The sequence below is a fragment of the Limosilactobacillus gastricus DSM 16045 genome (assembly GCF_001434365.1).
GTDB lineage: Bacteria > Bacillota > Bacilli > Lactobacillales > Lactobacillaceae > Limosilactobacillus > Limosilactobacillus gastricus.
The window spans coordinates 1-56819 of record NZ_AZFN01000014.1; the positions used below are offsets into that span (position 1 = coordinate 1).

62 protein-coding genes, 1 pseudogene, 2 riboswitches and 1 other annotated feature (1 of these 66 running past the window's edge) are annotated in these 56819 nt (G+C 42.0%); of the genes and pseudogenes, 40 read left to right on the plus strand and 23 right to left on the minus strand.

Annotation, left to right across the window (positions count from 1 at the left end):
* Positions 1 to 139: 139 nt before the first annotated feature.
* The 6 genes from FC60_RS05645 (at position 140) to FC60_RS05670 (ending at position 5123) form a co-directional block, all read left to right on the plus strand.
* Positions 140 to 451, plus strand: coding sequence for a nucleotide pyrophosphohydrolase (locus FC60_RS05645; RefSeq protein WP_056937466.1), 312 nt, complete (start codon positions 140 to 142; stop codon positions 449 to 451).
* A 4-nt stretch (positions 452 to 455) separates the two neighbouring features.
* Positions 456 to 2165, plus strand: coding sequence for a DUF2075 domain-containing protein (locus tag FC60_RS05650; protein WP_056937467.1), 1710 nt, complete (start codon positions 456 to 458; stop codon positions 2163 to 2165).
* A gap of 76 nt (positions 2166 to 2241) precedes the next feature.
* Complete coding sequence (locus FC60_RS05655) at positions 2242 to 3036, plus strand: SDR family NAD(P)-dependent oxidoreductase (protein ID WP_056937468.1); 795 nt, start codon at positions 2242 to 2244, stop codon at positions 3034 to 3036.
* An 87-nt stretch (positions 3037 to 3123) separates the two neighbouring features.
* Positions 3124 to 3696, plus strand: a complete 573-nt coding sequence (locus tag FC60_RS05660) for a TIGR01440 family protein (protein ID WP_056937469.1) — start codon at positions 3124 to 3126, stop codon at positions 3694 to 3696.
* Between the two features lie 83 nt (positions 3697 to 3779).
* The gene (locus FC60_RS05665; protein ID WP_235806089.1) at positions 3780 to 4538 is read left to right on the plus strand and encodes an SDR family NAD(P)-dependent oxidoreductase; all 759 of its coding nucleotides are present in this window, start codon (positions 3780 to 3782) and stop codon (positions 4536 to 4538) included.
* Between the two features lie 9 nt (positions 4539 to 4547).
* The gene (locus FC60_RS05670; RefSeq protein WP_056937471.1) at positions 4548 to 5123 is read left to right on the plus strand and encodes a sugar O-acetyltransferase; all 576 of its coding nucleotides are present in this window, start codon (positions 4548 to 4550) and stop codon (positions 5121 to 5123) included.
* A gap of 201 nt (positions 5124 to 5324) precedes the next feature.
* Here FC60_RS05670 and FC60_RS05675 read toward each other — a convergent pair whose 3' ends face one another.
* Positions 5325 to 6284 (minus strand): sugar-binding transcriptional regulator, encoded by a 960-nt coding sequence (locus FC60_RS05675; protein WP_056937472.1) that lies wholly within the window; start codon positions 6282 to 6284, stop codon positions 5325 to 5327.
* A gap of 144 nt (positions 6285 to 6428) precedes the next feature.
* Here FC60_RS05675 and deoC point away from each other — a divergent pair, with 144 nt between their 5' ends.
* From deoC to FC60_RS05690, 3 genes are read left to right on the plus strand one after another with little or no spacing between them, the layout of a single operon-like run.
* Positions 6429 to 7091, plus strand: coding sequence for a deoxyribose-phosphate aldolase (gene deoC / locus FC60_RS05680; RefSeq protein ID WP_056937473.1), 663 nt, complete (start codon positions 6429 to 6431; stop codon positions 7089 to 7091).
* Positions 7092 to 7093: 2 nt separating this feature from the next.
* Entirely contained in the window at positions 7094 to 8287 is a 1194-nt protein-coding gene (locus FC60_RS05685; RefSeq protein ID WP_056937474.1) for a phosphopentomutase, read from the plus strand.
* A gap of 18 nt (positions 8288 to 8305) precedes the next feature.
* A complete protein-coding gene (locus FC60_RS05690) occupies positions 8306 to 9604 on the plus strand; it encodes a pyrimidine-nucleoside phosphorylase (protein WP_056937475.1) in 1299 nt (432 codons plus the stop codon).
* 108 nt (positions 9605 to 9712) lie between these two features.
* On the opposite strand, the gene rpsN is transcribed toward FC60_RS05690, so the two are convergent.
* From rpsN to rpmF, 5 genes are read right to left on the minus strand one after another with little or no spacing between them, the layout of a single operon-like run.
* The gene (rpsN, locus tag FC60_RS05695) at positions 9713 to 9982 is read right to left on the minus strand and encodes a 30S ribosomal protein S14 (protein WP_056937476.1); all 270 of its coding nucleotides are present in this window, start codon (positions 9980 to 9982) and stop codon (positions 9713 to 9715) included.
* Complete coding sequence (locus tag FC60_RS09545; protein ID WP_162252178.1) at positions 9982 to 10104, minus strand: putative metal homeostasis protein; 123 nt, start codon at positions 10102 to 10104, stop codon at positions 9982 to 9984. Before FC60_RS09545 ends, rpsN begins: the two co-directional genes overlap by 1 nt.
* An 11-nt stretch (positions 10105 to 10115) precedes the next feature.
* A complete protein-coding gene (rpmG, locus tag FC60_RS05700; RefSeq protein WP_056937477.1) occupies positions 10116 to 10268 on the minus strand; it encodes a 50S ribosomal protein L33 in 153 nt (50 codons plus the stop codon).
* Positions 10258 to 10653 carry a hypothetical protein gene (locus FC60_RS05705; RefSeq protein ID WP_056937478.1) on the minus strand — a complete coding sequence of 132 codons (396 nt, stop codon included), beginning with the start codon at positions 10651 to 10653 and terminating at the stop codon, positions 10258 to 10260. The genes rpmG and FC60_RS05705 overlap by 11 nt, the downstream gene beginning before the upstream one ends.
* Before the next feature lie 4 nt (positions 10654 to 10657).
* A complete protein-coding gene (gene rpmF / locus FC60_RS05710) occupies positions 10658 to 10819 on the minus strand; it encodes a 50S ribosomal protein L32 (RefSeq protein WP_056937479.1) in 162 nt (53 codons plus the stop codon).
* 140 nt (positions 10820 to 10959) lie between these two features.
* Positions 10960 to 11206, plus strand: a binding site (T-box leader).
* 44 nt (positions 11207 to 11250) lie between these two features.
* Here rpmF and FC60_RS05715 point away from each other — a divergent pair.
* Both FC60_RS05715 and FC60_RS05720 read left to right on the plus strand, forming a co-directional pair.
* Positions 11251 to 12108, plus strand: a complete 858-nt coding sequence (locus tag FC60_RS05715) for a MetQ/NlpA family ABC transporter substrate-binding protein (protein WP_056937480.1) — start codon at positions 11251 to 11253, stop codon at positions 12106 to 12108.
* Positions 12109 to 12179: 71 nt separating this feature from the next.
* On the plus strand, positions 12180 to 12845 hold the full coding sequence (locus FC60_RS05720; protein WP_056937481.1) for an NAD(P)H-dependent oxidoreductase: 666 nt from the start codon (positions 12180 to 12182) through the stop codon (positions 12843 to 12845).
* Between the two features lie 196 nt (positions 12846 to 13041).
* Here the strand turns inward: FC60_RS05720 and FC60_RS05725 are convergent, their stop codons facing one another.
* The gene (locus FC60_RS05725) at positions 13042 to 13833 is read right to left on the minus strand and encodes an ABC transporter permease (protein ID WP_235806091.1); all 792 of its coding nucleotides are present in this window, start codon (positions 13831 to 13833) and stop codon (positions 13042 to 13044) included.
* 110 nt (positions 13834 to 13943) lie between these two features.
* Here FC60_RS05725 and FC60_RS05730 point away from each other — a divergent pair, with 110 nt between their 5' ends.
* Positions 13944 to 14471, plus strand: a complete 528-nt coding sequence (locus FC60_RS05730) for a TetR/AcrR family transcriptional regulator (protein WP_056937482.1) — start codon at positions 13944 to 13946, stop codon at positions 14469 to 14471.
* 39 nt (positions 14472 to 14510) lie between these two features.
* Here the strand turns inward: FC60_RS05730 and FC60_RS05735 are convergent, their stop codons facing one another.
* The gene (locus FC60_RS05735) at positions 14511 to 16415 is read right to left on the minus strand and encodes a beta-glucoside-specific PTS transporter subunit IIABC (RefSeq protein WP_056937483.1); all 1905 of its coding nucleotides are present in this window, start codon (positions 16413 to 16415) and stop codon (positions 14511 to 14513) included.
* Between the two features lie 152 nt (positions 16416 to 16567).
* On the opposite strand from FC60_RS05735, the gene treR reads away from it, so the two are divergent.
* From treR to FC60_RS05750, 3 genes are all read left to right on the plus strand, one after another.
* On the plus strand, positions 16568 to 17287 hold the full coding sequence (treR, locus tag FC60_RS05740; RefSeq protein WP_056937484.1) for a trehalose operon repressor: 720 nt from the start codon (positions 16568 to 16570) through the stop codon (positions 17285 to 17287).
* Between the two features lie 8 nt (positions 17288 to 17295).
* On the plus strand, positions 17296 to 18978 hold the full coding sequence (gene treC / locus FC60_RS05745; RefSeq protein ID WP_056937485.1) for an alpha,alpha-phosphotrehalase: 1683 nt from the start codon (positions 17296 to 17298) through the stop codon (positions 18976 to 18978).
* A gap of 85 nt (positions 18979 to 19063) precedes the next feature.
* Entirely contained in the window at positions 19064 to 19924 is an 861-nt protein-coding gene (locus tag FC60_RS05750) for an aldo/keto reductase (protein ID WP_056937486.1), read from the plus strand.
* A 103-nt stretch (positions 19925 to 20027) separates the two neighbouring features.
* Here FC60_RS05750 and FC60_RS05755 read toward each other — a convergent pair whose 3' ends face one another.
* Entirely contained in the window at positions 20028 to 20462 is a 435-nt protein-coding gene (locus FC60_RS05755; RefSeq protein WP_056937487.1) for a MerR family transcriptional regulator, read from the minus strand.
* 209 nt (positions 20463 to 20671) lie between these two features.
* Between FC60_RS05755 and FC60_RS05760 the strand changes: the two genes are divergently transcribed.
* The 6 genes from FC60_RS05760 (at position 20672) to FC60_RS09600 (ending at position 26136) form a co-directional block, all read left to right on the plus strand.
* The gene (locus tag FC60_RS05760; RefSeq protein WP_268871578.1) at positions 20672 to 22330 is read left to right on the plus strand and encodes a malolactic enzyme; all 1659 of its coding nucleotides are present in this window, start codon (positions 20672 to 20674) and stop codon (positions 22328 to 22330) included.
* A 128-nt stretch (positions 22331 to 22458) separates the two neighbouring features.
* A complete protein-coding gene (locus FC60_RS05765) occupies positions 22459 to 22980 on the plus strand; it encodes a GNAT family N-acetyltransferase (protein WP_082601357.1) in 522 nt (173 codons plus the stop codon).
* A 340-nt stretch (positions 22981 to 23320) separates the two neighbouring features.
* On the plus strand, positions 23321 to 23656 hold the full coding sequence (locus tag FC60_RS05770; protein ID WP_056937489.1) for a TIGR04076 family protein: 336 nt from the start codon (positions 23321 to 23323) through the stop codon (positions 23654 to 23656).
* 22 nt (positions 23657 to 23678) lie between these two features.
* A complete protein-coding gene (locus FC60_RS05775; RefSeq protein ID WP_056937490.1) occupies positions 23679 to 24728 on the plus strand; it encodes an aldo/keto reductase in 1050 nt (349 codons plus the stop codon).
* Between the two features lie 13 nt (positions 24729 to 24741).
* The gene (locus FC60_RS09595) at positions 24742 to 25236 is read left to right on the plus strand and encodes a Na+/H+ antiporter NhaC family protein (RefSeq protein WP_202812943.1); all 495 of its coding nucleotides are present in this window, start codon (positions 24742 to 24744) and stop codon (positions 25234 to 25236) included.
* 132 nt (positions 25237 to 25368) lie between these two features.
* Positions 25369 to 26136 carry a Na+/H+ antiporter NhaC family protein gene (locus tag FC60_RS09600; RefSeq protein ID WP_202812944.1) on the plus strand — a complete coding sequence of 256 codons (768 nt, stop codon included), beginning with the start codon at positions 25369 to 25371 and terminating at the stop codon, positions 26134 to 26136.
* A gap of 57 nt (positions 26137 to 26193) precedes the next feature.
* On the opposite strand, the gene thiE is transcribed toward FC60_RS09600, so the two are convergent.
* The 5 genes from thiE to FC60_RS05805 form a co-directional block, all read right to left on the minus strand.
* The gene (gene thiE, locus FC60_RS05785; protein WP_056937491.1) at positions 26194 to 26847 is read right to left on the minus strand and encodes a thiamine phosphate synthase; all 654 of its coding nucleotides are present in this window, start codon (positions 26845 to 26847) and stop codon (positions 26194 to 26196) included.
* Between the two features lie 11 nt (positions 26848 to 26858).
* Complete coding sequence (gene thiD, locus FC60_RS05790; protein ID WP_056937492.1) at positions 26859 to 27656, minus strand: bifunctional hydroxymethylpyrimidine kinase/phosphomethylpyrimidine kinase; 798 nt, start codon at positions 27654 to 27656, stop codon at positions 26859 to 26861.
* Positions 27649 to 28449 carry a hydroxyethylthiazole kinase gene (gene thiM / locus FC60_RS05795; RefSeq protein ID WP_056937493.1) on the minus strand — a complete coding sequence of 267 codons (801 nt, stop codon included), beginning with the start codon at positions 28447 to 28449 and terminating at the stop codon, positions 27649 to 27651. The genes thiD and thiM overlap by 8 nt, the downstream gene beginning before the upstream one ends.
* A gap of 65 nt (positions 28450 to 28514) precedes the next feature.
* Positions 28515 to 28622: riboswitch (TPP riboswitch) on the minus strand.
* Between the two features lie 23 nt (positions 28623 to 28645).
* Positions 28646 to 29797: an ArgE/DapE family deacylase gene (locus tag FC60_RS05800; protein WP_056937494.1), complete on the minus strand. Its 1152-nt coding sequence runs from the start codon at positions 29795 to 29797 to the stop codon at positions 28646 to 28648.
* 9 nt (positions 29798 to 29806) lie between these two features.
* Entirely contained in the window at positions 29807 to 31327 is a 1521-nt protein-coding gene (locus tag FC60_RS05805) for a hypothetical protein (RefSeq protein WP_056937495.1), read from the minus strand.
* 385 nt (positions 31328 to 31712) lie between these two features.
* Between FC60_RS05805 and FC60_RS05810 the strand changes: the two genes are divergently transcribed.
* The 7 genes from FC60_RS05810 (at position 31713) to tpiA (ending at position 37469) form a co-directional block, all read left to right on the plus strand.
* The gene (locus FC60_RS05810) at positions 31713 to 31970 is read left to right on the plus strand and encodes a chorismate mutase (protein WP_040467969.1); all 258 of its coding nucleotides are present in this window, start codon (positions 31713 to 31715) and stop codon (positions 31968 to 31970) included.
* A gap of 9 nt (positions 31971 to 31979) precedes the next feature.
* Positions 31980 to 33146 (plus strand): chorismate synthase, encoded by a 1167-nt coding sequence (gene aroC / locus FC60_RS05815; RefSeq protein ID WP_056937496.1) that lies wholly within the window; start codon positions 31980 to 31982, stop codon positions 33144 to 33146.
* A complete protein-coding gene (locus FC60_RS05820; protein WP_056937497.1) occupies positions 33147 to 33683 on the plus strand; it encodes a hypothetical protein in 537 nt (178 codons plus the stop codon).
* A gap of 2 nt (positions 33684 to 33685) precedes the next feature.
* The gene (gene aroA / locus FC60_RS05825; protein WP_056937498.1) at positions 33686 to 34984 is read left to right on the plus strand and encodes a 3-phosphoshikimate 1-carboxyvinyltransferase; all 1299 of its coding nucleotides are present in this window, start codon (positions 33686 to 33688) and stop codon (positions 34982 to 34984) included.
* Complete coding sequence (locus tag FC60_RS05830) at positions 34981 to 36075, plus strand: prephenate dehydrogenase (protein ID WP_056937499.1); 1095 nt, start codon at positions 34981 to 34983, stop codon at positions 36073 to 36075. The genes aroA and FC60_RS05830 overlap by 4 nt, the downstream gene beginning before the upstream one ends.
* Before the next feature lie 3 nt (positions 36076 to 36078).
* Complete coding sequence (locus FC60_RS05835; protein WP_056937500.1) at positions 36079 to 36597, plus strand: shikimate kinase; 519 nt, start codon at positions 36079 to 36081, stop codon at positions 36595 to 36597.
* An 86-nt stretch (positions 36598 to 36683) separates the two neighbouring features.
* Complete coding sequence (tpiA, locus tag FC60_RS05840) at positions 36684 to 37469, plus strand: triose-phosphate isomerase (RefSeq protein ID WP_056937501.1); 786 nt, start codon at positions 36684 to 36686, stop codon at positions 37467 to 37469.
* A 44-nt stretch (positions 37470 to 37513) separates the two neighbouring features.
* Here tpiA and FC60_RS05845 read toward each other — a convergent pair whose 3' ends face one another.
* Entirely contained in the window at positions 37514 to 38092 is a 579-nt protein-coding gene (locus FC60_RS05845; RefSeq protein ID WP_056937502.1) for a hypothetical protein, read from the minus strand.
* A gap of 343 nt (positions 38093 to 38435) precedes the next feature.
* Positions 38436 to 38852, minus strand: a complete 417-nt coding sequence (locus FC60_RS05850) for an acyl-CoA thioesterase (RefSeq protein WP_056937503.1) — start codon at positions 38850 to 38852, stop codon at positions 38436 to 38438.
* 252 nt (positions 38853 to 39104) lie between these two features.
* Here FC60_RS05850 and FC60_RS05855 point away from each other — a divergent pair, with 252 nt between their 5' ends.
* The gene (locus FC60_RS05855) at positions 39105 to 39290 is read left to right on the plus strand and encodes a hypothetical protein (protein WP_056937504.1); all 186 of its coding nucleotides are present in this window, start codon (positions 39105 to 39107) and stop codon (positions 39288 to 39290) included.
* 99 nt (positions 39291 to 39389) lie between these two features.
* Positions 39390 to 39923, plus strand: coding sequence for a VanZ family protein (locus tag FC60_RS05860; RefSeq protein ID WP_056937505.1), 534 nt, complete (start codon positions 39390 to 39392; stop codon positions 39921 to 39923).
* Between the two features lie 45 nt (positions 39924 to 39968).
* On the opposite strand, the gene FC60_RS05865 is transcribed toward FC60_RS05860, so the two are convergent.
* Together FC60_RS05865 and FC60_RS05870 are read right to left on the minus strand one after the other, a co-directional pair.
* Positions 39969 to 40307, minus strand: coding sequence for a hypothetical protein (locus FC60_RS05865; protein WP_056937506.1), 339 nt, complete (start codon positions 40305 to 40307; stop codon positions 39969 to 39971).
* An 88-nt stretch (positions 40308 to 40395) separates the two neighbouring features.
* Positions 40396 to 41577 carry an aminotransferase class I/II-fold pyridoxal phosphate-dependent enzyme gene (locus tag FC60_RS05870; RefSeq protein WP_056937507.1) on the minus strand — a complete coding sequence of 394 codons (1182 nt, stop codon included), beginning with the start codon at positions 41575 to 41577 and terminating at the stop codon, positions 40396 to 40398.
* A 276-nt stretch (positions 41578 to 41853) separates the two neighbouring features.
* Positions 41854 to 41951: riboswitch (purine riboswitch) on the plus strand.
* Positions 41952 to 41992: 41 nt separating this feature from the next.
* On the opposite strand from FC60_RS05870, the pseudogene FC60_RS05875 reads away from it, so the two are divergent.
* Positions 41993 to 42571: pseudogene (locus FC60_RS05875) on the plus strand (xanthine phosphoribosyltransferase).
* Between the two features lie 3 nt (positions 42572 to 42574).
* Entirely contained in the window at positions 42575 to 43858 is a 1284-nt protein-coding gene (locus FC60_RS05880) for a nucleobase:cation symporter-2 family protein (protein ID WP_056937508.1), read from the plus strand.
* A gap of 186 nt (positions 43859 to 44044) precedes the next feature.
* Here FC60_RS05880 and FC60_RS05885 read toward each other — a convergent pair whose 3' ends face one another.
* Positions 44045 to 44440, minus strand: coding sequence for a VOC family protein (locus tag FC60_RS05885; RefSeq protein ID WP_056937509.1), 396 nt, complete (start codon positions 44438 to 44440; stop codon positions 44045 to 44047).
* Between the two features lie 84 nt (positions 44441 to 44524).
* On the opposite strand from FC60_RS05885, the gene FC60_RS05890 reads away from it, so the two are divergent.
* Positions 44525 to 44890 (plus strand): fluoride efflux transporter FluC, encoded by a 366-nt coding sequence (locus FC60_RS05890; protein ID WP_056937510.1) that lies wholly within the window; start codon positions 44525 to 44527, stop codon positions 44888 to 44890.
* On the plus strand, positions 44874 to 45215 hold the full coding sequence (locus tag FC60_RS05895; RefSeq protein ID WP_056937511.1) for a fluoride efflux transporter FluC: 342 nt from the start codon (positions 44874 to 44876) through the stop codon (positions 45213 to 45215). Before FC60_RS05890 ends, FC60_RS05895 begins: the two co-directional genes overlap by 17 nt.
* Positions 45216 to 45259: 44 nt before the next feature.
* Here FC60_RS05895 and FC60_RS05900 read toward each other — a convergent pair whose 3' ends face one another.
* On the minus strand, positions 45260 to 45937 hold the full coding sequence (locus FC60_RS05900) for a TVP38/TMEM64 family protein (protein ID WP_056937512.1): 678 nt from the start codon (positions 45935 to 45937) through the stop codon (positions 45260 to 45262).
* A complete protein-coding gene (locus FC60_RS05905; RefSeq protein ID WP_056937513.1) occupies positions 45934 to 47166 on the minus strand; it encodes a DUF2075 domain-containing protein in 1233 nt (410 codons plus the stop codon). Before FC60_RS05905 ends, FC60_RS05900 begins: the two co-directional genes overlap by 4 nt.
* Before the next feature lie 114 nt (positions 47167 to 47280).
* Between FC60_RS05905 and FC60_RS05910 the strand changes: the two genes are divergently transcribed.
* Positions 47281 to 49056 carry a 1-deoxy-D-xylulose-5-phosphate synthase gene (locus tag FC60_RS05910; RefSeq protein ID WP_056937514.1) on the plus strand — a complete coding sequence of 592 codons (1776 nt, stop codon included), beginning with the start codon at positions 47281 to 47283 and terminating at the stop codon, positions 49054 to 49056.
* Positions 49057 to 49273: 217 nt separating this feature from the next.
* Positions 49274 to 50650, plus strand: coding sequence for an amino acid permease (locus tag FC60_RS05915; protein ID WP_056937515.1), 1377 nt, complete (start codon positions 49274 to 49276; stop codon positions 50648 to 50650).
* Between the two features lie 234 nt (positions 50651 to 50884).
* On the opposite strand, the gene FC60_RS05920 is transcribed toward FC60_RS05915, so the two are convergent.
* Positions 50885 to 51418: a TetR/AcrR family transcriptional regulator gene (locus FC60_RS05920; RefSeq protein WP_056937516.1), complete on the minus strand. Its 534-nt coding sequence runs from the start codon at positions 51416 to 51418 to the stop codon at positions 50885 to 50887.
* A 329-nt stretch (positions 51419 to 51747) separates the two neighbouring features.
* On the opposite strand from FC60_RS05920, the gene FC60_RS05925 reads away from it, so the two are divergent.
* Together FC60_RS05925 and FC60_RS05930 are read left to right on the plus strand one after the other, a co-directional pair.
* Entirely contained in the window at positions 51748 to 51942 is a 195-nt protein-coding gene (locus FC60_RS05925; RefSeq protein WP_056937517.1) for a hypothetical protein, read from the plus strand.
* Between the two features lie 292 nt (positions 51943 to 52234).
* On the plus strand, positions 52235 to 53077 hold the full coding sequence (locus FC60_RS05930) for a DNA/RNA non-specific endonuclease (protein ID WP_056937518.1): 843 nt from the start codon (positions 52235 to 52237) through the stop codon (positions 53075 to 53077).
* A gap of 47 nt (positions 53078 to 53124) precedes the next feature.
* Here the strand turns inward: FC60_RS05930 and FC60_RS05935 are convergent, their stop codons facing one another.
* Positions 53125 to 53964 (minus strand): aldo/keto reductase, encoded by an 840-nt coding sequence (locus tag FC60_RS05935; protein WP_056937519.1) that lies wholly within the window; start codon positions 53962 to 53964, stop codon positions 53125 to 53127.
* 104 nt (positions 53965 to 54068) lie between these two features.
* On the opposite strand from FC60_RS05935, the gene FC60_RS05940 reads away from it, so the two are divergent.
* Both FC60_RS05940 and FC60_RS05945 read left to right on the plus strand, forming a co-directional pair.
* Positions 54069 to 54518, plus strand: coding sequence for a MerR family transcriptional regulator (locus FC60_RS05940; protein WP_056937520.1), 450 nt, complete (start codon positions 54069 to 54071; stop codon positions 54516 to 54518).
* Between the two features lie 186 nt (positions 54519 to 54704).
* On the plus strand, positions 54705 to 56819 hold the 5' portion of the coding sequence (locus FC60_RS05945; RefSeq protein WP_056937521.1) for a hypothetical protein. The gene runs 174 nt beyond the window's last position; the window shows 2115 of its 2289 coding nt (coding positions 1-2115); it begins with the start codon at positions 54705 to 54707; its stop codon lies off the right edge, out of view.

The following is a 56819-nucleotide window of genomic DNA, read 5'->3' on the forward strand; positions in this document are numbered from 1 at the left end:
AGGTTAACCTATGAAAACTTGACAGATACAATCATTATGGATGAAAAGAGTTGTAAAAAATTCGATGTTATAATTAATATGATTGTTTAATTAGAAAACTGTAATTAATAGAAAAAATGGTTATGAAAGAGGCTAGTTTATGGATAGTGAAGTAATGGATCAATTAAAAAATTTTCGTGATAGTCGAGGTTGGGAAAAATACCATAATTTAAAGGATCTAGCTGTGGCTACAAACGTTGAGGCTGGTGAGTTACTAGAAATATTTTTATGGAAGGATAAAAACGAAAAGTTAACGGAAAATCAAATTAAGCACGTGAAAGAAGAAATTGCAGATACTATGATGTATCTATTTTATATGTGTGATAACTTAGGAGTTGATCCGAACGAAATCATTATGAATAAGATTAATTTTAATAAGCAACGAACATGGTGGATGGATAATAAGGAGTAGCGTTTTGGTAAGTGAACCCTATATTAAAGAATTTTCTTATAGCCAAGATGGAGTTAATTCTATTAATTCACTTCAAATAAGTGATAATGAACAGAATCATTATATTAGGAATTATCCAACTGTTTACGTTATAAATGATGAAAAAAAGGATAAATATGATGTTTATGTTGGAGAAACAAACAATATTGTCCAACGAACCCTTCAACATTTAAACGCTGATCCTAAAAATAGGGATGATTGGGATGGCTTAAAAAAAGCGAAAAATCCTAATATGTACGTAATAGCTCACGATCATTTCAATAAATCTTTAACTCTGGACGTTGAGAATCGACTAATGCTCTATTTAGGAAGCTCTCCATATGTTAATCGTATTAATAATCGAAGGACGAATGGGCAGGGTGAGTATTTTCCCGTTGAGGAGCTTGATGAGATTTTTGGAAAAATATGGAGGAAGTTAAATAAGCGTAATCAGAATCTTTTTCCAGCGATGGAAGTGATTAAGAATGAGGCCATTTTTAAGGCATCGCCATTTCATAAATTAACCGCAGAGCAATCACAAGCTAAATTTACAATTTCAAATAAAATTAGAGAGATACTTTCTGATTCTAAATCCGTGGATGAACATTTAATTATGGTTACAGGGGATGCGGGTGCTGGTAAAACAGTTCTATTAAGCAGCCTATTTTATGACTTAACACAAGATGATGAAAGCCGAGATGTTCATTTGATGGTTAATCATGATGAACAGATAAAAGTTTATCAAACCATTTCCAAAAAATTGGGGCTTGACGTCTCCAAAGTTACAAAACCTACTAGTTTTATTAATAAATATTCTAAGAATAATAAAGCGGATGTAGCTTTAGTAGATGAAGCCCATTTGTTATGGACTCAAGGACATTTAGGATATAAAGGTTCAAATCAATTAAATGATTTACTAAAACGAGCAAAAGTTGTTATAGCGATTTTTGATGCAAACCAAATTCTTCGAAATCAACAGATTTTATCAAATGAACAAATAAAAAAATTAAGGGAAAAGGCATTAAATACAGGTGATTTAATAGAACTTCATAATCAGCTTCGAATGCAGGCAAGTGATTCAACAATTAATTGGATAAAAAATTTGATTGAAGATCAGACGATTGGTATTTTGCCCGAAGATGATTCATATAAAGTTAAGGTATTTGATACACCACAACAATTAGAAGATGCAATTGATTATGAAAATGTTTTAGATGTTGATTCAGATTATAAAAACGGTATATCAAGACTTGTTGCAACATACGATTGGCCGTATGTTGCGAAGGGAAAAGACGTTTACAAGGTAAAAATTGGTAATTGGGAACTTCCCTGGAATTATCAGATTAAAGAACATCCCAAAATAGTTAATTATCAAGACTTGTCATGGGCAGAAAGACCGCAAACTATCAAAGAGGTAGGTTCGATTTATACAATTCAAGGTTTTGATTTGAATTATGTTGGGGTAATTTTAGGTCCATCAATTAAGTATCGGGATGGGAAAATAATTTTTGATAAATCTGTACATTTTAATAAAGATGTAACTAATAATCGAACTATGGAAAACGGAGAAAAGAAGAATTTTGGTGAAGAATTAATTAAAAATGAAATGAACGTTCTCATGACTCGTGGGGTTCATGGCCTATTTATTTATGCGGTTGACGAAGCATTGCGTGAAAAATTAAAGAGTAGTGTCTAAGAACAATTCTTATCAAAATGATTAATAAGTGTTAAACTTTAATTGTGAATAAAAACACAAATTGGAGGTACTTATCATGACAGAAGCAAAACGAGTTGCTGTGGTTACTGGTGGTGAACGCGGAATTGGTCGGGGCATTACTGACCAATTACTGAAAGATGGTTATTATGTTGTTATTGCTAACCGTGACGAAGTAGCTGGTCAACAAGCCGTTGACGAATTAAACGCGCAAGGTTATACCGGTAAAGTCGTGGCGGTGGCAGGTGATGCCGGTCAAAAGGCTAGTCACGATCGCTTTGTCCAAGCGGCGGTTGAAAATTTTGGTCGACTTGATACCTACATCAATAATGCCGGGATTGCTCAAATCAAGCTTTTACAAGATGAGACGGAAGCCGATATGGAAGAAATTTATCGGACTAATGTTTTCTCAGTTTTATATGGGATTCAAGCGGCGACGGCTCAATTCCGCAAGCAAGATGATGGCGAACAGATTCGTAAAATCATTAATGCTTCCTCAATTGCCGGTCACATTGCTTTTGACATGTTAGGTGCCTATTCATCAACCAAATTTGCCATTCGGGGCTTAACTCAAGCAGCGGCCAAGGAATTAGGTCGTGACCACATTACGGTTAATGCCTATTGTCCAGGCATTGTCGGGACCGACATGTGGGATTACATCGATGAACAAATGGTTAAGGCTTGGGGTGGCAATAAGGGTGATTACCTCAAGAAGTATGCTGGATCAATTACTCTGGGCCGTGTCGAAACGCCAGCTGATGTCGCTAATTATGTTTCTTACTTAGCGTCACCAGCTTCTGATTATATGACCGGTCAAGCCGTCCAAATTGATGGTGGAATTCAATTTATTTAATGCATTTCTAGTCGCCTTAGTGGGCGGCTTTTCTTTTTAATAAATATGTTATGATAAGGATAAAGATTTAGAGATGAGGTGTGGAAGATGACGTCAGATTTTTTGACACAAATTAATGAAGCCTTAACCCAAGGTTTAACGGAATTTTTAGACCGAGCCAACTACGAGACTGGGGACTTATTTGTCTTGGGCTGTAGTACTAGTGAGATCCAAGGTCAGCGGATTGGTCAAGATTCGAATTTAGCAGTCGGCGAAACGGTTATTTCAACCGTTCTACCCTTGGTGCAATCGCATGGTCTACATTTAGCCGTCCAGGGTTGTGAACACCTCAACCGGGCCTTGGTGATTGAAAGATCCGTTGCCAAGCAATTAGCATATGAACCAGTTACCGTCTACCCATCGCTTAAGGCTGGGGGTGCCACTCAAGTTGCGGCTTTTAAGGCCTTTGATGATCCAATTATGGTTGAACATGTTCAGGCCCAATTAGGGATGGATGTTGGCGATACCTCGATTGGGATGCAAGTGAAGTTTATCCAAATTCCAGTGCGGACCTCCGTGACGGAAGTTGGTCATGCTCATACGACTTATTTGGCTAGTCGACCGAAGTTAATTGGTGGTGAGCGGGCCGTTTACACTTGGTCAGCTGACAATTATTCATAAGAAATCGAATCGGATTACCTCTAACTAGCTGGACGTGTTAAAATTATCTTGAAAACGATTACATTTGTTAGGAGGTAATGAAAATGACACGTCCAACAGCAATTATTACCGGAGGTTCCCGTGGGATTGGTGCCGCGATGGCGGATAAGCTCGGGGAGTTAGGTTACAATGTGGTACTTGATTATCACTTGGATTCATCCAAGGAAAAAGCCGAAGCCGTTGCTAAGTCATTAGAGGAGAAGTATGGGGTCGAAACTTTAGTCGTTCAATCCGATGTCTCCCAATATGATGATTGTGTTCATTTAGTTCAAGCCACGGTTGATAAATTCGGCGATCAGATTGATTGTCTGGTTAATAATGCTGGGATCACCAACAATAGTAACTGGATTGATATTAAACCCGAAGCTTATGAACGAGTGATTGCCATTAACTTGATGAGCGCTTTGCATATGACGCATTTGGTTTTACCATACATGGTCAACCATGCTGACAAGGATCATCAATGTAATATTGTTTCGACGACCTCAGTTGGGGGCTTGACGGGGGTAATCAATCAAGCTGACTACTGTGCTTCGAAGTCGGGATTAATTGGCTTAACGCGGGGCTTGTCACTGGAATACGCTGGTAAAGGGATCCGGGTTAATGCGATTGCTCCAGGGATGATTATGACTGACATGCTCCGCGGGGTAAACCAAGATGAATTGAAGGCCTTATCAGCCACAATTCCGCAAGGCTACATTGGTGATGTCAGTGATATTGCTGGCGCTTTAGGTTACCTGTTAACGGCTTCGTATGTAACTGGTCAGGTCCTTTCACCAAATGGTGGCTTCGTTTTAAGTTAGGGTGATTAGATGGCAAAAGAACTCACGGAAATCGAAAAATTAGATGCCGGCTTGCCTTATGATGTGAACGACCCAGCAGTGGATGCCCGCAAATTGCATGCGGTAAAGGGCTGCCAAGCCTTAGAAGCACTGGATCCAACTGATCGGGCGGGTAAAGAAGCGGCCATTCGCGCTTTGTTTGGTCAGGTGGGTCGCAATCCGAATGTCTTAAATGGTTTTAATTGTGATAATGGATCAAATATTACGGTCGGCGATGAATTTTTAGCCAACTATAATGTGACCATCCTTGATATTGCCCCGGTGACCATGGGTGATTATGTCTGGATCGGCCCAGGGACGATGATTTCAACTGTCAATCATCCTTTAACGCCAAAGGGCAGACGACAGCACCTAGGAATTGCCAAACCAGTCACGATTGGCAACGATGTCTGGCTCGGCGGTAACGTAACGGTTTTACCCGGGGTCACAATCGGGAACAATGTCGTCGTGGCAGCTGGAGCAGTCGTTACGAAAGATATTCCCGATAATACTTTGGTTGGTGGCGTTCCTGCCAAAAAGATTCGGGATCTAGAAAATGATTTATAAAGCAAATGACGATCAATCGATGAGACTGATCGTCATTTTTGGGTTAATATTCTTTAATAAAAAACCGTCCTAGAAACTTTTGACCGAGTAGATAGGACGGTATAGTCATATTGCTAGGTCACCGCCTTTAAAGCGGTCCTGCTTATGAGTAAATTATAACATCTTGAAATAGGAGATGTCATTAAAATTATTGGAATCGCTTTAGTTGGCGGTTCCTTTTTTAACATCCAACAAATTTTTGGCCGTATTGATATCAGTAATCAAAACATTAGGATAACCACCCTTAAGCGCTCCTTGAATCGCCGCTAGTTTTGCTGTGCCACCTGCAACCAGGATTGAATAGTTTTTTTGCTTAAGTTCGTCAAGGGGCAGGGCCATGGTCCGTTGATTAAGATTTGGATCAACGATTTGACCATCAAGATCAATAAATTGGGATAAAAGGTCACCAACTGACCGGTTCATCAAGGAATCGATTTGGGCTTGGTCAAAATAGCCCAGTTGAAAAAGCATCGCCGAGGGACGGGTCGTCCCGACGGTATATAAGGCAATGTTTGCCTGACGTCCAAGGTCCAGCAATTGATGAATAAAGCGGTCTTGACTAACCAAGTCACGAGTTTGATGGTGATCAAAAATTACGGGGACGGGGAGAATTTCGGTTTGCGTATTAAAGGCGCGGTTGACTGATCTCGTGATTTCACTGGAATAGTTGGATGCGGATGAATTAGCCACGGTGCCTTTTAAATAAACAGCGGTCAAATTTTGTAAAGTTGTTGGCTGCAAATATTTAGCAAGATGTGCCATCGTTTTTCCCCAGGTAAGTCCCAAAATATCACCATCTTTGAGAATCGATTGGAGATAAGTGGCTCCGGCTTGTCCCAGTTGTTCGAGGATCTGTGACTCGTCTTGAGCTGTTTGATCAACGATTCGGCAATCCTTTAAGTGAAATTTATTTTTTAACTCCTTCTCCAAATCAACGCGATTAGTAAAGGGGTCGTTAATTTGGATCTGCACAATTCCTTCAGCCTGGGCCAATTGTAAAAGCCGGGAGATAGTGGGACGGGACAGCTGAAGTTGTTTAGCAATTTGGGTTTGACTCAGTTGGTCTAAATAATAGAGTCGACTGACTTGCAAAGCTAATTGGCGATTTTTATTGGTGGTCATTTTGCTACTCTTTCTAATTCATTTGCCACCATTATAACAGTTTTAGTCACTCTTTACATTATTTCAATCACAGTATTTACAAATGTAAAATATCCGGTATGATTAAAGTATGATGAAAACGCATACATTACGGAGGAGATTTTTATGGAATTTAATAGTTTAATTGATCACACCTTATTAGCACCGGATGCGACGGCAGACCAGATTGACCGAGTTATTCAAGAGGCCCAAGATCATCATTTTCATACGGTGATGGTCAATCCCTATTGGGTGAAGAAAGTCCATCAAGACTTAGTTAATTCCGACGTCTTAACGGCTTGTGTAATTGGTTTTCCTTTAGGGGCCAACACAACCCGTGTGAAATTATTTGAAGCTCAGGATGCCCTTGAAAATGGGGCCGATGAATTAGATATGGTGATGAATATTGGGGAATTCAAAGCCGGTCATGACCAAATAGTCAAAGCCGATATTCAAGCGGTGGTTGATGCCGGGCATCGGGTCCACAAAGTAGTGAAGGTCATTATCGAGACCTGTTTATTGACTGATGATGAGATTAGCCGGGCAGCGCAATTAGTCGCCTCAACCGGAGCAGACTTTGTTAAAACTTCAACTGGCTTTTCCAAACAAGGGGCAACCGTCCAGGCTGTTAAATTAATGCACAAGGCCGTCAAAGGAACTGCAACCGCCGTAAAAGCTTCGGGTGGCATTCATAATTCGACAGATGCCCAAGCTATGGTTGATGCAGGCGCAACTCGCTTGGGAGTTAGTCACTCGCTGGCCGTAATCGGTGAAAAGGCAGGCGATTAGCGATGGCTTATCAACGTGTGTTTGGGATTGTTCTGGATTCGGTCGGTACTGGAGCTGCCGATGACGCTAATCGATATGACGATTTAGGATCCGATACGCTCGGGCATATCGGTGAAGATTATGCAGGTAATCTACATTTGCCGAATTTAGCTCGGTTAGGACTGAGTAATTTACGGGATGTTCCAATTCAAGGGGTACCAGTAGTCAAATCAGCTCTAGGGTGTTATGGCAAAATGGCCGAAATCTCGGCCGGCAAAGACAGCATGAATGGCCATTGGGAAATGATGGGGCTACCCGTCAAGCAAGTCTTAGATACTTTTCCGCATGGCTTTCCAGAAGCTTTAATTCATCAAATTGAAACTTTTTCTGGGAGGCCAGTAATTGTGAATCAACCCTATTCGGGGACCCAAGTGATTCATGATTACGGTGAGGAGCAATTGGCCACGGGGGCACTGATCGTTTATACGTCGGGGGATTCGGTTTTACAAATTGCGGCCCATGAGGCCGTGATATCTGTCGAGGAGTTATATCGGATTTGTGAATATGTGCGGGGATTAGTGAATGGACCAGAGTATTTAATTGGTCGGGTGATTGCCCGACCGTATCTTGGGTCTGATCGCGATCATTTTACCCGGACAGCCAATCGACGTGACTTTTCTTTAGCGCCGACGGAGGTGACTGATTTGGATCGCCTGCAATTGGCGGGCTATCAGGTCATTGGTATCGGGAAAATTAATGACATTTTTTCGGGGACGGGCATTAATCAGGCTTTCCATAATGAAAGTAATCAAGATGGGATGCAGCATTTATTGGATGTTATGGACACTGATTTTACCGGTTTTTGTTTTATGAATTTAGTGGATTTTGATGCCATGTACGGTCACCGACGGGATCCCCAAGGATTTGGGCAAGCTTTGATGGAATTTGATCAATCCTTAGGCCAAGTAATTGAGCGATTACGACCAGATGACTTATTAATGATTACAGCTGATCATGGTAATGATCCAGGTTTTAAAGGGACCGATCATACGCGAGAAAATGTTCCCCTGTTGGTTTATTCACCATTGATGCAAACGCCCAATCAGTCTCTTGGGACGCGGACGACTTTTGCTGATTTTGGGGCGACAATTTTAGATAATTTTCGAATTACACCAGGCGAGGGAGAGAGTTTTTATCAGACCATAAAAAATGATTAAGACTGGGAGGAGTTAATCATGAGAATGCTAGATGTAATTGATCGTAAACGTAATGGGCACCAGTTAAGTGATCAGGAGTTAGCTTTCTTCGTCCAGGGGGTGGTTGAAGGAACAATTCCGGATTATCAAATTAGCGCCTTGTTAATGGCAATTTATTTTCAAGGAATGACAGATGAAGAACAGGCCAGTTTAACCATGAAGATGTTGGCATCTGGCGATCAACTGGATTTATCTACTATTTCAGGGGTAAAGGTTGATAAGCATTCCACCGGTGGTGTTGGTGATAAAACATCCTTACCATTAGCTGCCATGGTCGCCGCCTTAGGCATTCCGGTGCCAATGATTTCAGGACGGGGGCTCGGTCATACTGGCGGGACGCTTGACAAGCTCGAGGCGATTCCCGGCTATCGAATTGCTTTAAGTGAAGCTGAGTTTATTAATCAAGTGTCACAAGACGGGCTTGCCATTGTGGGGGCGACCGGGGAAGTTGCCCCCGCCGATAAAAAGATTTATGCCTTGCGCGACGTGACCGATACGGTTGACTCAATCCCTTTAATTGCTAGCTCGATCATGAGTAAAAAGATTGCGTCAGGCACGGATGCCTTAGTCATTGATGTCAAAACGGGGGCGGGCGCCTTTATGAAAACTTTAGATGACTCGCGGGCATTGGCCAAAGCTTTAGTTACCATTGGTCAACAAGTTGGGTTGGATTGTAATGCCATCATCTCTGATATGAACCAACCCTTGGGGAATAAGATCGGGAATGCCTTAGAAATTGAGGAAACAATCGATCTCTTGAAAGGGCAGGGGCCAGCTGATTTATTAGAATTAGTCCTAACCCTAGGTAGTTACATGGCGGTGATGGGCGGTAAGGCCGCCGACTTAGAACAAGGTCGGGCCAAGCTGTCTCAGACGATTGAAGATGGCTCAGCTTTGGCGAAATTTAAGCAGTTGGTCATTGATCAAGGTGGCGATGCGCGCGTCATTGAAGACTACACCGTGATGCCGCAAGCGAAATATAAGATTGCTTATCAAGCTAATCGGTCGGGCGTGCTGGCTAAACTAACGGCAGATGAAATCGGAAAAGCTGCGATGGTTCTTGGGGGAGGTCGCCAGCAAGCTGAAGATCAACTTGATTACGCGGTCGGGATTGAACTACATAAGAAGTTGGGGGATCCGGTTGAAACCGGTGAACCGATCTTAACCATTTACAGCAATCAACCGGAAATCCAAGACGCCTTAGCCTTATTAGACGATGGGATTGAAATTGCTGATCAAGTGGAAGTGCCTGACTTAATTCATGAAGTAATTGAATAATAATGACTGCGGCCTTGTCCGCAGTTTTTTGGATCTAAAAAAACCATCACGATGGAGGTCGTGATGGCTGGAGTGTAAATGAAAGCTTTAGTTATTTGTCTGTTGCAACTACCAACTAGCCTTTTTAACGCCAGGAATTTCTCCCTTTAAGGCCAGGCGCCGGAAATTGATCCGGGAGAGACCAAAGTCCCGGAGATAACCACGGGAACGGCCATCCAACTGGTCCCGGTTTCGGAGCCGGGTTGGTGACGCGTTCCGTGGTAAGCGACTCAGACCAACATAGTCGCCAGCCACTTTTAATTGGTCCCGTTTTTGGGCATAACGGGCAACAATAGCTGCTTTCTTTAATTCGTTTTGGATTTTTCCCTTACGTGCCACTATTTCATCCCTCGCTTTCGCTTCTTATGTTCTTTGATCACCCGCAAGGCCCGTTTCAGTGTCTTGATATTGGGGCTTCGTAACATCCGATAGGCCGTTGATAAGTCCATCATTTTCGTCATTATAAATCTCCTTATTTATTTACTTCCACAAACCAGGCTCGGCGCCGTAAGCGGGGCGAATATTTCTTGAGCTTTAGCTTGTCTGGATTATGTTGCTTATTTTTACTCGTCAGGTATAACCGTTCTTTGGTTTCTTGACATTCGAGAATAATATTAGTTCTCATAAGTGCTCCTTTCGCTTAAGTATTCTTGTAATTGTAATTTTTCGATTCCCGTGAAACGATCATGATTCAAATCACTAATTAACTGTTGCCGGAAGGTGAGGGGGATCTCCCAAAAGCCATTAATTTGTTCAAAGTAAGTTGGATCATAATTTTTAAAGACTGGGTAATAATCAATAAATTCTTCCCAACTTAAATTTTCGTGTTCATAAGTTGAAGTGACATATCCTTTGTCAATCGCCATGGGAGTCGGTTGCCCGTTTGCGTCAATAATGCCATCCTCAACCATGATCTTAAACATGGCGGCCTTGTCAGCGACCGTGGGGAGACCATCTTGAATTGCATGGGCGGCTGCCTGTTCAACTAGTACTGGATAGATAATGTCCATAGACCTAGCTCCCATGCCGTTGAGAGATTTCCTTGGGCGTATAGTGGTGGCTTTGACTGTATTCACCAGTTTGGTGATTAAATGAAATTGTCGGTCCCTTTAAAGCGTGATGTGACCGTCGTTTATTCCGTTTTGATTTGGAAGTCTTATGGGTTGGAACTGCCATGATTAACTCTCCTTTATTTAGTAATGATTACGATTAAGTATGATACACGAAAAAGAATCCTTTGTAAACAGTAATGGTTATTATTTATTGCAGTTGACATGATTTTAATCATCTTTTAATATAAATATCAATTAAATATCACAAAGAAATTAGATGAGTAAATCTAAGCTAATTTTCAAGAGAGCTAATGGTGGGTGGAAATTAGTAAAGAGGCTGGATTGAAGATGGTCTAAAGCAATTTTCATGACTGAGTGATGATAAGGTCATGACGGGTACTCCCGTTACTGAGTTAGGGTATGAAACATGCGTTGAGTACCTGAAGAGTAGTTATTCGTGAGGGTAACTAGAACTAAGGTGGTACCACGGAAAAGCACTTTCGTCCTTGATAAAAAATTAGGACAAAAGTGCTTTTTTGTTGAAGGAGTTCAATTATGACGAAAAAATTACGACATCGCTTATATTGGGGTATTGGACTATTAGTAATTGTTTTGGCAGCGGTGGGTTCGTTTTATTACCAGCATCAACGCAGTGCTAATACAATCACTATTGGGGCAATCGGGCCGGATGTAAAGGTGTGGGAGCATATTGCTGATAGTTCGCAAGCTGAGAAGGCCGGCTTACAGATTAAGGTGAAGAGCTTTACGGATGGGGTTTCTTTAAATAAGGCCACGGCCCAAGGACAAGTCGATGTCAATGCCTTCCAATCGTGGAGTTATTTACAAGATTATAATGTGAAGAATAAGAAGTCGCCATTGGTGGCTTTGGGGACCACTTATTTAGAACCAATGGGCCTATATTCTGACCGTTATCAAAAAGTCAGCCAATTACCAGATGGGGCCACCATCGCCATTGCTAACAATCCAGCTAATACCGCCCGGGGGCTCTTACTGTTAGAGAAGGCCGGCCTAATTACCTTAAAGAAAAGTTTTACCTCTACTAGCGGTACCAATGCGATTGCCAGTAATCCTAAGCATTTAAAATTCAAAGAAATTGACGATACCACCGGTCCCCGCGTGATTAAATCGGTTGATGCGGTTTTAATCGGTAATACCATTGCTTTACAGGGGCATTTAAATGTTTTGAAAGATTCGATTTATCATGAAGCTGTCAACCAAAGCACTAAGAATAACATTAACGTGCTTGCCACAGCTAAAAAGAATGCGCATCGATCAAGTTACTTAAAACTAGTCAAGCTGTATCATAATCGCCAAATTCAAAAGTGGATTCAAGAAAAATATGACGGCACCAAGGTCGAAGTCAATAAACCAATCAGTTATTTAAAGGACTAATCAGATTTCTTTGCGCAGCATTTAATTTAAGCTACAATAACAGTAGTTAATTATAAGTTGGAGGAAAGATGATGGATCAAGTATTAAAACCAGCAGCAATCAAGGAAGCGGCCCATTTTCGACGGGCAATTCGCTCTTATACCGACCAGAAAATTTCAGATCAGGATTTGGCAACCATTTTGGAGGTCGGTCGAATGAGCCCATCTTCAAAGGGGATTTTAGATTGGCGAATTATTAACGTTAAGGATGCCAGTTTACGAGAAGATCTTAAGCCCCATGCTTGGGGAGCGCAAAAATCATTACCCACCGCAAGTGATTTCTTGATTTTCGTGGCGCGAAAAGATGTGGGGCCAGATGACAGTTTGGTCCGCGAAACTTTTCGCCAACGACCTGGCTGTGATAATCCCGAAAAGTTAGGGGAATTATTAGCAGATCATCGGTCCTTTTTAGAACATGATATGCAGATTCATGATCGCCAAGGAATTTTTGAATGGGCCTCGAAGCAGTGCTATCTCGCCTTTGGGATGATGGCCTTAGCCGCGAGTGAACTTGGCATTGATTCATGTCCGATTGAAGGCCTTAACCGAAGCCAAGTTGATCAGGTCCTTTTGCATCACAATTTGATCAATCCGGCAATTGAAGGGGCGGTTTTGATGATGTCTTTAGGTTATCGTGACCATGATCCTAAACGGCCCCAAAACCGGCTGGCAATGGATGAGTTTGTGAAAACAGTTTAAAAAACAAGCTGGGAAAAAAGCAATCAGACGCCCCATTGGGATGACATAGAACGAAAGTTGGTATGGAACGGATCGACGTGAGTTCATAGTTAGACTCGTGGGGCGTGCTTTTTGATCGTAATTACGAGTGTGATCAAAAAATGAGTGTAGGAAGAAATGTCAATTAGCATTTTTTCCTACACTCTTTTGCATTTGTTTAAAAAATTGGTCGTTTTCCATTAGCTAAGCGAGTCGGTTTAGGAGCTTGCTTTTGATATTGGAAACAGCCACGAATCGCAAAAAACAAGGTAACTAGACCGACCACATAATACCAAGAGTTATTCGCCATTGAGAAGAATTGCGGAGCGATCAAGGACCACATGTTCCACGGGTTGAAGGACATGATGGCGACTAGGACCAGGACAATATTGAGTTGCCAACAAGCTCCTAATCGTGATTGGCGTTGTTCTAAATAAAGCCCGGGAACTGTACAAATAATTACTTGGGTAAAAATCCAAAACTTAAACATCGATACATCACCCAATTCAACCCGTAAAAGATTGAGGGAAGTGAAGAAAATGATGACTTCAAAAATGATCAATCGTAAGGCATCATTTAGGGATGCGGTCGGACCAAATAGTTCATTCTTTTCGATGGTTACAGCCTTATATAGACAGTAGACCTCCATTCCTACCCAAACCAGCTCACCAATACTGGCTAACATAAAGAACCAGAAATGCTGATAGTTGAGGTAGGCATTTAAAAAGACCCAAATTCCCATGAAATCAGCTGCGAGATAAAAAGTGTGCATCCATAGTGGGTAAGGGCCATGGCCTTCGCGGTTGACTAAAACGAAGGAATAAATATAAACCAAAAATCCCAAAATAAAAGTAATTACGACGGTTAGGAGGGTAATAGCAAAACCAGGGTTACCTGGCGTTAACGCTTGTATAAAATTATCCAGCACGACATTGTGACTAGGATAGGAGCCAAATAAAGTTTTTAACATTTTCATCATCCTTTCTTTTCCTCATTATGGGCTGGAAGGTGACCTTTAACCACCGCATAATTTATGGTAATGTTACTTAAGTAACAAAAATGGAAATAGTGAGGGAGAAGATGGAAAAAATCGATCCGCGGGTCAAACGAACCAAGCACCGGATTCGCGTTGCCTTTGTAAATCTTTTAATGAAAAAAGATATTAGCGAGATTACCGTTACAGAACTAGCACAAGCAGCCGATATTAATCGCAAAACCTTTTATGTTTACTATGCCACCCCCTCTGATATTTGGAAGGAGATGCAAGTAGAAATTGCCCAACAATTACAGGACTTACTTTTTCAATCTTCTGACTTTCAGTTAGCGACATTCTTGCAAGGACTTAATCAGATTTTAGGGGATGACATGACCTTTTTTAAGTTAATAACGATGGAGAAAGATTATGCTTATTTACTGAGCGATTGTATCAATTTATTGCGCACCAAGTTATTAGAGAAATATCCTCAACCAATTAAGGTTACCTATGCAGCGGCTGGGATAATTAATGTCTATGCCGAATGGTTAAGAAATGGCCAAGTTGAGCCCTTAACGACCCTAACGCAGCAACTAGAAGTCGAGATTGGTTTAACCTTTGCAAACAAAAAGTGAGCTAACTGAGTCTAATTTGACCTAGTTAACTCACTTTAATTATTTAGTCGGGAATTTAACATCGACGTTGCGAGGGTTAGTTACTACCACAATCACGGTTGGATCGTAACCAGCGGCTTTGATCTGCTCGAGGTCAAAGTCTACTAATGGATCTCCAGCTTTGACCATTTGACCTTGCTTAACCTTCATGTCAAAACCTTTCCCGTTTAACATCACGGTATCAAGACCAATGTGAATGAGAACCTCGGCTCCGTCATGGGTGGTTAAACCAATCGCATGCCCCGTTTCATAGGCGACAACGACTTCGGCATCTACTGGGGCGATCACATGACCATCAGTTGGGGTGACGGCAAAGCCTTTGCCCATTGTCCCCTTGGAGAAGAGCTCATCATTGACGGAGGAAAGGGGGATAATTTCACCAGCGACCGGGCTAGCAAGAGTTTCTTCGCTTACCCGGGCGTCAGGATCAGGAACCGTCGTTTCTTTAACAACTTGTGCCGGTGATTTTTGGCTACCTGGACGTTGCTTCTTTTTAACTTTTTTGCCCATTTCCATATCATCGTTGTAACCCCAAACCCAGGCGATCACAAAGGAAACGACTAGGGCGGCCAGACTAGAAAGTAAGAAAGCATAGAAACTAGTTAATTGAGTAGGGTGCTTCGGGTTGAAGAAGGAGGAGAAACCGATCAAAGAACCGGTAAATCCATACATGGTTCCGCCCATTAAACCGGTGATTAAACCACCAGCGGCTGAACCGAACATTCCCGAGACGAAGACCCGGCGGAAACGTAAGTTAATCCCATAGATTGCAGGTTCAGTGACTCCACAGAAGGCAGAAATTGCGGCGGCAATCCCTAAACTCTTCCGTTTTTTAATCTTGGTTTTTAAAGCAACGGCTAATACGGCTGCCCCTTGGGCCACCATTGTACTTGAGATAATTGCATTTAAAGCAGATTCACCACTTTGTGAGATTTGTTGGGTAACCAGTGGCACAACTCCCCAGTGGAGACCGAAGATAACCAGCAATTGGTAGAAACCACCAATAATTAGACCACCAAGCCAACCGGATGCGTGGACTAAAGCATTGATCAAATCAGCGATTCCGTTGGCGAAACCTTGAATAATTGGTCCAGTAATTACTAAAGTAATCGTTGATACTACCAAGACCGTAATCAGAGGATTAAAGATCATTTGTAGATAGCTGGGTAAGTGATCCTTTAACCAGTCACCAAGTTTCTTGGCCAGCCAGGCTGCCAAAATCATCGGGAAAATTGAGTAGGTATAGTTCAAGAATTCAAATTTAAAGCCGCCAATGGCAAACATTTCCTTGAACTTACCACCCCAAGTGACGATTTGAGGATAGGTTAAGACACCTCCGATAACGGCTTCCACAATCGGATCGCTTCCTAGTCGCCGAGCAGCTGCAAAACCAACTAAGATTGGTAGGAAGTAGAAGGCAGAATCGGCCATCGCACTAACAGTAATATAAGTAGTGCTTTCGGTATCTAAAAGTGCCCCTAATTGCGGAAGGGTTAGAAGAGCCAAAATCCCCTTAATAATCCCGGAAGCCGCGATAACACCAATGACTGGGCTCATCGAACCAGTAATAAAACCAATTAGATTTCCAAAGCCGCGAACAATTGGATTCCGGTCGTCGTTTTCGGTGGTAGCGGGAGTTGGCTCCAAGTTATCACCTAGTTGTGCTGTCACCGCGTCAAAAACATTCCCAACTTCATTACCAATCACGACTTGGTATTGACCTGAAGCGTGAATGACGTCGATCACATCATCATGGGCCTTAATGGCTTCATCATCAGCTAATGATTCATCATGGAGATAAAAGCGGAGCCGAGTAATACAGTGAATGACATTATTAATATTATCCGGTCCACCGACCTCCTGGATGATATCAGTGGCTAAAGGTTTAAAATCTTTCTTTGCCATGTTATTCCCTCCTTGGAAAGCGTTTTTATTTAACAGTTAAATTTTATAACTTGTGCAGATAAGTGTCAATAGACCATTTATACAAAGAAGAAAGAAATTTATTAACATGTCTGAACAAGTTGTGTATAATGATGGGCAAAGAGGTAGGGGTAATGAGTGAAATAAGTAAACAACAGTTAATTGTGCAGGATTTAGCCCAAAAGATTCACCATCATCTATATGAGGTCGGTGATTATTTACCAAGTGAATACCAATTGGTTGATTTATATGGGGCCTCGCGAAATACCATTCGTAAGGCCTTGGATGAACTAACCGAGATGGGCTTTATCCAAAAGATTCAAGGAAAGGGATCGGTCGTCTTAGATTTTCAACGATATGCCTTTCCGATTTCGGGGATTACCAGTTTTAAAGAATTGAATCGATCGATGGGGATGAATGCTCATACGAAGGTTCTTAAACAGGTTATCTTAGATCAGTTACCGGATGATTGGTCACTTCCGGAAGTAAACACAAATAAATGCTTTTATCTAGAACGGTTGCGGCTCGTCGATGGAGAACCCAGTGTTTACGATCTTGATTGTTTACTTAGTCCGCCGGTGGTTAATTTTCCGACATTGCATGATGATGATTCAGTTTATGAAATCTTGGAAAATCAAATGGGACTTCCAATTTCCTATGCGACTAAGGAAATTACTGTTGAAGCGGCCGATCGCCAAATTGCTGATCAATTAAGGTTAGGCCAGGCGCAATTAGCGGTAGTGGTCAAAAGTAAGGTTTATTTGGAAGATACAAGCTTGGTGCAACTGACGATTTCTTATCATCATCCTGACAAATTTCGTTTTATTGATTTTGCGCGTAGAAGAAAGCTATAGGTGATCATATGACTAGACAAACAGACTTAGGTAAAAAAGTAATTTATCAACTCTATCCCAAATCATTTTATGATTCTAATGGGGATGGAATCGGTGATTTACGTGGGGTGATTCAAAAAATTGATTATTTAAAGCAGCTTCACATTGATCAAATTTGGTTTAATCCTTTCTTTATTTCCCCGCAACATGATAATGGCTACGATATCGCTGATTATTACCGGATTGATCCTAAATTTGGCACGATGGCCGACTTTCGGGAGATGGTGAAAGTTTTAAAAGAGGCGCACATTGGAGTCATGTTGGATATGGTCTTAAACCATATTTCGACTGATCACGAATGGTTCCAACGGGCCCTAGCTGGGGATGCCAAATACCAAAAGTTCTTTTATTTACGGCCGCCTAAAGCGAATGGTGATTTACCAAATAACTGGGAATCTAAATTTGGCGGTCCCGCCTGGGCACCCTTTGGGGAGAGTGGCCAATATTATCTATGCCTTTATGACAAGACCCAAGCAGATTTAGATTGGCATAATCCCGAGGTTCGCCAGGAGTTAGAGAAAGTGGTCCGTTTCTGGATGCAAGAAGGGGTGGAAGGGCTTCGCTTTGATGTTATTAACGTGATTGGTAAAGATGAACAACTAGTTGATTCACCAAGACCACGCCAATTAACGGTTGAAAAGGCCTTATATACCGATACGCCAGTGGTCCACCAATATCTCAAAGAATTAAATCAAAAGACCTTTGGGGCCGATGATCAGATTGTGACGGTCGGTGAAATGTCGTCATCTACTATAGAGAATTCGATTGAATATACGAACCCGGCGGAACATGAATTGGACATGGTCTTCACCTTCCATCATTTGAAAGTCGATTATCAAAACGGGAATAAGTGGACGGATATGCCCTTTGATTTCCAAAAATTAAAGCACTTATTAATCGACTGGCAGACAAAAATGGATCAAGGTCATGGTTGGAATGCTCTCTTTTGGAATAACCATGATCAACCATGGGCCCTCAGTCGTTTTGGCGATAGTGGTCAATATCGGGAAAAATCTGCCGAAATGTTAGCAGCTACTATGCATTTACTACGGGGGACCCCATATATTTATATGGGCGAAGAAATTGGGTCCATTAATACTCCCTACCAATCGATTGATGACTATAATGATGTCGAAAGTATCAATGCTTACCATCAATTGATAGCGGAGGGGAGAAGTCCGCAAGCAGCCTTACATTTGGTTTATTTAAAGTCCCGGGATAATTCAAGGGTCCCGTTGGCCTGGGATGATTCTCCTCAGGCGGGATTCACTACCGGAACCCCGTGGCTACAACCAAAGAACCAAGAGCGGATCAATGTGAAAGCGGAATTGGATCATGGGGAAATTTTTAATTTCTACCAAAGATTAATTCAGCTCCGGACAAACGAACCCCTGATTTCTGCCGGGCATTTTCGGGCGCATTTAACTGACCATCCAGCTGTATTTGCTTATGAACGTTATCTTGATCATGAAGGTTTGCTTGTTTTCAATAATTTTTATGGTGATGAAACTGAAATTTCAGTACCAAGTGAATTTGTTAGAAAAAGGGGACAGGTTCTAATTGATAATTATGAAGCGGACCTCGCACAACTACCGGTCCAAATTAAATTAAGACCCTATGAAAGCTTGGCCTTTAAATTCTCACGATCATAATTTATTCAAGAGGCAGGTGAAGAAAGCAGTTCTTCACCTGCCTCAAGTGTTAAAATGGACTTAAATTCAGATTGGGGGTTATGGTATGCAAGAATTAACTAGTTTACGGTCACCATTGAAATTAGCTAACGGGGTGGAAATCCCTGGACTGGGTTATGGGACCTATAAATCGTCGAATGAAGAAGTTACGCAAGCCGTTTTAGACGCCTTAGCAACTGGCTATCGTCATATTGATACCGCTGCTTATTATGGCAATCAAAAGGGGATTGGTGAAGCCTTACAGCAAACCGATCTTTCCCGAGAAGATATTTTTATCACGAGTAAGGTCTGGAATACTGACCGTGGTTATGATCAAACTATGGCTGCCTTTGAAAAGACAATTGCTGAATTAGGGGTGGACTATTTAGACCTATATTTAATTCATTGGCCAGCTAATCGGAAACAATTTGGCGATCAGGCCCGCAAGATCAATGCTGACACCTGGCGAGCTTTAGAAGATCTATATCAGGCCGGCAGAGTGCGGGCGATCGGAGTTTCTAACTTTATGCCAAATCACCTTCTGGAATTAATGGCTGATAGTCGGATTAAGCCAATGATAGATCAAATTGAATACCATCCTGGGTGGCCGCAAGAAGCCACGCGACGGTTCTGTCAACGCCATGGAATCTTAGTTGAAGCTTGGCGTCCTTTAGGTACCAAAGTTGCTTTAGAGAACCCATTAATTCAAGAAATTGCGGATAAATATCAACATAGTCCGGCCCAAGTTTGTCTCCGCTGGAGCATTCAACAAGGTCTTTTACCATTACCAAAGTCGGTTAAACCAGAACGGATGAAAGCGAATGCGGATATTTTTGATTTTGCGCTCACTGAGGATGAAATGGACGTGATTAGTTCGATCCGTATTGTTAGTGCGAAAAATCAAATTCCAGATCAAGTGGACTTTTAAATTAAAGCCGATGGTCTTATAATATAGACCTTGGCAGGGGCGCCGATGAGGCACGAAAGGCTCTTAAACACCAAATCGAGGTGCTTAAGAGCCTTTTTACGTATTATAAATTATCTGTATCTAAATGATGATGGCTTTGCGCGACATACTTTTCGGTCCCATCAGCAACCGCTTGTTGATAATAGTGGCATTTATAATCAATCGTATCCATGGTTGCCTGAAGTTCGTCCATTTGGTGCTGAACTTGGGTCTTTAATTCTTGAAACATGGCCAAGCGTAAGTCGAGCGTGGCATCACCTTGGTCACACCACTTCATGAATTGCTTGATATTTTTGATCGACATTCCAGCCCGCTTTAAGCATTCGATGATGTTGATGGCATTGATATTTTGTTCAGTGAATTGCCGGACGCCAGCCGCGTTTTTCCGTAAATTCAGAATTAAACCCTCATGATCGTAGTAACGGAGGGTCGGGACGGAAAGGTTAAACATTGCTGCCACTTCACCGATACTGTATGTTTCATTAGCTATTGTATCCATTATTTACTCCTTAACCTAAAGTTAACTTTAGGCTAGTATAGCAGATTAACATGGAAAATTGTTAAGAAACTATTAATTCATAAAATTGCTGACCGCTTAAGTTAAAATTAACTGGTTAAAGATGCCGTACTATCAGTATTTGCAAAAGCATCTATAATAAATCCTTATTACATTTGGAATTATTGACAATTTTATTTATAAGAACTATTATGACCGTGAAATTAAAGAAAAGAGGCACTATCATGGAGATTGGACAAGCACGGTTAAATAACCCCTTTTTAAACAAAGGGACGGCCTTCACAATGGCGGAACGTCAGACATATGGTTTGATTGGTTTATTACCACCACGGGTTAAAACGATTGAAGAACAAGCTGCCGAAATTTATGCACTTTATCAAACTAAGGATTCGCAAATTGAAAAACGGCATTTATTAATGGAGGTTTTCAATACGAATCGGACCCTATTTTTCTATTTAATGGAAATGCACATTAATGAGTTTATGCCCATTGTTTATGATCCAGTTATTGCAGAAGCGATTGAACAATATAATGAACGCTATCTGAAACCGCAAGATGCCGTCTATTTAAACGTTGATCATCCCGAACTGATTGAAACGAGTTTAAAAAACGGGGCGAATGGTCGCGATATTCGCTTGATTGTCGTTTCTGATGCCCAAGGAATCCTAGGAATTGGCGATTGGGGGGTAAATGGTGTCGACATCTCGGTTGGCAAGTTGATGGTCTACACTGCTGCAGCCGGGATTGATCCAGCTCAAGTTTTGCCAATTTCAATTGATGCAGGGACTGATAATGAACAGTTATTAAATGATCCAAATTACTTAGGACAACGCCACCATCGGATTAGTGGTTCAACTTATTTTGATTTTATTGATCAGTTTGTGACATCAGTTGAAAAGTTGTTCCCGAATTCGCTCCTGCATTTTGAAGATTTTGGTCGGGGTACTGCTGCCAAAATTCTGGATCAATATCAAGATCGAATCTTAACTTTTAATGATGATATTCAGGGCACCGGGATTATTGTATTAGCAGGGGTTTTAGGGGCACTTAAAATCGCTAAGCAAGATTTAGTTGATCAAAAATTCCTGTCCTTTGGTGCCGGAACTGCCGGGACCGGAATTGCTAAGATGTTGTATCAAGAATTGTTAAGGCAAGGACTCACTCCTGACGAAGCCAAAAAGCATTTCTATTTGGTGGATAAACAAGGTTTGCTTTTTGATGATACAGAGGGGCTAACCGACAAACAAAAGGCTTTTACCCGGCAACGGTCTGAATTTGATAATGATGCGGATTTAACTGATCTTAAAACCATCGTACAAACCGTGCAACCAACGGTATTAATTGGAACGTCCACAGTTCATAATGCTTTTACTGAAGACGTTATTAAAGCCATGGCTCAGCATTGTGAGCGTCCAATTATTTTTCCAATTTCCAACCCAACGAAAAAAATTGAAGCCGATCCAGTTGACCTTATTAAGTGGACGCAGGGACGGGCCTTAGTGGCTGCAGGAATTCCCGTTGATGATTTCGATTACCAAGGGGTTAGCTATCGCTTTGGTCAAGCAAACAATGCTTTGATCTATCCGGGTGTCGGAGTGGGAGCTCTGGCCGTTCAAGCGGAAAAAATTGATGATGAAATGCTAGCCGCCGCTGCCCATGCCCTTAGCAACTTGGTTGATTCCACCGAAAGTGGGGCGCCAGTCCTACCACCAGTATCACAACTTCGTCAATTTTCAAAAGTCGTGGCCACGGCCGTTGCTCAATCTGCTATTGATCAAGGGATTGCCGCGCCGCAATATCATGACGCTTCCCAAGCCGTGGCGGATTTTGTTTGGGAAGCCAAATATTAAGTTGAAAATTAATTTGTGCGATTCAAAATCAACCGCATCAATTGCTCCCTTAATCTGATATTCATTAAAAGACTTATCAAAAAACGTCATTTTTGATAGAATATTAAAAAGTGATTAAGGAGAAGATTGTGTCTCAAGTTGAAATTCGACCAGTTAAATTAACGGAAATTAAGCAATTACAACACTTGATGCGGGTGGCTTATGTCCAAACTTACGTTGAAGATCATAATCACCTCGATGTTAATACCTATCTAAATCAAGATTATAGCTTTGACCAAATCCGCCAAGAGATGGCTAATCCCCAGTCGCAATATTATTTCTTAGTGGTTCATGATCGCCTTGCTGGTTACCTCAAATTAAACATCGGTCAGGCGCAAACGGAGCCAGATTACCCGGATGCTTTGGAAATTCAGCGGATCTATATTCTGGAAGCCTTTCAAGGCCTTCATTTAGGGAGCCAATTAATGGAATTTGCTCACGAGTGCGCTCGTTTTCATGGGGCCAAACAGATTTGGTTAGGGGTTTGGGAGAAAAACTATGATGCAATGGAGTTTTATGCCAAATTCGGCTTCCATCAAGTCGGCTCGCATGACTTTATCCAAGGATCTGATGTGCAAACGGACTACATTTTGTTAAAAGATTTGGATTAAATGAGGGGAATAACTTTAATCTCAATTAGATGATTTTAAGATTCTCATTGTACTTTAATTGTATCTTTGCTAAAATATTTATATCAATTTGAAAGGAAAATCAGTTATGACATTTAATGATCTACAATTTAATACTGCTTGGCAAAGCTGGCATTAGATGGGGTTGTTTCTGTTAGGTACGGATGCAACCACGGCGTCACATCCGTGCTGGCTGATTTTAAATTCTAAAAAGCCTGCACAATGATTCATAACTTGTGCGGGCTTGTTCTATCTTTAGGCATGTTCGTGATCACGAGCATGCCTTTTCTTTTATCCCGTTGATCATCGAAGGAGAATACAAATGACGAAACAAGAAACCTTTAGATTATATGACCTCAAAGTTACGGTGGTCGGAAATGAGGACGAGTTTGTATGCAGTCACCATGCTGGTGATTACTTTCTGGTGCAAGGAGAAAATATTGTGTTTCCCGAGGAAAAGCAATTTTCAATGTATTCACTGAGCGCCTTGTTACCACTTTTGCCAGCTAAACAGCGGTCGCTCGATATCCACGATTGGATGTTTACTGATACACTAATTGCTTGTCCAGATCCCAACTGTAAAGCGCAATTTAAAATTGAGCGAATGGGTGAGCGAATTCTTCATCATAGCGAAACAACGGTCGTTCCATTGCAGTAATTAAATTTAGGAGGAAATTATTATGAGCAATCCACAAAGTAAGATTCGGTTAGCCAATGGCTATACCTTTAACCGCGTGATTAATGGATGTTGGCAATTATCGAGTGAGCATAATTTACAAGGACAAACTGATGTTGATGATGCGATTAAAGGTTTTCACGAATTAGTTGATAAGGGCTTTACCACTTTTGATTGTGCTGATATTTATACGGGGGTCGAAGAGATCCTAGGCCGTTTTGTGGATGAACTCAAAGCGAGTGGTCACTATCAAGAAGAAGATCTTCAAATCCACACCAAATTTGTCCCGGATAAGAGTGTGTTGACTAAAGTTGATCGGAACTACGTGGAACGGATCATTGATCGTTCATTAAAGCGGATGCATCGGGAGGCGATTGATTTGGTTCAATTCCACTGGTGGGATTTTAATGTGTCCGGCATGATGGATACCGCTTTTGAACTCGTCCGCCTTCAGGAGAAAGGGAAAATTCGCAATATTGGCATGTGTAATATGGATACCGAAAGATTAAAACAAATGCAGGATGCTGGGATTAATGTGGTTTCCAATCAAGCCCAGTATTCACTATTTGATCGACGTCCTGAAAAGTCATTATTAAAATATAGTGCTGATCATAATGTCTATACCTTTGCCTATGGAACCTTGGCTGGTGGTTTTTTAGCCGAACGCTATATCGGTAAGGAATATGACCATCCCGAAACGCGGTCTCAAGTTAAATATATGCAAATCATCGAAGATTCCCTGGGCTGGGATGGTTTACAAAAACTATTACCACTTTTAAAGGAAATTGCTGATAATCATCAGGTTTCGATTCCTAATGTGGTTACCCAATATATTCTAAATCAACCGGGGGTCGGGGCAGTCATGATTGGGACGCGAAGTTCCCGACACGTAAAAGATAATTTGAGGACCTTGCAATTCCAGTTAACTGATGATGAAATGGCGGCAATTAAAGAATTAATTGAGCAATATCCAACGCCAACGGGTGAGTGTTACGAATTGGAACGAACCTCGCCACGCTATCAGGGGATCATTTTAACCGACCTAGACCACTAAAAGGGGGATGTTTATGCAAGATGAACCTACTTTAAAATTCCACGGCGGGATGTTCATGTCCTTTATACCAGTGGTAATTTATGCCCTGGTTTGTGCAACTTTATTTATCTATTTTAAGGCTTTTAATATGGAAGCCCTGGCCGCGGGTGGCTTGGTAGCCCTCTTAATTGGCGGACTAGCTTGCACTAGTTATCAAAAATTTTGGGAGGCGGCGATTAACGGAATTAGTTCGATTCCCTCTGTATCTGTCATTGTGATTTTATTAATGGTGGGGATGTTTAGTGCCCTCGTTAAATTATGTGGTTTGTCCAATGGTTTTGTATGGTTAGCTAATTATACTGGGATTCATGGGAGCCTCTTTGTTGCTTTTACCTTTGTAGCAACTTGTATTGTTTCAACCGCCACCGGGTCTTCTTTAGGGACCATGTTCATCGCTTTTCCCATTTTTTACTCGGCTGGGCTTGCCTTAGGTGCCAACCCGATGATGATGGCCGGGAGTATTGTTTAAGGTGGAATTTTTGGTGATAATCTAGCGCCAATTTCTGACACTACGATCGCTTCATCGTCAACTCAGCAATTTAATGATGGACATCCAGCAGATGTCGGGGGTGTCGTTGCTAGCCGGATTAAATACTCGTTAGTGGCCGGAATCATTACGACTATTATTTTCGCAGTCTTTGGGGGAGTCGGCCAAACATACCATGGTGGTGCACTGTCGGGCATGGCTTCGCCAATCACTCTGATTATGTTAATTCCGGTAGTAATTATGTTGATAGTTTCCCACCGAACTAAAAATATTTACGCGGGGATTTTAACGGGGCTGGTTTTAGGAACCGCTACAGGATTATTGTTCCATTTATTTAAGTTTAAAGATGTGTTCGCTAATCATCCATCGTCAAATGAAGTGACGGGGTTTTTAGTCACGGGGATTGATGATATGCTGCCTACTGTTGCCTTAGTCATAGCAGTTTTTGGGATGGTGGGTGTATTAACACAAGCCGGGATGCTGGATTATATTGCTGATCGGATTCTTAAGAGTAAATTAGGTCGCACGGTACGCGGGACCGAAATTATATCAATGACTGGGATTTCCTTAATCACTGCCATCTTTGGTGGGGTAACTAGTGCGGCCATTTTGACGGCGGGACCAATCATTAACAAGATTGGTCATGCTCGCCACATTCATCCATATCGACGCGCTAATTTGTTGGATGGGACAGCCAATGGGATTGCTTCAATTATTCCATTTATGAGTGTGTTCGTGTTTATCGGGGCTGCCTTAACCAAGCTTTCCCCAATGGTAGTGGCTGCAGGATGTATTTATCCGATGGTCCTATTTCTGACCTTCTTATTTGCGGTTATCACCGGATGGGGTCGTCGAATGGAAAATGATACTAAGGTAAAGTAAAAAAACTGCTAGTAAGGAGATCCCTTGCTAGCAGTTTTTCGTTTGGGGATTTAAAGATCAATAGCAATCCAAAATCTGACTAACCGGATTATCAGGGCCAGCGGGCATCCCAGCGGCTAAATTATCAAAAATACCGGCGATTGCGGATATGCCAGCACAACCACTTGTTAGGACTTCTGGTACTTTAGTGGGAGTAATCCCACCAATTGCAACGACTGGATGCCGACTAATTTGGACCAAATTTCCCAATTCTTTAACCCCTAAAGCCGGATCAGCATCCGCTTTTGATTTGGTCGGGTAGATCGGCCCACTGCCGATATAATCAACTTGGACTTGGTTGGCATGTTCAACTTGTGCTACCGTATTGCATGAATAGCCAATCATTAAATCATGCCCAGCTGCTTGGATAACTTCTTCGATTGGTTGATCCTTTTGACCGACATGGATCCCATCTGCGTTAATTTTTTGAGCTAACTCCAGATTGTCGTCAACAAATAAAGGAACCTGGAATTGGCTACAGATGGTGCGCACTTGAAAGCCTAGCGCGTAAACGTCATATTCCACGAGGTTGCTTTTTTCCCGGAATTGAAAAGCAGTGATCCCAGCTTGACAAGCCGTGGTGAGTTTCAAGAGAAACTTTGTTGGATCATGCTCCACATCTTGGGAACCACCGATGAGGTAACAGTGGAGCATTTCAGGTTTAAATTGCATGGTGAAACCTCCTATAAAGCCCAATGATTTAGTGGACCGTGACCATGGCCAACTTCAATCCCATCACGAATCGTCGCAGTGACATAAGCCTTGCCGGTTCGAATCGCCGTTTCCAAGGGAACGCCTTTTGCCAATTCTGCGGTGATGCAAGCCGAAATAGTGTCGCCAGTGCCGTGAGTTCGGATTGTGTCAAAGCGCGGGCTGGTCATCCAAAAGGATTCGTCATTATCTAAGAGCACAAAATCTTGGGCTAGGCCGGATTGATCAAAGTGACCACCCTTAACTAAGACGTTTTTAGCTCCCAGATCTTGGAGTCGATGCCCAACCGTTACCATTTCTTCCTTAGATTCAACCTGCATTCCAGTCAGGCGTTCGGCTTCTGGCAAGTTAGGTGTAATCAAAGTTGCCAGGGGCAATAAGCGCTTTTTGACTATTTCGATCGCATCATCAGCAAGGAGTGGGGCACCTCCTTTGGCGATCATCACTGGATCCACAATGACGGGACCAAAATCATACTTTTGTAAATTAGCGACGACGCACTCCACGGTTGGAACATCGGCTAACATACCGGTTTTGCAGGCACGAATCTGAAGATCATCATTTAAAGAGGCGAATTGGGCATCAATCATCGCGGGTGGCAGGGGCATGGAGTCCTGAACGCCTAGGGTATTTTGGGCAGTGATGGCGACTAAGACGGTCGTGGCAAAGACATGTCGCATTTGCATAGTCTTGAGATCCGCTTGCATTCCAGCCCCACCACCGCTATCGGAACCAGCGATTGATAAAGCTTGTGGGAATTCATTAACCATGATGAAGTTCCTCCTTTTCCCAGTGATTGATTTTATCATTAGATACTAAATATAGTTCATTGAGCAGTCCGTTAAACCATTGTCCAGGTAGTTTATCGCTGACTTTTTGGCCACAAAGGGCAAAGGTGAGGGCGGCTTGGTAGGCAGCTTCTAAATATTCATCGGTCGACGCAACGGTTAAAAAGGCGGCGACGAGGCTAGATAATAAGTCACCCGTGCCAACGTGGGTTGCAAAAGCTGGTGTCCCATAAGGAACGGATTTAACAGTTTTCCCATCACTGATGTAGTCAATTTCACCGGTCATGATGACGATCGTATGGTATTTTTGCGCACAGGTCTTCACAATCGTGGTGAGCTGTTCAAAATCAACTTCGCCACCCCCAGCATCAATCCCATGAGTGTCCCAGGCGACGCCAGCTAAAAAGGCAATTTCACCGACATTCCCCCGAATGGCGGAAAAATCGTAGTCACCTAGTAAAGTATCAACTACTTGGCTTCGATAGGGACTGCTGGCGACGGCAACTGGATCTAATACCAATGGCTTACCTTGTGAATTAGCTGCATTACAAGTTAACTGACTTTGGCGAAATTGTTCCTGATTAATCGAGCCTACGTTGATGGTTACCCCCTGAGCAATATTGACCATTGCTTCCGCTTCTTCAGGAGCACTGGGCATAATCGGTGAGGCCCCGATGGCATTGAGACCATTGGCCACATCGCCAGAGGTAATGGTATTGGCTACCGTCATTACGATCGGATTGGTTGCTTTCAGCATTGTTATAAAATCCGTCATTGAACTTCCTCCTTTAATAAAAAACAACTCAATTCCTCGCGAGGGGAATTGAGTTGGGATTAGATAAAACTCGAACTGCACTTTTCCTTCGCAAGTGTTAACTTAACAGGTTCAAAGGGTTTGTAAGTTTGCTTACATCTCGACTTCGCGCAGAAGCACCCCTAGTACATATAATTTATTTTATTATACCGCGATGTTATTCTTTGGTAAAGAAGGCCTGGATAAAGGCATGGTAAAAGGCGATCGCTTTTTGATAATCTGACACGGGTACATATTCATCAATCGCATGTGAGGTTTCTGATCCCGGCCCAAAGTCAATAATGTCAAAATCACCCTGGGCATGAACAAATTCGGCGGCTTCATTAGCGCTAACCGCCCCGACGGGTTCCGGAATAAAACCAAAAAGGTCTTCATAGACCGTTTGCGCCAATTTCATTAAGGGGGAGTCAGACCGTCCAGGAACTGCTTCTTCTGGGAAACTATATTCAAGTTTTAAGTCAGTTGTGGGGTCTTGGTTTAAATCCTCGATTAAGCCTTCAATCACATCATAAAACATCTGATTTGGGTAAATCGGAATCGTTCGAATGTTACCCATTAAACTGGCATCTTCGGGGATGGTATTTACTTGTTCACCACCCTTAATGAGGGTAACATTATGCACCACTTCGCCGAGGACGGGATCCACTTGATCGAACTGTTGCATGGCCGTTTGCATCCGCTGATAAAATAGCAACAGTTTATCAATGGCATTAATACCTAAATGAGGCCGGGCACTGTGGGCTGATTTGCCTTTAGAGGTAACTCGATAATCGATCACCCCCTTGGCCGTATAGGTAATTTCATGGAAACCGGAGTTCGGTTCAGCAATAATTACTGCATCGGCTCCATCAAGCCACCCCGCTTTCGTAACTTGGGCCGCGCCGTATTCGCCGGTTTCTTCTCCTACCGTGCCAATTAATTTGATCGTGCCGGTTACCGGTTTACCACTTTGCACAATTTCTAAAAGGGTCACAATAATCGCGGCCAGTCCGGATTTCATGTCAGAAGCACCGCGCCCATACAGTTTCCCATTGCGGACTTCGGCTTGGAAGGGGTCACTCGTCCATTTCTTAAGATCGCCAGCTTTAACCGTATCCATATGCCCGGTTAAAACTAAAGTTGGCTGGCCATTGCCAACTGTAACCATAATATTATCCCGACCGGGAGCATAGGTGAGGCGATCAATCTGGACGTTCGAAAAAGGGGTGAAGAGCTGCTCAATATAATCAGCGACAGCGGCTTCATTTTGGTTTTCACTAGGAATCCCAATGATATCTTTTAAAATCTGTAATTGTTGCGTCGGTTTCAAGGTATCCTCCTATGGTTTCTCATCCGTTTGTTCGGCTAATTCAGGGAACATATTGGCTAAATATTGTTCCGGTCCTTCTGGGAAGATAAACTTAATCGTTTTATCAAAGAATTCCAGATGGTCACCCACGGAGAGTTCAAAGTGGCTATCATCTTCAAAAATAACGGTAACACCCATTTCAATGGCAGCCCGTAGGAGTTGTTGGGTATTCTCGGGATATTGATCTTTTAAGACCTCAAGCGGATGTTCATAATGCCGGTTCATGCTGAAACGATCATTAGCAATTAAGAGACCGTAGTTCAAGTAGTCTTCCGGACTAGTTAATTTTTCCATGATCTGGCCACTAATGGTCAAACTGGGATCTTCAACCCGCCGTCGGGTGAACAAGAGAGCGTCTTGATAAATCTTTGGCGCATTAACTTCATCGGCAAAAGCTTCTAATTGGTCTAATAATTCGCTTGCTCGATCTTTAACCCAGTCAAACTGTTCCGTTGGGTTTTGCAGGGCGACTTGGTTATTAAGTTCCACGGCTTCGACCAAGCGAGCATTCAATTCGGCTGGTTCTTCTAAGGTCAAGATATAAGTCAGGTATAATTCTAAGAAATTAAGCGTATCATTGCTGATTCCGGAACGGGAAAGGGGATCTAAGTCAAAGGCCCGAATTTCAATCCAGCGCGTCCCATTATTTTTAATATCGACTAAGGTATCCGCCGGCGTCTTTAAACGCACGGGACCATAAAATTCATGATGGGAGAAATAGGTGCCATCATCAACATATTGTTGAATCTGATTAATAAATTGGTCAAAGTTGCCATAAGCCACTTCTTCGTCAGGTAGATTAGCATAGCCGTATTTACTACTCCGGAAACTTCGCATTGGTCCTTGAATTTCTGCTGGCAGATCCGTCGGCCGATTTGTTAATAGCGGTGAACAGCCAAAAAGATAGGTGAATAACCAACGGTTGAGGACAAAGCCTTGCGCTAATTGGAAATAAATTTCATTCCGAAATTCAGTCATTGACGCATACTTTTCCTTAAAGCCATGGTGATAGAGACCATAAATTAAAGAATCGTTTAAGCTATATCCCACGTGAACACCCGTCATAATTTGGCGCACTGTCCCATATTTTTCTTGAAGGTAATCATGGTAATCGTCCATCCAATGGCGGGTATTATTATGACCAGCGTATTCCAGATCAGCATCATTTAATTCGGGTAAAACACTCAAGGGCCAATAGCGTTCATCTTCGTGTAATTGATCATGAACAATTTGTTGGAGGATCTTAGTATTTTTGACTGCCGCCGTCGCTCCCAGGGTCGGGGCACTAGCAATTTCAGTCATGGTATCAGAAAAGTCAGTTTTCAAGTAGGGGTTGTGGCGGCGACTACGAAAGACTTGTGGATAAGGATAGCGACTTAGTTGACCATCGGTTAAAATCCGGTGTTGTTCTAACTCAATTCCAAAGTTGCCTTCTAAAAGGAGGTCCATTAATTGTGGATTCTCATTTAAAATTTGTTTTACAGTTACCATTTATATCTCTCCATCACAATCGGATAAATCTGAGTATTATTATAGCAATGAATAGAAAGGAGCAAAAGTTTTATTTAACAAGCATTGACAGTATATATTAGAAATGTTTTAATGATTATACCATTTAGAAAAGAGCGGTGTTCATAATGAAAAACCAACTTAAGCGACAAAACTTATATTTTATTGGTGGTGCTTACTTTAACTAGCGCCTAGATCAACTGATCTAGGCGTCACGTCTAGACCAGGTATCGCCAGTTTTCATTATGGCATGCTGGTCACCTAATCAGCATGCGCAACCAATCGATAGTAAAGATGATCGTTGACCAGCTTGATTAGGATAATTTCTAGTCAGGCTGGCCTTTTTATTTACTGTGAGGTGAAGAAGATGAATCCTTTAGAAGAATATCGGGAACAAATCGATGAAGTGGACGAACAATTAGTGGCCTTGATTGCTAAACGCTTTGAAGTGGCGGCTAAGATTGGTGAATATAAGAAAGCCCATCAATTACCAATCTTTAATCCTGCGCGAGAAGAGGAAGTTTTGCGTAAAGTGGCCCGGTGGAATACCAATGATTTCTATACAGAACAAATCCAACAGGTTTATCAAACCTTAATGGATGAAGCTAAAAAGATTCAAGAATAGGAGATGACTATGCATTACATAACAGCAGGGGAATCACATGGTCCCCAATTAACAGCGATTATTGAAGGGATACCAGCAGGTTTACATTTAGATGTTGAAGAAATTAATGCGGCCTTAGCTTCCCGGCAAGGGGGCTATGGACGCGGTAACCGGCAACAGATCGAACACGATACGGTAGAAATTGTTGGTGGGGTCCGTCATCAAATTACGATGGGGGGTCCGGTAGCCCTGGTGGTTAAAAACCGGGACCATGGCAACTGGGGACAAATTATGGATCCGGTGGCGCCTGCTACGCCCGAAAATTCAGTCCGGCGGGTGGAAAAACCTCGTCCGGGTCACGCCGATTTAGTCGGGGGGATGAAGTATCGTCATAAGGATTTACGCAATGTCTTGGAACGCTCTTCGGCTCGTGAGACCGCGATTCGCGTGGCTGTTGGGAATGTTTGTCAGCAACTCTTAAACCAACTAGGGGTTAAACTAGTCGGATATGTTAAACAGGTGGGGCCGGTCTCGGCCGCGGGCAATTTAACAACGGATGTAGATGCTATTCGTTCCGCAATTAGTCAAAATGATATGCGTGTTTTAGATCAAAGCAAGGTCGCTGAAATTCATGAACTGATTGATGAAACCAAACGACAAGGCGATACCCTCGGGGGCTTGATCCGAGTGGTGGTGGAAGACTATCCAGCCGGAATTGGCTCTTATGTTTCTTATGATACAAAATTGGATGGTAAATTAGCTGGCGCTGTCATGAGTATGAACGCCATGAAAGGAGTCAGCATTGGGGATGGCTTTGACGCCGCTACGAGCTTTGGTAGCCAAGTGATGGACGCCATTGATTGGTCCCAAGACACGGGTTGGTCTCGCTTGTCCAACCACCTCGGCGGAATTGAAGGCGGGATGAGTAACGGGATGCCAATTGTGGTCAATGCGGCCATGAAACCAATTCCGACCCTCTATCATCCGCTCCAAACGGTTGATGTTAACACCAAAAAAGTTGTTAAAGCCAATGTGGAACGCTCGGACACGACAGCCATTGCGGCGGCATCAATTGTTATCGAAAATGTGGTGGCAATCGAATTAGCAAAGGCCTTACTTGAGACTTTTAACGCTAGTAATTTCCAGCGGTTACAAGCGGATGTCCAACGCTATCGCAATGAATTTAAGGAATATTAAATGACGATAATTCACACTTTAGGTCCCCAACAAACGGATAGTAATCGGGCAGCCGAATATTTTGTCCAAAAGCATTCTGATCAAGATTGGACAATTAGTCTGCATGCTTCATTTGAACATATTTTAATGAATTTAAGTGATTATGCTGACGATCAATTATTGATTCCGGCCGCCTTTCAGTCCAAGCAACTGCAATTAGCTTGGGGGGATGTTCATTATCTTTATTTACGCCAGTTGGCCTTAAAAGAGACTTTTATTTATGATCTCGATCCCTTGGTGCTACTGGAAAATACTCTGGTGGCTAATCAAGTGGGCTATACGCATGCGGCGACGGCCCGGCTGTTAGAACAATATGTTCCAGGCGTGCAAGTTCAAACCGCTTCTAGCAAATATTTGGCCTATCAAGAATATCGGAAGAATGGCCAATATGTCTTAACCAATGAACAATTAATTACTTTAATGCCATATGAGCGTCAAATTGCGCGCATTGAGGTACCAATGGTCTGGTGCCGATACCAGATTAAGGAGGATGATTAGCTTTGAAAATTTTACCAACCGCCCCCCAAGGACTCCAGGGGACCTTGCAAGTTCCTGGAGATAAAAGTATTTCCCATCGGGCCCTGATGATTGGTTCAATTAGTGAAGGGGAAACCCAGATTGAAAATTTTTTGACCGGTGAAGATTGTTTATCAACCTTGCAAGCTTTTCGGGACTTAGGCGTCCAAATAGAGCTTACGGGGACTCAGGTAACCATTCATGGGGTGGGGCTAACGGGCTTAAAAGCTGCTAACCATCCCTTAGATATGGGAAACTCCGGGACCACCACTCGTTTAATGATGGGCCTGTTAGCTGGTCAACCCTTTGAGAGTCATTTAACAGGTGATGATTCCCTACAAAAACGGCCGATGAAACGGGTCGCGGAACCTTTAAGCCAATTTGGTGGTCGGATTGACTTAAGTCGGGCTGGAACGCTCCCTGCGACCGTCATTGGTCAGCCTTTACATGCAACCAATTACCAATTGAAAGTAGCAAGCGCTCAGGTCAAAAGTGCCTTGATCTTGGCGGCCTTGCAAGCGGATGGACCATCAACGATTAAGGAATTATTACCAACGCGAGATCATACGGAAATTATGCTGCGCCAATTTGGAGCCGAGGTAGAAACAGCGGCCGATGGTTTGACCATTACCGTCCAACCTCAGCCCAAATTACGGGGACAATCAGTAGTAGTGCCTAGTGATATTTCATCTGCCGCTTTCTTCTTAGTGGCGGGGGCCATCACGCCACATTCAGCGATTATCCTCACGAATGTCAATTTGAACCCGACACGGACTGGGATCCTTCAGGTGCTTCAAAAGATGCAGGCTGATTTAACGATCACGCCCAAACCATCTGACGGGGAACCACTAGGCGACTTAACGATTAAGACTAGTGACTTAGCACCAATTGAAATTGGGGCTGCAGACATTCCAGCTGTTATTGACGAATTACCGTTGGTGGCGCTGTTGGCGGCTCGGGCCCAGGGACAAAGCGTCATTCGGGGAGCGGAAGAACTCCGGGTGAAAGAAACTGATCGGATCGCCACCGTGGTTTCTGAACTGCGGAAATTAGGGGTGACGGTTGAAGAATTGCCGGATGGGATGATTATTCAAGGACGTCCAGCCTGGGATATTCAGGATCACCAATTAGATTCTTACGGGGATCATCGTCTGGGAATGATGAATGCAATTGCGGCCTTAACGGCTGACGAACAGTTGACCTTAGCAAACGAAGCGGCGATTAGAGTCTCGTATCCTACATTCTTTGCGGATTTAGATCATTTATTAGGGGGCCAGGCATGACGAAAGTATTAATTAAAGGTTTGGGGTTAATTGGTAGTTCCCTTGCACGAGCCATTCGTATACAGCACCCCGATGTGCAAATTCTAGGTGATGACTTAAATTCAGCAAGTCTTGATTATGCAATGCAAAATCAAGTAATTGACCAAGTGGTGGCTAAATGGGATCAAGTGGCAGAAATGGATGTCATCATCTTAGCCGGGCCAGTTTCTCAAATTATTAAGGATATACAAGATTTAAGCCACCAGTCCTTAAAGCCCGGCGTTTTAATTACCGATGTCGGGTCCACCAAACAAACGGTGATGAAAGCTGCCCAGGCTTTTAAAGACCAAACAGTCAATTTTATTGGCGGACACCCCATGGCGGGGTCGCACAAAACCGGGGTTTGGGCAGGACGGGCCAATCTCTTTGAGAATGCCTTTTATTTTCAGATTCCTTTAAATGCAGCCAGTGCACAACAATTAACCAAATTACAGGATTTGTTGGCAGCAACGAATGCAAAGTGGCTCCAAGTCACCGCACCGCAACACGATAAAATTGTGGCCCAGATCAGTCATGTTCCGCATGTGATTGCTTCGGCCTTAGTGAATCAAACTGAAGCGACTTTTCAAGGTGATCCCTTAGGCATGCGCCTAGCAGCCGGGGGCTTTAAGTCCATTACCCGAATTGCTTCGGCGGATCCAACCATGTGGAGTGCCATTTTACTGAATAATCCGACGATGATTAAGGAACAATTGCATCAATTTCAAGCGGAATTAACGACGGTTGAAAAGTGGATTGAACAGGGCGATCAAGCCGCAATCTTTGACTTCTTTAAACAGGCCAAAGTTAGCCGCGATCAATTAGGTCCTGACAAAGTAGGCGCCGTTCCCGGACAATATGATTTATTTGTTAATATAGCCGATCAGGTGGGCGCCTTAGCTGATGTGACGCGTCGGGTGTCGCAAGCTGGTTTAAATTTAGTTAATTTGCATATTTTAGAAATTCGCGAAGAAATTGATGGCATCTTGCAATTAACTTTTAGTACCGCCAATGACCGAGAACAAGCACGCCAAGTCTTGCGTGACTACGAAATTATTACTAAAGGAGAATGAGAAATGAAAGTAGTATTAGTGGGCTTTATGGGTAGTGGAAAGACCACCGTGAGCCGTTTATTAGGGCAAAAGATGAATCTCCCGGTGACGGATTTAGATGATGTTATCGTGGAGCAAGCCGGGCCCATTCCAGTCATTTTTGAAACCAATGGAGAAACTTTTTTCCGTCAAATTGAACATGACCTCTTGCTGGAGTGTCTAGATCAAGAAGGAATCCTGGCAACCGGTGGGGGGACCCCCATTCGAGAAGATAACGTGGCTGCATTAACTGATGATGATGCGTTAGTTGTCTTATTAAAAGCTAATCCAGAGACGGCGGTGGCGCGGGTAGATAATGATCCTAATCGACCGCTTTTAAAAGAAGACTTTAGTACTAAGCACGTGCAGGAAATGATTGATGCACGGGCTGAGCATTATCAAAATGTCTGTGACATGCAAATTCAAACAGATGCTTACACCCCTGATGAAATTGCTGAAATGATTATTCGGGAAGTGGTCGATCGGGAACGTGAAGTTGGTTAGGTGATTAAGCTATTGATAGATACATTGCTTTTCCGTTTAAATTAAGCTATTCTACGAGTAGAAAAATTAACGAGGAGCAAATAACAATGCGAAAACCATTTGTGGCGGCCAATTGGAAGATGCACAAGAATGTGCAAGAATCCGTTGACTTTATTAATCAAATTAAAGGGAAACTACCATCGTTTGACCAACTGGAAGTAGGAATTGCGGGGACGACCTTAGCCCTACATTCGATGGCTGTCGCTGCTAAAGATTCTGACGTGCAAATTATTGCCCAAAATGCTTTTAAGGAGTTTGAAGGGGCTTATACAGGTGAAATTAGCCCGAAAGCGTTGGCAGATTCGGGGGTCGATTATGTTTTGTTAGGTCATATTGAACGGCGGACCATGTTTAACGAGTCGAACCAGATGGTTAACCAAAAGGTCATCGCAACCTTGCAGGCCGGCATGACGCCAATTATTTGTACCGATGAGACGATGGTCCAAAAAGAGCATGGGGGAAGTGTCCACTATGTCTTTGCTCAATTGATGAATGTCCTACACGATGTTTCCTTTGATCAAGTAAAAAACATTATCATTTCCTATGAACCGAGTTGGGCGGTTGGTGCGGGTCAACATGCCAACCCGATCTTAGCCGAAGAAGGATGTCGCCAAATTCGGCAAACCATTGCGGATTCATATTCTTATGAAGTTGCCGATAAGATTCGGATCTTGTATGGTGGTAGTGTTAATCCCGACAACATTGAGGAATTAATGCGTAAGCGTGATATTGATGGTGTTTTAATTGGCCGGGCCAGTTTGGATGCCGATAATTTCTTATCGATGGTTAATACCGTAAATAACCTAAATACTAGTCCTAAAGTTAAAGATTAGGAAAAGAGGCCGGTGAAAATTCACTAGCCTCTTTATTTTGGTTCCTAAATTAAATGAAGGGTCCGGTTGGCCCGCTGGTTAATATATTGGGGATCGACCAATTTGTCTAAATCAGAAGTGATACCAAGGGCCCGTGCCGATAAGGTAGCCACAATTTCCATAATTTCTTCTAGACTGGCATTGGGATCTCTGAGTTTAAGTGCACGCACGGTCATAATTGAGCCCCCATTGATAAAAACGCCAGCTGCATCCAGCAATTGATTACCTACATAGCCATCAAAGAAATGGAAATAATCAGACATTTCAGCGGAACAATTCTCGATGACGCTGATGATCAGGCGAGTATAAGATTCGTCTAAAAAGATTTTATGAAAGGCCGGACCGAGTTCAAAGAAATAGCGAAAAATTGCCATATAGTACTTCCGAAAAACATAGGGAGCAGTAATGCCTTGTAAGTATTGATCATACTTGAGTACTAATAAATTAATAATTAGTCGATAAAAGGCGTCTAAATTTTCAAAGTGTAGATAAAATGATTTGCGACTAACTCCTGCCGTCCCGGTTAAAAGGGATACGTTAATTTCATCTAATCGGTATTTTTGGCTGAGTTCAAGAAAGGCCACAAATAATTTTTTACAGTCTTCACGGTCCGTTGATTCGATTGTTCATCAAATGATTGTTCGAACTGATCGACTATCTCATCTATCAAAAACATATAGTATACATCTCCTAAGAATCATGAGCATGTAAGTATTTACACGCAGTTGATATACACATATAGTGAAATATGTGTATTTAAGGTATTCGATAAGTGGAATATATAAATATTATGTATATAATATACCAGAATAATCACTTGATAAAACGGTACTTTAACATTTGACACAATATATATACACTTTTTTTAAAGTGGGTACTTTACTTTTGCAATAATCAGATAATCTGTAACCATAGCAATAGCTTAGGTTAATCACTAGCCAGGCATTGTTTTAAGCTTTGATCCATTTCTGGTAGGGATTTTTTAATCGATATTAAACGTCCTGCTTCATCAGTGAAAGCATGGGCAGACTCAGCTACACACACGATGGTATCAGTACCAGCCAGTTTCATGACATAGTGAAGGACGAGTTTGACCCCCGTATATTTATCGATGCTAGTAGTTATTTCTACTAAATCATCAAATTTGGTCGGGACTTTATAGGTGCAATCAACTTTGACCACTGGGGAGGCAATCCCAAGCGCTTCAAGTTTTGCAAAGTTCCAGCCGATTTGATCTAAAAAATCAACCCGTGCTTCTTCCATCCAGCGGATATAGTTGGAATGGTGAGTGATTGCCATTTTATCGGTCTCATAATAATGGACACGGTGTATATATGATTTCATACTTTTCCTCCCTATTTATCAGGCGATATGCATTTATTATATGGTGGATCGAACTTTAAAATCAATCCAAAATAGTGAACTAGATATAGCAACATATCAGAATTGATAGGCTGATTTGTGGGTGACAGTTAAAATTATCAATGCTCATAATTAAATTTGGGGATTTGGGATTTATTGTCTTAATTGAGCATGTAAGTATTCGCTTGCAAACAGTTATTCTGATGGACATCAGTATAAAGGGGGGACTTCATTATGTCAGTGAAGTTACGACATGTTGGTACTTCGAATGTGTTAACGGTTCCGGCCTACATCAAAACGACCTCAACCGAATATAATGTTTTTACAGCGCGTGATGGGGCAATTGTTTACTTACCTAAACAAGAAGCACCCGAAAAGGTTCGGGAATTAGCTGAACGGCATGGAATTTACCTTCCATAATTTATGATATTTTAATCTAACATTTATTCTTCTCTCTCATATATTTCTTAAAAATATCAAGAGTTTCCCTTATAATAATTGCAAAAGGGGGAACTGGAAATGATGGTGTTGAGGTGGATTCCATTAACAGCTCTGTTGATTTTAGTCACGGGCTGTTTTTATATTGCCGTGGAAGAACGACGGTTTACCAAATGGCAATGGGTTTCATTGGGCGGAGCCTATTTGTACTTAGTAATTGTAATTTGGCTATGTTTTTATCCGACGGGGCTGCCTTTTATTCCGGTCGGGGAAAAGCCGTTGATGTATTTTAATCACGTGCCATATAATTTACATCCGCTCCAATATCTAACCATTGATTGGTTTGAAAATATTCTCTTAACGATCCCAATGGGGATGCTAACTTACCTATTACAAGATCGCTTTTCCTTAGGTTCAATGATTTTCGTTGCCTTGATTCCAGGCGTCACCATTGAAACGATTCAAATGTTTGCCGATCTATTGGTTAATTTACATCGGGTCGTGGACATTGATGATGTCATTACTAATTGGCTCGGAATGATGATTGGCTATGGATTAATGAAGTTTCTCGCAAAAATTGGTTTTAAACGATTAATTACCGCTTTTGAATTTTAACCGCTGATTAGAGGTGTAAACCTCGCATCAGCGGTTTTTTGCAGCTTACATCAGGTATTTTTCGTAATTTATTGATGCCCCGCCGTCAGCGTCAATTCCAGCATAGGTAAAGGTTAGGCCGGTGTCAGGATGATAATCAACGGTGGTATCATGACTGGCGAAGAACCAGTTATCGGCAAAGTTAATATGGTAGTTAATCCCATTCACTTCGGTTTGGGCAACAGGTCGATCAGCATGATTGTCTTGGGCAAATTCTTGATGGGGACCATGCATAACCGGTCCTCGGTTTTGGGGGGAGGTAAAAAATTTGACGCCATCGCCCGCAGTTAGGTGTAATTGTTCAATAATATATTGACTTGCCGCCTGGGTAACTGTTAATTCCATGTATTTAAAACTCCTTATCAAGATAGTCATTATTGTAGGGGATAGACAAAAAAAGATGCAAGTCGTATAACTTGCATCTGATATGGCCTTATTTGCGCCGACTATCTAAATATTTTTGAATCCGTTTCATGGCTTCTTGCAAGTCTTCCATTGAGGAAGCATAACTGATCCGAATATAACCCTCCGCGCCGGGGCCAAATGGCGTTGCGTCAACTAAAGCGACGGCTTGTTCGTAAGCTAGATTGTGAGCAAAAGTGGCTGTATCTTCATCGAGCCATTCTGGTAACTTGGCAAAGTAGTAAAAGGCACCTTCCGGTTTATCAGCCCGAAAGCCCATCTTGGTCATGGCTTCATGAACGAAGTTAGCCCGTTTGATGTATTCTTCGCGCATTGGCAAAGCATCGTCGATTCCGTTTGAAAAGGCTTCTTCACCCGCATCTTGAGTGGTGTAAGGAACCGTCGTGACGGTAAATTGATGGACTGTAATAATCTTATCAATAATTCCTTCTGGGGCCGCCACAATTCCTAACCGCCAACCAGTCATGGCATGGGACTTGGAAACTCCATTTAAAAGAATGGTTTGTTCCGGCAGGATTTCAGCGACTGAGGTGTGGGTCTTACCATAAGTTAATTCACTGTAGATTTCATCGGAAACCACGAAAATTTCTTTATCTCGTAAGACCGCAGCAATTTCTTCGATTGCTTCCCGACTATAAGTTTTTCCAGTTGGGTTTGATGGGAAGTTCAATAGTACCACTTTAACATGGTCGTGTTGAGCCAAAGTATCTTCAATCATTTGGGCGGACAAGACAAAATCATTGGGTTCCGTGTTAACAAGGATTGGTTTCAGTCCCATCCCATTGACGATCGATAGATACATTGGCCAGATTGGGGTTGGCACAATAACTTGGTCACCAGGATTTGTAATCGCATATAAAGATGACCAGATGGCTTCCGTGGCCCCGACAGTTGCTAGAATTTGTGTTGGTTTGTAATTTAGGTTGTATTTAGTATTAAGGAAATTGGCCGCTGCCGCCCGGAGACCATCAGTCCCTGGGGTCGGTGGATAATGGGTGTGGTTATTGTCGATACTTGCCTTGGCAGCATCTTTAATATGTTGGGGAGTATCAAAATCTGGTTCTCCAAGGGTCAACTTGATGATCCCAGGGATTGAAGAAACTTCCTTGTTAAAAGAACGAATGGCGGATGGCTTTATATTAGCTAATTCTCGTCGCATGTTCTGTAATAAAGTTGTGTTAATGTCACTCATAAGCGCAGCTCCTTATAAAAAAATTCCTAAATAGTTACAACTGATTTTAGTATAGATGAATGCCAGCATGTTGTAAATACTTTCGCGAACTTTTCAGAGAGAATTGTTCGCCTTTGGAACCTTAATACAGGAAGATTGGGACAATGTTTCAGATGTTGTTGGTTAGATTCCGAAAGTAAAATATATAGTTAACTTGTTAATCGCAGATAATCCGAACAAAAATCCTAATCTAATTAAATTTTTAGTTTTAAAATGAGATCAGGTTTGCTAATATTATTTATTGAACACAATATTACTTATATATCGCCACATGATGGGTGGCCGTTTCTACCTAAAACCGTTCTTTTCAGACTATAAGTAAACAGCGCGGCTGGTTTACTAATGGTAGACGAGTCGTTTTTTATTAGGAGGCATTATGAAAGAGCTGGAAGATCGTATTAGACAAGATGGTCAGGTCCTTCCTGGCAACGTCTTGAAGGTGAATTCATTTTTAAATCATCAGATCGATCCCAATTTAATGATGAATATGGGGAAAGAGTTTGCTGACCATTTTAAGGAAGACCATATTACAAAAATTGTGACGGTTGAATCATCAGGGATTGCGCCGGCGGTAATGACGGGTTTTCAGATGCAAGTTCCCGTGGTTTTTGCTCGTAAACACAAGAGTTTAACCCTGGTCGATCATCTTTATACGGCGGATGTTTATTCTTATACTAAGCAAACGACGAATACAATCTCAATCGATGATCGCTTTGTGAATGCCGATGATCGTTTATTAATCATTGATGACTTCTTGGCCAATGGGCAAGCGGTGGAAGGGCTGTTAAAGATTGCTGATCAAGCTCAAGCCACGGTTGCCGGTGTCGGAATTGTGATTGAAAAGTCCTTCCAAAAAGGGGCGGAACTAATTCAAGAATGAGGCATCAAATTATTGTCATTAACTAATATTGCATCTTTAGAAGATGGTCAAGTACGGTTTGTCGGGGAGGATTAATTAATGCCATCAAAAGAAGTTTCGCATCAAAAAGCGGCCGTCTTAGGGATTCAACATCTCTTAGCCATGTATTCTGGGGCTGTAGCTGTCCCGTTATTAATTGGTCATGCTTTGAACTTTAATGCTGACCAAATGACATATTTAGTGTCAATTGATATTTTTATGTGTGGCTTGGCCACTTTTATTCAGTTGATTCGGAATCGTTACTTTGGGATTGGTCTACCGGTAGTGTTAGGTTGTGCCATTCAGGCGGTCCAACCCTTAGAAATGATTGGGAAAAAGTTATCAATTGGGACCATGTATGGAGCCATTATTGTGGCCGGTCTGTTTGTTTTTCTAATTGCCGGTTACTTTGCTAAATTAAAACGCTTCTTCCCGCCTGTGGTGACGGGAACCCTGATTACCGTAATTGGATTGACCTTAATTCCAGTCGGAATTCAAGATATTGGTGGGGGTGATGCAACTGCCAAAAGTTTTGGTGATTGGCATAATTTATTATTGGGACTCATTACGGTGCTAATCATTATTGCCGTCCAAATTTTTACTCGGGGCTTTATTAGTTCTATTGCGGTCTTAATCGGCTTAGTAGTGGGATCGTTGATTGCTGCTTTGATGGGGATGGTTTCGACTGATTCTGTCGCCCAAGCTGCTTGGTTCCATGTTCCAACGCCATTTTATTTTGGTTTACCGCATTTTGAATGGTCGTCGATTGTAACCATGATCATTGTTTCGTTGGTTTCAATGGTGGAATCAACCGGGGTCTTCTTTGCAATTGGTGATTTGTTACATCGCGATGTTTCGGCAGATGATCTCAAGCGTGGTTATCGGGCCGAAGGACTAGCCGTTATGCTCGGAGGGATTTTCAATACCTTCCCATACACTACCTTCTCGCAAAACGTAGGACTTTTACAATTAAGTGGGGTTAAGACTAAACGGCCAATTTATTGGTCAGCCTGCTTGTTAATGGTTTTAGGCCTCTTACCAAAAATTGGCGCTTTAGTAACCATGATCCCAACGCCGGTGCTAGGGGGAGCAATGCTCGTGATGTTCTCGATGATTAGTGTGCAAGGGATCCGAATGTTAATTCAAGTTGATTTTGGTGACCAACGTAATATTTTAATTGTCGCAATCTCTGTTGGGTTAGGCTTAGGAGTTTCCGTCTACCCAACCCTTTTTCAAGGATTACCAACCACAGTTCAATTATTGCTAGGGAATGGGATTGTGATCGCAAGTATTGTCGCAGTATTTTTGAATGTTGCTTTAAAGGGTCGAGATAGCTTGCAATAAAAAAGCTAGAGGATGGAGAACATAGATTTGTTTCTCCATCCTCATTTTCTTTTAATCACCTTAGCAATCGCGATCAAAAAGCGCGCCCCACGAGTCTAACTATGAACTCGCGTCGGTCCGTTCCGTACCAACGTTCGTTCTAGTTTAGCCCTATGGAGCGCCTTAATGCTTTTTGATCAGCTTATTTTATTTATTAGAATAAGTAGATATTTCTAACAGATTTTGATCGGGATCATATAAGTAGATTGATCGCATTTCACCTTCGGAACCATGTTTAACAATCGGTTCATCAGTAATGACATCGACATAGTAACTTTTTAAGTGGTGTAAGACATCTTCTAATTGATCACCAACAATCATACAAAAGTCAGCTGCGCCGACCGTGGGGTGTTTGGCCACTAAGGGATTCGCGCGATCATTTTTTTGCAGGCGGATCAACTGATGACCACAGCGTAATGTGACCACGTCGTCATTAGTTTGGTCATCAATGACCGGCATATCAAAAACCTCATGATAGAAGCGTTTACTAGCTTCAAGATCTGAAACAGTTAAAACAAGATGGTCGATTCGACGCATTTTCATAATAATTCACCTCAACAATTGTATCTGTATCATATCACGAATGGTAAAATAAGCCTATTCTATTCGAAGAGAAGGTTAGCGCATATGAAGGATTGGTTTGCAGTGTTGATTGGCGGAATGGTTGGTGGTGGTCTCCGCTACGAATTATTCCAGTGGTGGGGTTCAATTCCGGCTACGACCATGGTTAATTTAGTCGGGAGTTTAGCTTTGGCATGGTTGACGACCGCTTTAATTAACCGTCATTCCGCACCACAATGGTTAACTTTAGGCATTGGAACTGGGATGATTGGGGCCTTTACGACTTTCAGCAGTCTTATGATGAATGCAGTTATTAGTGGGCAACAATCAATCATTTACGGATTGTTAATTATCTTTATTAACCTGTTTGGTGGGTTGCTTTGTGCTGGATGTGGGTATTGGCTAGGAGGACATCATGTGGTTAGTCGTTAGTTGTGGGGCGGGGATTGGCGCACTTTGTCGCTGGCAATTAACTAACTGGATCAAGAGACTCACGCGGGTGAATTGGCCCTTTGCGACCTTACTTATTAATTGGCTGGGGACCTTTATTTTAGGAATCTTAGTTACCCATCCATTAGTGCTAATTAACCAATCGGTGTTAACCAGTGGCTTTCTAGGCGGACTGACGACTTTTTCAACCATGAATGTTGAATTAATAACTTTATGGCATGATCGCGTAGGGCAAGCTTTTTGGACCTATCTACTAGCTTCCTATGCTGGGGGAATGGTTTGGGCATTTCTCGGGATGATAATTTAAATAATGTGAAGAAGTACTAATTGATGTCTCTTTTGATCAGTTTATTACTGTGCATGGCGTTTCTTAACATTTTTACCAATCAAGCGTGACAACATGATTAAAACGATGATAATAATCGCGTAGATAATTAAACGTTTGAACTCACCGTTGAAAATTGCATCGCCCCCGAAAGCATAAATTAAAGATACCGGTAAAACTCCTAAGCTCACCATGACTAAGAAATTCCGACGGGGAATTTGCATATTAACACAAGAGTAGTTAACTAAGACACTGGGAATAACTGGGATCATATAGGCGACGGTCAAGGTGATCCAGGGATGATCACTGGATTGGAGCCGTTCCAACCAGCGGTTATGCATAAATTTTTCGGAAAAATCGATGTGGCCGATTAAAGCGGCTACTAACCAGTTCCCGGTCATATTACCAAACCAGTTAATGGCCAGTCCCCATAGCGGGCCGTAACATAATCCAGCAAAAATGCAGACGATTGAATTTGACATGCCGGGAATGGCGTTCATTACCGCAATCATGATGTATAAGAAAATCATATCCCGGATACCATGTTGTTGGATTAAATCCACTAGTTCCTGGCGATTGGCGTCATTAGAATGTAATAATAAATTGATTTCGGGCAAGAAGTCATGGATAACTAGCCCTAACATGGCAATTACGATTAAAGTTGCGATGGCAATTAGGGCCCGGTGACTTAGGCGTTGTTTCATCGTGTCCTCCTTAAGAAAGTCTGATAATTTTGGTTGAGAGTTGTACGTAATAATGGATCATGGGCATAGAGATAGGTTCCGCGAACCCCGCGCTTCAAAATCACATTTAAAGCGTTCATGATCATTTGGCGTTTACTTTGCTCGATTTCAACTGGATTAGTTAAATCGTCCCGGCGTTTAAACATTTCGGTATCAGTTACTCGATCGAGATTTACTTGGAGTTGATTGGTATTGGGGATCTGACTAATAATGGGACCAATAATGATGCCAGTATAATTAAGATCAAAGCCCTGACAGGTATAAATCGAGCCAACTTCATGAATGGTTTCGGGAATTTCCGCCCAAGGGGTACTGGTAAAATTATATTGATCCCAAGGCATCTTGAATTGACCCTCGACAATATAGTGTTTACCACCATCAAGGGTTGATGGATAACCAGAAGTCGATAAGATGCGGGAGAGACCGACTTTTTGATTACGTCGAAAAATAGCTTGGCGCATTAATTCGGCATTGTCATAGATGCGAAAATCATAGTGATCACGACTATTGTTAGGGAAGGGAGTGATTTCCCCCGCCGTGAATTGGTTAAACCAAGATAAGAGTTCATCACTGGCGGTCATCCGGAATTGGTGAGTCAGATAGGTTGATTGATGTGGGTATTGATTCACAATCGCTTGAAGTCGTTCGGGCGTCCAAAAAGCTTTCATGCGGAGAACTTGGTATTGATCAAAGACAATAATGACAACTTTGGCATGCTTGATAATCTCAATGAGTTGATTATCATGATAAAAATTATTGTAATGGTCAGCTTTAGACAACAATAAGTGAGCTTCATCAATCACGGCGACATCCACTTGTTCGCCCGTTTTCTCAATCTGGTTAATGAAAGAGGTCGGTCGGTAATAGTCTTTTTTAAGTAATTCTTTAAAGGGTCCTGCAATTTCTTTATAGACTTTTAAGACTTCGGGATGATTGACTAGAAAGACATTTTTACTGCCGTATAGGGGCGAGGAGTGATCAAGTCGAGCAGCAGCTTGGATTTGCTGAAACAGGTGGGATAAGACGACACTTTTACCAGTGCCGGCGTCCCCATAAATAGTATAAATAGCCGGAGTATGTCTAGTCTGCAAATGGCTGATGGTGAAATCAATTATATTGGCTACTAATTGTTTCTGGTCAGTCGTTAATGGTTTTAAAGGTGATAATTTCTTGAGTGCCGAATTTTCCATAAGTCCTCCCTGATAACTCTTTTATTATACATGAATATGGGTCGTCAGTCCTTGTCAATTGTAGTAGAATAATGGTGACTACTGAAATTCGAGAGAGAATCCGAGGTACTGAGCATGAATTTACATCCTGATTACTTATTAAACCGCGTGGAGGAACCCGAAGATATTAAGACCATGTCCATGGACCAATTAGAGCAATTGGCGGAAGAAATGCGGACGTTGATTTTAGAGCGGGTTTCGACGATTGGCGGTCACCTTGGTCCTGATTTAGGGATAGTGGAATTAGCGATTGCCTATCATTATGTTTTTAATTCACCAACTGACAAGGTCATTTGGGATGTTTCACATAATTCTTACCCTCATAAGATGTTAACAGGTCGAAAACTGGGTTTCATGGATCCAGACCATTATCAAGACATCTCAGGATTCACTGCCCCAGATGAGAGTGACCATGACTTCTTTAAGATCGGTCATACTTCCACTTCGGTTGCCTTGGCCGTCGGTGAGGCTGAAGCTCGTGATTTAAAGCAGGATCCTAAGCATCGTAATATTGTTGCCGTGATTGGTGATGGATCCTTGAGTGGTGGTTTAGCCTTTGAAGCCTTTAATAATGCCTCTAAGGTCAAGGGCAACTTAATTATTGTCGTGAATGATAATGAGATGTCGATTGATGACAATCAAGGGGGACTTTACCAAGGATTAGCCGAACTACGGGCCACGGAAGGTAAATCACCTAACAATCTCTTCACCTTCATGGGTTTGGATTATCGTTACATTGAAGATGGTAATGATCTACCAACGATGATTCAAATGTTTAAGGATGTCCAAGATATTGATCATCCAATTGTCTTGCATATTCATACCCTCAAAGGGAAGGGGTATCAACCTGCTATTGATGAAAAATTTAAATATCATTGGCGTAAGGCCTTTGATCCAGCGACGGGGGAGGATCGTCAAGCTCCCGCTCAGGAATCTTATAATCAAGCTGTCGTTAAAGAATTATTAGCAGAAATCGATGAAGGACATGAGATTGCAGCGATTAATGCGGCAATTCCGGGTGCCTTTGGCTTGAAGGACTTCCAAGCAGCCCAACCGGATCGCTATTTTGACGTGGGGATCGCCGAACAAGCTTCAATTACGACGGCGGTTGGGATGGCTGAAGCCGGTATCCGGCCAGTAGTCTTTGAAAATTCTACCTTCTTGCAACGGGGATTGGATCAATTGATCCATGATGTGGCTTTAAATAGTTCACCAATCGTGATGGTTGTAGTAAATGGTTCAATTTCTTCACAATCAGCCACTCACCAGGGGACCTTTGATATTTCTTATATTTCATCCTTACCAAATATCGAATATTTGGCGCCAACAAGCGTGGAAGAAATGGTTTCGATGCTTCGCTGGGCGATTCATCAACAAGATGTACCCGTGGTTATTCGCCAACCAGCTCATGAATTATTACATCGGCCAGCGACTACCAATGATTATGATGAAGTTAAATACGAAATTGCTCATCAAGGTCAAGATGTTGCATTAATGGCCGTTGGCGGTTTCTGGAAATTAGGTGAACAAGTCCAAGCACAGCTTAAGGAAAAGCTTAATATTGATGCGACTTTAATCAATCCGATTTCAGTGACAAACTTAGATTATGAGACACTCCACCATTTGCCAGAACAACATGATGTGGTGGTTACGATTGAAGATGGAAATCTGAGTGGGGGCTTTGGCGAAACCATCGCCCGTTACTTTGGACCGACGAACGTCAAAGTCTTATCCTTTGGGGCGCCACGTGAATTTGCGGATGCGGTACCGTTGGATGTTTTGTATAACCAATATCACTTAACGCCGCAACAAATCGTTGATGATATTCAACGGGTAGTCCATACCTTCTAATCAGGAAATTTGCAGGTTGATATTTGGTGTGCTAAAATAACTTAGATTTTTAAGGAGGATAGTAATGTTAATTAATTTAAAATCAACTGAAGTCCTTTCCTCCACCACGACCAGAAAATTTTAATGGGCGTGGGTTTTGAAATTGAGAATTCAAAAAACCAGTCCATTGAGGTGGGCTGGTTTTTTAGGGTCAAAATTAAGGAGAGTAGTAGTATTTATGGAAGATAATAAGCCCAAGCTAAGTCGGACGATGACGCCTGGTCAAATGGAAATGATTGCCATTGGGGGAACCATTGGGAGTGGTTTATTTATGGGAGCCACTTCAACCATTAAATGGACCGGTCCATCCGTTCTTTTAGCTTACGCTTTTGTTGGAATTATTTTATATGCAGTCATGCGGGCGTTAGGGGAAATGGTTTATCTTAATCCTGGTACTGGTTCCTTTGCCGATTATGGATCTAAATACATCAATCCCTTTGCGGGTTATCTCGTTAAGTGGAGTAATGTATTTCAATTTATTATTGTCGGGATTTCTGACATCATTGCCATGAGTGAATATTTAAATTACTGGTGGCCAAATTTACCGGATTGGCTTTCCGGCATTGTGATGATCATTATCTTGACTTTAGCTAACTTGGTTTCAGCCAAGGCTTATGGGCAATTAGAATCTTGGTTTGCCATGATTAAGGTCGCAACGATTATCGTGATGATTATTCTAGGACTATTAGTCATTACGATCGGGCTCGGTAACAATTGGCATCCGGTTGGAATCTCCAATCTTTGGTCCCACGGGGGATTCTTTACTGGTGGGTTGACCGGTTTCTTATTCTCCTTGTCAGTGATTGCTGGATCTTATCAAGGGGTGGAATTACTTGGCATTACCGCTGGGGAATCAGCTTCTCCCCAAAAAGCGATTGTTAAATCGGTCCGGTCCGTCATTTGGCGAATCTTAATTTTCTATATTGGAGCCATTTTCGTAATCGTTTCGATTTATCCGTGGAATCAATTAAGTAGTGTCGGCTCACCATTCGTGCAAACCTTTACGAAAGTGGGAATCACTGGGGCTGCCGGTATTATCAATTTTGTCGTTTTGACGGCAGCCTTATCTGGAGCCAATTCCGGGATCTACAGTGCTAGTCGGATGCTCTTTAAATTGTCAGTTGATGGGGAAGTGCCGGCTTACTTTAAACGCTTGTCCAAGCGAATCGTCCCAAATGTCGCTATTATCACCATTGCCTTTTGGATTTTCGCGGGTTTTATCGTCAACTACATTTTAACCGCAGTGAGCTCGGGGACGGCTAATCTGTTCGTGATGGTTTATAGTTCAAGTGTCTTGCCGGGGATGGTGCCATGGTTCGTGATCTTATTATCGGAGCATAACTTCCGGAAACAGCATCCAGAGCGCTTGGTTGATCATCCTTTCCAGATGCCATTATTCCCTGGTTTAAATTATTTCGCCTTAATTTCCTTAACGGTAATTTTGATTTGTATGTTCTTTAACCCAGATACGCGCGTTTCGGTTTCCATTGGGGTGGTATTTGTAGTCATTATTTGGCTTGCCTACCGGGTTCATGTCTATCGGCAAAGTAAATAAAAACATAGAAGCTGGGAAAAAAGCATTAAGGCGCCCCATCGGGCTAACCGAGAACGAATATTGGTTCGAACGGACCGACGTGAGTTCGAAGTTAGACTCGTGGGGCGCGTTTTTTGACCGCAATTACAAGTGTGATCAAACGAAAGGGGGGTGGGAAGAAATGCCAATTAGCATTTCTTCCCACCCTCCTGCTACATTTTATGGTCAATTACTAACTGGATAAATTGTTTTAAATTACTGGTAGTAAAAGTCTGGATCTTGATATTTTAAATCAAAGCGACCATTATCAGTCATACCTAAACTAATCCAGATTAAGTTATTGGCGACCCATTCGATTTGTTCGTGGTCTTTAAAGTAAGCTTTATCCTGATAGTGTTCACACGTTTCGATAATAAAGGCCTTAAATTGGTTGATCAGATCAAGAGTTGCAATTGCCAGATCACAATTAGGGTCTTTCGTATCATCATATAAGACTAGAATATCTTGATGGGAGGTTGAAAATTCAATATAGTACTTAGCGATATTCAACAGGTCCGTCATGAGATCTTCGGAATAGAGACTTGCTTGTTTGAATTTTAGAAAATCGTCGCGTCCCTCCTGAACAGTGGTTAACATTAAGGCCTTTTTGTCCTTAAAGTAACGAAAGAGAGTCACTTCACTGACGCCCGCTAATTCAGCGATCTTAGCTGTGGTAGCACCTTTGATACCGTGATGGACAGCGAGGTGGCGATAGGCGTTTAGAATTTTTTGTCGCGTTGCTTCTACCATAGAAATTTCTCCTTTCAAAAAACTTTTATCGGTCGATGAATTAAATTTAAATTTATCGTTATTAATCAAGATATGTCATTTTATTTACATCTCATATATCTCTATTGTAAAGGCGTAAATCAACTTAAAATTAGTTTATCAATCGATAAGATATGTGAAACAGTTGCTATAAAATGGCAAAATATTTAGCATAAATTTGAGTAATTTACCAAAATATATTTGAAATTATCAAAGGTTGATGGTACTATTATTTCACGGTGTTAGTAAGCACTAACATTATGCGATGGTGATATTTTACGTTATATTAATAAAGAAGAAGGTGATAACGAATGTCAGTTAAATTACGCCAAGTTGGAACTTCAAAGGTTTTGACAGTTCCATCTCAGATTCGCACAGATGCAACCGAATATAGTGTTTTTGTTTCCGCTGATGGGGCCATTGTTTATATTCCACAACAAGAAACCGATGCTAACACTCAAGAAATCGCGAAAAAGCATGGTGTGCTTTCCTCATATCAATTTTAAAATTGATAGAGGCTTAAAGCAAAACCAAATTTAAAAATTAAAATAACAATTTATAGACAGCGCTAGTTTTGATGATTAACCAAAACTGGTGCTTTTCTTTTAGATTCTTAATGATAATTTTTGTGATAATTACTTACCTTAAGTTAGGTCATAGGTTAGGCAAATTTGAACAACGAACTATTAAACCTACATTTAATAATCTGAAGCTTTCGGCAGTAATATGAGAAGCATCTTGGTGCAAAGCTTGAAAAATTATATAATTACGGTAGCAAAATAATTGGGGGAAATGCAAATGAGTCGTAAGAAACGATCAAAAGGGTTATTCAAATGGGTGGTGACGCTTTTCGCCCTTTTAGGGATTTTTGTAGGGACGCAATCGTCACTTAGTCCGAATTTGGAACAAGTCTGGTCGAATTTAATCACCAGGGTTAGTGGGACCGTCGATGGGGAAGCTTCATCATTAATCACCCCCAGTGAAGGTCAAGCCCGTTCTGTTCTGACAGAAAATATAAAGCAACAATTAGGAGACCAAATTACTTGGAATGGTCATGGCGCCTTTATTATTAATCATAACCAGACGAATTTAAATGCAAGTGTTGCTAGCGCTCCCTATGCCGTTAATCGTTATGATAGTGCCGGGCGTCCTTGGCAAGGGGATGCCTGGTTAAATCGGACGACCCGCCAGTATCGGAATCGACAACAGACCGGTAATGGCGCAACTAATTGGCGGCCAGCAGGCTTTTTGCAGGCAACGAATCTAACCGATGGTCCGAGTCATGCCTATGATCGTGGACACCTGCTTGGCTACGCTTTAGTCGGCGGTTTGTCTAATTTTGATGCCTCCGAATCAAATCCTGCCAATATTGCGACACAAACTGCTTGGGCCAATGAAGCCCGTGCTAAAACCTCGACTGGGCAAAATTATTATGAGGGTCTGGTCCGTCAAGCTCTAGATCGCAATAAGCAGGTTCGCTACCGGGTGACCGATCTCTATGACGGTGATAATATTGTGCCGTCTGGCGCCCATATTGAAGCAAAATCCAGTGATGGTTCACTTGAATTTAACGTTTTTGTACCAAATGTCCAGAACAATATTACTATTAACTACGCCACAGGAGCTGTAACGAAAAACTAATAAAAGGCGGATGACCAATAAAAGTCGTCCGCCTTTTAAGTATTGTTTTAGTCATTAGGAACAAAAGTTGTTTCGTCTTGGAAATCAATTAAGATTTGCATATCTGCAGCATTAATAGTGAAATCAAGTTGCTTATTATGTTCCATAAATTCCTTATGAGTGGATTTAGGTAGTGGCAAAATATCACGTTGAACGAGATACTTAATGCATAACTGTGGAACCGTCACTTGATATTTATTTGCCATATCCACGAGACGGTGGTCCTTAATAAGTTGACCAGTAGCGATTGGTGAATAACCCATTAGCTGAAGGCCATTCTTTTGGCAAAATGTTAGAATCTCTTCGTCAACGTTACCAATATGAGTTTTGATTTGTTCTGCCACCGGCTTGATCTCGCTATGATTAATGATGTTTTCCATGTCCGGGATGGTAAAGTTAGACACTCCTAAGGACCGGATTTTACCTGCATGGTAAGCTTCTTCCATGGCCTTCCAGACTTGGAGATTTTCTTCAAAATAATCTTTTGGACTATTATGGAAGAGTTCTTTCCATGGTTTTGGTGCATGGATAAGCATTAAATCAATGTAATCCAGTCCCAGACGTTCGAGGGATTCATTAATCGCCTCGACAGCTCCTTCATAACTTTTGACATCTGGAGCAATCTTGGTGACCACAAATAATTCTTCACGATCAACTTGACTGTTTTTGATGCCTTCACCAACCCCAGTTTCGTTTTCATACTGGGCGGCGGTATCAATTAAACGGTAACCAACATTAATTGCGGTTTCGACTGCCTTAGCAGCAGCTTCATTTGGAATTTGCCAAGTACCAAAAGCAATCTTTGGAATCGTTAGACCATTTGATAAAGTATAAGTTTCGTTTTGCATGTTATTTCTCCTTTGTAGTTGACAATTTATATTTGATGTATTTATTATATTTCTTGAGAGTAACTCTCAGTCAACGGATTTTGTAAAAAAATTGGAGAAAAATTATGAGTGAGAAAACATATACCATTAAACAAGTGGCTGAATTAGTGAATGAATCTGATCATACGATTCGTTTTTACTGTAAGGAAGGGTTATTTCCATTTGCTAAACGGGATCGGAATAATGTTAGACGTTTTACGGAAAGTGACCTGGAAGGGGTCGAAATTGTCCTTTGTCTTCGGGACACCGGGATGCCACTAGCTGATGTACGTCACTATATGGAATTATGTACTCAGGGAGCATCAACCTTAGAAGAACGTCTTCAGATCATTCGGGACCAGGAAACTCGAGCTCGCGAGGAATTAGAAGTGTACAAGCAAAAAATCGCCCATCTTGAAGAAAAGGAATCCTACTATGTGCAAGCAATTGAAGATCAAAATGGGGAAGATAAGTGTAATCCGTTAATGAATGTAGAGATGAATGAATCTACTGGCGAATTTACTGAAATCCACTAAAAGATAATTTGGAAAGCGATTAGTCCTTAATGGGGCTAGTCGTTTTTTAAATCATGAACAACGATCAGCGATAGTAGCTAAAAAATTCGATCACAAACAACTTGCTTGATTTTTACTTTTGCCTTGCAAAACAAAGTTAGATCATTGAAAATAGAAATTAAATGACAACTATAGAAAGGGATCATAATGGCAAAACTGAATCATATAAATGTTTTATTAAACAATCAACCGCAAACCATGGCGATTGAAGAAATTTTTGATCCAATTGCATATCCACAATTACAAGCCGTCACAGGCAAAGTCAGTGCAGACTTTGCTAACCAATACTTAGCTGACTATATAAAAGTTGATTTAGTCTTGGGTAGCCTCCCGAGTGCAACTAATTTTTCAGCGAATGAAACCTTAACAAAAGATGCCTTACTCACGGCTTTGTTAACAGTGGCCAATAAGGACGCCGCTAAACTATTCCAGGCCTTGAGTTCGACGGTGCAATTAAATGCCTTAGCAGGGATCTTCCGGGTACTTATTTCACCCACCCAAGCAATCTATTCCCGTTTTTATTTGATGTATAATCCTTCCACCGATCAAAAGCGGGTTGTTTTAGGATCATTTGACCTGACAGAAGCGGCTTTTGATCCGGCCTATAATCGCTTTGAAGAGGTGATGGTCTTTGATAGTGAAGAGCTTTTTGATCAATTATCAGCGCACTTCACGAAGGACTTATTACCAACGACCAAAGCTTATTTTACCGATGAATTATTAGCCGCTGCCGAAGCTCAACTCAAGGCTTTGAAACAAGATCAAGATGCCCAAGGGCAAAAGGTTGTTATTTTCTCAAATGAAGAAACTGACCAGATTGTTCAAGCTGAGCTAACGAATTTATTAGTAAAAAATGTCCAAAAACAAATCGATGCTGATTTGATTTCGGCCGATACGCCCTTAGCTATGCGAAATGTGACCATGGATCGGACGCGGGAACGCGAAGCTGAAGAACGGTTGATTCAACAGCGGGATATGATGTTGCAACTGGAAAAAGAAGCAGTTTCACCACGGGCGGAACAACCAAGTTTGCGGTCGGCAGATCAAGTTGCCAAAAAGGTCAAAGCGGCTTTAGCTGAAGCGATTTCACCTGAGGACTTAGCAGTCGAGAAGAAATATACGACCTTTTTATATGATCGACCAATTGAGCGTAACGTTGCCAAAAACATCACAGGTCTTTATATTCCAAGTGATACCGGCCAGTACCCAATTCCGTTTGGTAAATTGGCCACGGTTGAGCAAATTAAAAGTGGATTGCAACAAATTGATGCCGTCATGAATGGTTACCAACAATACGTCGTGGATTACGATGATAATTATGGAAAACGGTTCTTTGAAGCGATTCTTTATGGGTTTACGGCTCCGTTTATGTGGGAAATTCGGACCAAGGCGAGTCTAAATCCCGAAGACGGGAATGATGTTCCAAACTTCTTGATTTTAGGGGCTACGGCTGGTTCTGGGAAGTCAACCTTATTGCGGATTATTAATCAGTTGACTTGGGGGAATGAAAACTCGATGATCGACTTTGGGACCATTTATCCCAATGAAACGCCCCAACGTAAAGCTAAAACTGTGCAAGCCTTAGAATCATACATGAAACAAGGCTCAACTTATCCAGTTTTAGTTGATGAAATTGAACCATACTTCTTCCAACAACCACAGTATAGTCGACATTTAGTGGTCGATACCATGAATGAGTTGGTCAACAGCCCTAAGGCGATTGCGACTTTAATTGGGACCACAAACTATAATGGTAGTTTTTCGATGGTGCGGGAAACAGCCCGGCGAACTTATTACATTCAGTTGGATAAGGTCATTAATGATGAACGGAAGGAAGAAGCCACGCAATACATTTTTGATGTACGGCAAAGTTTAAATAATACACTCTTTAAAGATTTCGTGGTTCGGATGGCCCATCGGTTAGCTGATGATGATACTAATTGGCGGACCTTCGATGCCACGAATGGGCAATTAGACTTCCTCGCAATCACCCGCGACATCTTTAAAGAATATTACCGGATGGCTAAGATGTCGGTACCAGCTTACGTGAGCGATGGTCTATGTGACGACTTTAGGGAAAGCTCGCGGAATAAGTGGGCGAAGTTATACCTAACGCAAATGGATGACTTTGTTTTCAGGAGTGAAAATAATAGCTTGGTCTTTGATATCACCAAATTGAATTCCTTTAACGGCTTTTCAAATGAATCGGCGGAAGAATACCGGAATTCCTTGCCAATTGAAATTTGTGTTGATGGGATCAAT

Bases quoted from the DNA above. Each gene is read 5' to 3' on its own strand.
- FC60_RS05645 (WP_056937466.1), top strand. From the start codon at position 140: ATGGATAGTGAAGTAATGGATCAATTAAAAAATTTTCGTGATAGTCGA.
- FC60_RS05655 (WP_056937468.1), top strand. From the start codon at position 2,242: ATGACAGAAGCAAAACGAGTTGCTGTGGTTACTGGTGGTGAACGCGGA.
- FC60_RS05660 (WP_056937469.1), top strand. From the start codon at position 3,124: ATGACGTCAGATTTTTTGACACAAATTAATGAAGCCTTAACCCAAGGT.
- FC60_RS05665 (WP_235806089.1), top strand. From the start codon at position 3,780: ATGACACGTCCAACAGCAATTATTACCGGAGGTTCCCGTGGGATTGGT.
- FC60_RS05670 (WP_056937471.1), top strand. From the start codon at position 4,548: ATGGCAAAAGAACTCACGGAAATCGAAAAATTAGATGCCGGCTTGCCT.
- FC60_RS05675 (WP_056937472.1), bottom strand. From the start codon at position 6,284: ATGACCACCAATAAAAATCGCCAATTAGCTTTGCAAGTCAGTCGACTC.
- deoC (WP_056937473.1), top strand. From the start codon at position 6,429: ATGGAATTTAATAGTTTAATTGATCACACCTTATTAGCACCGGATGCG.
- FC60_RS05685 (WP_056937474.1), top strand. From the start codon at position 7,094: ATGGCTTATCAACGTGTGTTTGGGATTGTTCTGGATTCGGTCGGTACT.
- FC60_RS05690 (WP_056937475.1), top strand. From the start codon at position 8,306: ATGAGAATGCTAGATGTAATTGATCGTAAACGTAATGGGCACCAGTTA.
- FC60_RS09545 (WP_162252178.1), bottom strand. From the start codon at position 10,104: ATGACGAAAATGATGGACTTATCAACGGCCTATCGGATGTTACGAAGC.
- rpmG (WP_056937477.1), bottom strand. From the start codon at position 10,268: ATGAGAACTAATATTATTCTCGAATGTCAAGAAACCAAAGAACGGTTA.
- FC60_RS05705 (WP_056937478.1), bottom strand. From the start codon at position 10,653: ATGGACATTATCTATCCAGTACTAGTTGAACAGGCAGCCGCCCATGCA.
- rpmF (WP_056937479.1), bottom strand. From the start codon at position 10,819: ATGGCAGTTCCAACCCATAAGACTTCCAAATCAAAACGGAATAAACGA.
- FC60_RS05715 (WP_056937480.1), top strand. From the start codon at position 11,251: ATGACGAAAAAATTACGACATCGCTTATATTGGGGTATTGGACTATTA.
- FC60_RS05720 (WP_056937481.1), top strand. From the start codon at position 12,180: ATGGATCAAGTATTAAAACCAGCAGCAATCAAGGAAGCGGCCCATTTT.
- FC60_RS05725 (WP_235806091.1), bottom strand. From the start codon at position 13,833: ATGTTAAAAACTTTATTTGGCTCCTATCCTAGTCACAATGTCGTGCTG.
- FC60_RS05730 (WP_056937482.1), top strand. From the start codon at position 13,944: ATGGAAAAAATCGATCCGCGGGTCAAACGAACCAAGCACCGGATTCGC.
- FC60_RS05735 (WP_056937483.1), bottom strand. From the start codon at position 16,415: ATGGCAAAGAAAGATTTTAAACCTTTAGCCACTGATATCATCCAGGAG.
- treR (WP_056937484.1), top strand. From the start codon at position 16,568: ATGAGTGAAATAAGTAAACAACAGTTAATTGTGCAGGATTTAGCCCAA.
- treC (WP_056937485.1), top strand. From the start codon at position 17,296: ATGACTAGACAAACAGACTTAGGTAAAAAAGTAATTTATCAACTCTAT.
- FC60_RS05750 (WP_056937486.1), top strand. From the start codon at position 19,064: ATGCAAGAATTAACTAGTTTACGGTCACCATTGAAATTAGCTAACGGG.
- FC60_RS05755 (WP_056937487.1), bottom strand. From the start codon at position 20,462: ATGGATACAATAGCTAATGAAACATACAGTATCGGTGAAGTGGCAGCA.
- FC60_RS05760 (WP_268871578.1), top strand. From the start codon at position 20,672: ATGACCGTGAAATTAAAGAAAAGAGGCACTATCATGGAGATTGGACAA.
- FC60_RS05770 (WP_056937489.1), top strand. From the start codon at position 23,321: ATGACGAAACAAGAAACCTTTAGATTATATGACCTCAAAGTTACGGTG.
- FC60_RS05775 (WP_056937490.1), top strand. From the start codon at position 23,679: ATGAGCAATCCACAAAGTAAGATTCGGTTAGCCAATGGCTATACCTTT.
- FC60_RS09595 (WP_202812943.1), top strand. From the start codon at position 24,742: ATGCAAGATGAACCTACTTTAAAATTCCACGGCGGGATGTTCATGTCC.
- thiE (WP_056937491.1), bottom strand. From the start codon at position 26,847: ATGCAATTTAAACCTGAAATGCTCCACTGTTACCTCATCGGTGGTTCC.
- thiD (WP_056937492.1), bottom strand. From the start codon at position 27,656: ATGGTTAATGAATTCCCACAAGCTTTATCAATCGCTGGTTCCGATAGC.
- thiM (WP_056937493.1), bottom strand. From the start codon at position 28,449: ATGACGGATTTTATAACAATGCTGAAAGCAACCAATCCGATCGTAATG.
- FC60_RS05805 (WP_056937495.1), bottom strand. From the start codon at position 31,327: ATGGTAACTGTAAAACAAATTTTAAATGAGAATCCACAATTAATGGAC.
- FC60_RS05810 (WP_040467969.1), top strand. From the start codon at position 31,713: ATGAATCCTTTAGAAGAATATCGGGAACAAATCGATGAAGTGGACGAA.
- aroC (WP_056937496.1), top strand. From the start codon at position 31,980: ATGCATTACATAACAGCAGGGGAATCACATGGTCCCCAATTAACAGCG.
- FC60_RS05820 (WP_056937497.1), top strand. From the start codon at position 33,147: ATGACGATAATTCACACTTTAGGTCCCCAACAAACGGATAGTAATCGG.
- FC60_RS05830 (WP_056937499.1), top strand. From the start codon at position 34,981: ATGACGAAAGTATTAATTAAAGGTTTGGGGTTAATTGGTAGTTCCCTT.
- FC60_RS05835 (WP_056937500.1), top strand. From the start codon at position 36,079: ATGAAAGTAGTATTAGTGGGCTTTATGGGTAGTGGAAAGACCACCGTG.
- tpiA (WP_056937501.1), top strand. From the start codon at position 36,684: ATGCGAAAACCATTTGTGGCGGCCAATTGGAAGATGCACAAGAATGTG.
- FC60_RS05850 (WP_056937503.1), bottom strand. From the start codon at position 38,852: ATGAAATCATATATACACCGTGTCCATTATTATGAGACCGATAAAATG.
- FC60_RS05855 (WP_056937504.1), top strand. From the start codon at position 39,105: ATGTCAGTGAAGTTACGACATGTTGGTACTTCGAATGTGTTAACGGTT.
- FC60_RS05860 (WP_056937505.1), top strand. From the start codon at position 39,390: ATGATGGTGTTGAGGTGGATTCCATTAACAGCTCTGTTGATTTTAGTC.
- FC60_RS05865 (WP_056937506.1), bottom strand. From the start codon at position 40,307: ATGGAATTAACAGTTACCCAGGCGGCAAGTCAATATATTATTGAACAA.
- FC60_RS05870 (WP_056937507.1), bottom strand. From the start codon at position 41,577: ATGAGTGACATTAACACAACTTTATTACAGAACATGCGACGAGAATTA.
- FC60_RS05880 (WP_056937508.1), top strand. From the start codon at position 42,575: ATGCCATCAAAAGAAGTTTCGCATCAAAAAGCGGCCGTCTTAGGGATT.
- FC60_RS05885 (WP_056937509.1), bottom strand. From the start codon at position 44,440: ATGAAAATGCGTCGAATCGACCATCTTGTTTTAACTGTTTCAGATCTT.
- FC60_RS05890 (WP_056937510.1), top strand. From the start codon at position 44,525: ATGAAGGATTGGTTTGCAGTGTTGATTGGCGGAATGGTTGGTGGTGGT.
- FC60_RS05895 (WP_056937511.1), top strand. From the start codon at position 44,874: ATGTGGTTAGTCGTTAGTTGTGGGGCGGGGATTGGCGCACTTTGTCGC.
- FC60_RS05900 (WP_056937512.1), bottom strand. From the start codon at position 45,937: ATGAAACAACGCCTAAGTCACCGGGCCCTAATTGCCATCGCAACTTTA.
- FC60_RS05905 (WP_056937513.1), bottom strand. From the start codon at position 47,166: ATGGAAAATTCGGCACTCAAGAAATTATCACCTTTAAAACCATTAACG.
- FC60_RS05910 (WP_056937514.1), top strand. From the start codon at position 47,281: ATGAATTTACATCCTGATTACTTATTAAACCGCGTGGAGGAACCCGAA.
- FC60_RS05915 (WP_056937515.1), top strand. From the start codon at position 49,274: ATGGAAGATAATAAGCCCAAGCTAAGTCGGACGATGACGCCTGGTCAA.
- FC60_RS05920 (WP_056937516.1), bottom strand. From the start codon at position 51,418: ATGGTAGAAGCAACGCGACAAAAAATTCTAAACGCCTATCGCCACCTC.
- FC60_RS05925 (WP_056937517.1), top strand. From the start codon at position 51,748: ATGTCAGTTAAATTACGCCAAGTTGGAACTTCAAAGGTTTTGACAGTT.
- FC60_RS05930 (WP_056937518.1), top strand. From the start codon at position 52,235: ATGAGTCGTAAGAAACGATCAAAAGGGTTATTCAAATGGGTGGTGACG.
- FC60_RS05935 (WP_056937519.1), bottom strand. From the start codon at position 53,964: ATGCAAAACGAAACTTATACTTTATCAAATGGTCTAACGATTCCAAAG.
- FC60_RS05940 (WP_056937520.1), top strand. From the start codon at position 54,069: ATGAGTGAGAAAACATATACCATTAAACAAGTGGCTGAATTAGTGAAT.